The sequence below is a fragment of the Rhodococcus sp. 105337 genome, assembly GCF_012844225.1.
In the GTDB taxonomy this organism is placed as follows: domain Bacteria; phylum Actinomycetota; class Actinomycetes; order Mycobacteriales; family Mycobacteriaceae; genus Rhodococcus.
Genome location: NZ_JABAGQ010000005.1, coordinates 113,754 through 170,906, shown reverse-complemented (window position 1 = coordinate 170,906; position 57,153 = coordinate 113,754). Strand labels below are relative to the sequence as shown.

General features: G+C 67.4%; 51 protein-coding genes (2 of these 51 running past the window's edge). 21 read left to right on the top strand and 30 right to left on the bottom strand.

All coding sequences use genetic code 11. The features are described from left to right. Nucleotides 1-304, bottom strand: partial view of a hypothetical protein gene (locus tag HF886_RS10795; protein ID WP_169652291.1) — the 5' portion only. The gene continues 122 nt to the left of window position 1, outside the view; 304 of the gene's 426 nt are visible here — the first part of the coding sequence; it begins with the start codon at nt 302-304; its stop codon lies off the left edge, out of view. A 162-nt stretch (nt 305-466) separates the two neighbouring features. Beyond that, entirely contained in the window at nt 467-739 is a 273-nt protein-coding gene (locus HF886_RS10790; protein ID WP_169620865.1) for a GlsB/YeaQ/YmgE family stress response membrane protein, read from the bottom strand. A gap of 211 nt (nt 740-950) precedes the next feature. On the opposite strand from HF886_RS10790, the gene HF886_RS10785 reads away from it, so the two are divergent. Together HF886_RS10785 and HF886_RS10780 are read left to right on the top strand one after the other, a co-directional pair. Next, nucleotides 951-2,528: an MFS transporter gene (locus HF886_RS10785; protein WP_346765349.1), complete on the top strand. Its 1,578-nt coding sequence runs from the start codon at nt 951-953 to the stop codon at nt 2,526-2,528. Between the two features lie 75 nt (nt 2,529-2,603). Further along, the gene (locus HF886_RS10780) at nt 2,604-3,278 is read left to right on the top strand and encodes a phosphatase PAP2 family protein (RefSeq protein ID WP_240955037.1); all 675 of its coding nucleotides are present in this window, start codon (nt 2,604-2,606) and stop codon (nt 3,276-3,278) included. An 18-nt stretch (nt 3,279-3,296) separates the two neighbouring features. Here the strand turns inward: HF886_RS10780 and HF886_RS10775 are convergent, their stop codons facing one another. Continuing rightward, entirely contained in the window at nt 3,297-4,169 is an 873-nt protein-coding gene (locus HF886_RS10775; RefSeq protein ID WP_206038685.1) for a TIGR03620 family F420-dependent LLM class oxidoreductase, read from the bottom strand. A gap of 105 nt (nt 4,170-4,274) precedes the next feature. On the opposite strand from HF886_RS10775, the gene HF886_RS10770 reads away from it, so the two are divergent. Beyond that, complete coding sequence (locus tag HF886_RS10770) at nt 4,275-5,003, top strand: Clp protease N-terminal domain-containing protein (protein WP_169652290.1); 729 nt, start codon at nt 4,275-4,277, stop codon at nt 5,001-5,003. A gap of 81 nt (nt 5,004-5,084) precedes the next feature. Beyond that, the gene (locus HF886_RS10765; protein WP_169652289.1) at nt 5,085-7,202 is read left to right on the top strand and encodes a catalase; all 2,118 of its coding nucleotides are present in this window, start codon (nt 5,085-5,087) and stop codon (nt 7,200-7,202) included. A 111-nt stretch (nt 7,203-7,313) separates the two neighbouring features. On the opposite strand, the gene HF886_RS10760 is transcribed toward HF886_RS10765, so the two are convergent. Both HF886_RS10760 and HF886_RS10755 read right to left on the bottom strand, forming a co-directional pair. Further along, complete coding sequence (locus HF886_RS10760; protein WP_169652288.1) at nt 7,314-8,960, bottom strand: acetolactate synthase; 1,647 nt, start codon at nt 8,958-8,960, stop codon at nt 7,314-7,316. A 60-nt stretch (nt 8,961-9,020) separates the two neighbouring features. Beyond that, nucleotides 9,021-10,052 carry an FAD-dependent monooxygenase gene (locus tag HF886_RS10755; RefSeq protein ID WP_169652287.1) on the bottom strand — a complete coding sequence of 344 codons (1,032 nt, stop codon included), beginning with the start codon at nt 10,050-10,052 and terminating at the stop codon, nt 9,021-9,023. 68 nt (nt 10,053-10,120) lie between these two features. Between HF886_RS10755 and HF886_RS21390 the strand changes: the two genes are divergently transcribed. The 3 genes from HF886_RS21390 (at nt 10,121) to HF886_RS10740 (ending at nt 17,032) form a co-directional block, all read left to right on the top strand. Next, nucleotides 10,121-10,690, top strand: coding sequence for a TetR family transcriptional regulator (locus HF886_RS21390; RefSeq protein WP_169652286.1), 570 nt, complete (start codon nt 10,121-10,123; stop codon nt 10,688-10,690). A gap of 302 nt (nt 10,691-10,992) precedes the next feature. Next, entirely contained in the window at nt 10,993-15,588 is a 4,596-nt protein-coding gene (gene gltB / locus HF886_RS10745; RefSeq protein WP_169652285.1) for a glutamate synthase large subunit, read from the top strand. Continuing rightward, nucleotides 15,581-17,032 (top strand): glutamate synthase subunit beta, encoded by a 1,452-nt coding sequence (locus HF886_RS10740; RefSeq protein ID WP_169620858.1) that lies wholly within the window; start codon nt 15,581-15,583, stop codon nt 17,030-17,032. The genes gltB and HF886_RS10740 overlap by 8 nt, the downstream gene beginning before the upstream one ends. Nucleotides 17,033-17,096: 64 nt before the next feature. Here the strand turns inward: HF886_RS10740 and HF886_RS10735 are convergent, their stop codons facing one another. The 4 genes from HF886_RS10735 to HF886_RS10720 form a co-directional block, all read right to left on the bottom strand. After that, the gene (locus HF886_RS10735) at nt 17,097-18,068 is read right to left on the bottom strand and encodes a nitronate monooxygenase (protein ID WP_240955033.1); all 972 of its coding nucleotides are present in this window, start codon (nt 18,066-18,068) and stop codon (nt 17,097-17,099) included. Continuing rightward, nucleotides 18,065-19,798 carry a class I adenylate-forming enzyme family protein gene (locus HF886_RS10730; RefSeq protein WP_169652284.1) on the bottom strand — a complete coding sequence of 578 codons (1,734 nt, stop codon included), beginning with the start codon at nt 19,796-19,798 and terminating at the stop codon, nt 18,065-18,067. Before HF886_RS10730 ends, HF886_RS10735 begins: the two co-directional genes overlap by 4 nt. 49 nt (nt 19,799-19,847) lie before the next feature. Continuing rightward, on the bottom strand, nt 19,848-21,035 hold the full coding sequence (locus HF886_RS10725; protein ID WP_169652283.1) for an acetyl-CoA C-acyltransferase: 1,188 nt from the start codon (nt 21,033-21,035) through the stop codon (nt 19,848-19,850). A 104-nt stretch (nt 21,036-21,139) separates the two neighbouring features. Further along, on the bottom strand, nt 21,140-22,081 hold the full coding sequence (locus HF886_RS10720; protein WP_346765348.1) for a winged helix-turn-helix transcriptional regulator: 942 nt from the start codon (nt 22,079-22,081) through the stop codon (nt 21,140-21,142). Between the two features lie 155 nt (nt 22,082-22,236). Between HF886_RS10720 and HF886_RS10715 the strand changes: the two genes are divergently transcribed. The 4 genes from HF886_RS10715 to HF886_RS10700 all read left to right on the top strand — a co-directional run bounded on the left by HF886_RS10715 (nt 22,237) and on the right by HF886_RS10700 (nt 26,861). Then, entirely contained in the window at nt 22,237-23,457 is a 1,221-nt protein-coding gene (locus tag HF886_RS10715) for an acetyl-CoA acetyltransferase (RefSeq protein ID WP_169652281.1), read from the top strand. 15 nt (nt 23,458-23,472) lie between these two features. Continuing rightward, a complete protein-coding gene (locus tag HF886_RS10710) occupies nt 23,473-24,990 on the top strand; it encodes a carotenoid oxygenase family protein (protein WP_169652280.1) in 1,518 nt (505 codons plus the stop codon). A 94-nt stretch (nt 24,991-25,084) separates the two neighbouring features. Then, on the top strand, nt 25,085-25,846 hold the full coding sequence (locus HF886_RS10705; RefSeq protein ID WP_169620852.1) for a hypothetical protein: 762 nt from the start codon (nt 25,085-25,087) through the stop codon (nt 25,844-25,846). Nucleotides 25,847-25,955: 109 nt separating this feature from the next. Next, nucleotides 25,956-26,861, top strand: a complete 906-nt coding sequence (locus HF886_RS10700; protein ID WP_169652353.1) for a cutinase family protein — start codon at nt 25,956-25,958, stop codon at nt 26,859-26,861. Nucleotides 26,862-26,874: 13 nt separating this feature from the next. Here HF886_RS10700 and HF886_RS10695 read toward each other — a convergent pair whose 3' ends face one another. Then, complete coding sequence (locus tag HF886_RS10695) at nt 26,875-27,516, bottom strand: MSMEG_1061 family FMN-dependent PPOX-type flavoprotein (RefSeq protein WP_169620851.1); 642 nt, start codon at nt 27,514-27,516, stop codon at nt 26,875-26,877. 208 nt (nt 27,517-27,724) lie between these two features. Between HF886_RS10695 and HF886_RS10690 the strand changes: the two genes are divergently transcribed. Continuing rightward, nucleotides 27,725-28,180 (top strand): GNAT family N-acetyltransferase, encoded by a 456-nt coding sequence (locus HF886_RS10690; protein ID WP_169621070.1) that lies wholly within the window; start codon nt 27,725-27,727, stop codon nt 28,178-28,180. 22 nt (nt 28,181-28,202) lie between these two features. Here HF886_RS10690 and HF886_RS10685 read toward each other — a convergent pair whose 3' ends face one another. The 3 genes from HF886_RS10685 to HF886_RS10675 all read right to left on the bottom strand — a co-directional run bounded on the left by HF886_RS10685 (nt 28,203) and on the right by HF886_RS10675 (nt 34,419). Then, complete coding sequence (locus tag HF886_RS10685) at nt 28,203-28,805, bottom strand: histidine phosphatase family protein (protein ID WP_169652279.1); 603 nt, start codon at nt 28,803-28,805, stop codon at nt 28,203-28,205. Nucleotides 28,806-28,850: 45 nt separating this feature from the next. Next, nucleotides 28,851-32,108 (bottom strand): bifunctional lysylphosphatidylglycerol synthetase/lysine--tRNA ligase LysX, encoded by a 3,258-nt coding sequence (gene lysX, locus HF886_RS10680; RefSeq protein ID WP_346765351.1) that lies wholly within the window; start codon nt 32,106-32,108, stop codon nt 28,851-28,853. Nucleotides 32,109-32,286: 178 nt separating this feature from the next. Continuing rightward, a complete protein-coding gene (locus tag HF886_RS10675; protein ID WP_169652277.1) occupies nt 32,287-34,419 on the bottom strand; it encodes an efflux RND transporter permease subunit in 2,133 nt (710 codons plus the stop codon). Between the two features lie 46 nt (nt 34,420-34,465). On the opposite strand from HF886_RS10675, the gene HF886_RS10670 reads away from it, so the two are divergent. Further along, nucleotides 34,466-34,981 (top strand): MarR family transcriptional regulator, encoded by a 516-nt coding sequence (locus HF886_RS10670; RefSeq protein ID WP_296550657.1) that lies wholly within the window; start codon nt 34,466-34,468, stop codon nt 34,979-34,981. A gap of 21 nt (nt 34,982-35,002) precedes the next feature. Then, nucleotides 35,003-35,812, top strand: coding sequence for a putative protein N(5)-glutamine methyltransferase (locus HF886_RS10665; RefSeq protein WP_169652276.1), 810 nt, complete (start codon nt 35,003-35,005; stop codon nt 35,810-35,812). Nucleotides 35,813-35,819: 7 nt separating this feature from the next. Here HF886_RS10665 and HF886_RS10660 read toward each other — a convergent pair whose 3' ends face one another. From HF886_RS10660 to HF886_RS10650, 3 genes are all read right to left on the bottom strand, one after another. Further along, on the bottom strand, nt 35,820-36,608 hold the full coding sequence (locus tag HF886_RS10660; protein ID WP_169620845.1) for an anti-sigma factor: 789 nt from the start codon (nt 36,606-36,608) through the stop codon (nt 35,820-35,822). After that, complete coding sequence (locus HF886_RS10655; protein ID WP_169620844.1) at nt 36,592-37,173, bottom strand: sigma-70 family RNA polymerase sigma factor; 582 nt, start codon at nt 37,171-37,173, stop codon at nt 36,592-36,594. Before HF886_RS10655 ends, HF886_RS10660 begins: the two co-directional genes overlap by 17 nt. Before the next feature lie 171 nt (nt 37,174-37,344). After that, complete coding sequence (locus HF886_RS10650) at nt 37,345-37,977, bottom strand: alpha/beta fold hydrolase (protein ID WP_169620843.1); 633 nt, start codon at nt 37,975-37,977, stop codon at nt 37,345-37,347. A gap of 159 nt (nt 37,978-38,136) precedes the next feature. Here HF886_RS10650 and HF886_RS10645 point away from each other — a divergent pair, with 159 nt between their 5' ends. Together HF886_RS10645 and HF886_RS10640 are read left to right on the top strand one after the other, a co-directional pair. After that, entirely contained in the window at nt 38,137-38,802 is a 666-nt protein-coding gene (locus tag HF886_RS10645) for a fasciclin domain-containing protein (protein WP_169620842.1), read from the top strand. Nucleotides 38,803-38,841: 39 nt separating this feature from the next. Then, on the top strand, nt 38,842-39,432 hold the full coding sequence (locus HF886_RS10640; protein WP_206038684.1) for a lipocalin family protein: 591 nt from the start codon (nt 38,842-38,844) through the stop codon (nt 39,430-39,432). A 65-nt stretch (nt 39,433-39,497) separates the two neighbouring features. Here the strand turns inward: HF886_RS10640 and HF886_RS10635 are convergent, their stop codons facing one another. The 3 genes from HF886_RS10635 to HF886_RS10625 all read right to left on the bottom strand — a co-directional run bounded on the left by HF886_RS10635 (nt 39,498) and on the right by HF886_RS10625 (nt 43,968). Beyond that, nucleotides 39,498-40,970 carry an SDR family oxidoreductase gene (locus HF886_RS10635; RefSeq protein WP_169652275.1) on the bottom strand — a complete coding sequence of 491 codons (1,473 nt, stop codon included), beginning with the start codon at nt 40,968-40,970 and terminating at the stop codon, nt 39,498-39,500. Beyond that, nucleotides 40,967-42,361: a TIGR01777 family oxidoreductase gene (locus HF886_RS10630; RefSeq protein ID WP_169652274.1), complete on the bottom strand. Its 1,395-nt coding sequence runs from the start codon at nt 42,359-42,361 to the stop codon at nt 40,967-40,969. The genes HF886_RS10635 and HF886_RS10630 overlap by 4 nt, the downstream gene beginning before the upstream one ends. 221 nt (nt 42,362-42,582) lie before the next feature. Next, the gene (locus HF886_RS10625) at nt 42,583-43,968 is read right to left on the bottom strand and encodes a deoxyribodipyrimidine photo-lyase (protein ID WP_169652273.1); all 1,386 of its coding nucleotides are present in this window, start codon (nt 43,966-43,968) and stop codon (nt 42,583-42,585) included. Between the two features lie 28 nt (nt 43,969-43,996). Between HF886_RS10625 and HF886_RS10620 the strand changes: the two genes are divergently transcribed. After that, nucleotides 43,997-44,221: an RNA-binding S4 domain-containing protein gene (locus HF886_RS10620; RefSeq protein WP_169652272.1), complete on the top strand. Its 225-nt coding sequence runs from the start codon at nt 43,997-43,999 to the stop codon at nt 44,219-44,221. 13 nt (nt 44,222-44,234) lie between these two features. Here the strand turns inward: HF886_RS10620 and rraA are convergent, their stop codons facing one another. After that, nucleotides 44,235-44,729 carry a ribonuclease E activity regulator RraA gene (rraA, locus tag HF886_RS10615; protein WP_169620837.1) on the bottom strand — a complete coding sequence of 165 codons (495 nt, stop codon included), beginning with the start codon at nt 44,727-44,729 and terminating at the stop codon, nt 44,235-44,237. Nucleotides 44,730-44,899: 170 nt separating this feature from the next. On the opposite strand from rraA, the gene HF886_RS10610 reads away from it, so the two are divergent. After that, nucleotides 44,900-45,649 carry a GntR family transcriptional regulator gene (locus HF886_RS10610; RefSeq protein WP_169652271.1) on the top strand — a complete coding sequence of 250 codons (750 nt, stop codon included), beginning with the start codon at nt 44,900-44,902 and terminating at the stop codon, nt 45,647-45,649. Between the two features lie 24 nt (nt 45,650-45,673). Here the strand turns inward: HF886_RS10610 and HF886_RS10605 are convergent, their stop codons facing one another. Next, complete coding sequence (locus tag HF886_RS10605) at nt 45,674-46,054, bottom strand: DUF5313 family protein (protein WP_169652270.1); 381 nt, start codon at nt 46,052-46,054, stop codon at nt 45,674-45,676. A gap of 17 nt (nt 46,055-46,071) precedes the next feature. After that, on the bottom strand, nt 46,072-47,913 hold the full coding sequence (locus HF886_RS10600; protein ID WP_169652269.1) for a long-chain fatty acid--CoA ligase: 1,842 nt from the start codon (nt 47,911-47,913) through the stop codon (nt 46,072-46,074). A 151-nt stretch (nt 47,914-48,064) separates the two neighbouring features. Here HF886_RS10600 and HF886_RS10595 point away from each other — a divergent pair, with 151 nt between their 5' ends. Next, complete coding sequence (locus tag HF886_RS10595; RefSeq protein ID WP_169620834.1) at nt 48,065-49,618, top strand: succinic semialdehyde dehydrogenase; 1,554 nt, start codon at nt 48,065-48,067, stop codon at nt 49,616-49,618. Here the strand turns inward: HF886_RS10595 and HF886_RS10590 are convergent. The 3 genes from HF886_RS10590 to HF886_RS10580 all read right to left on the bottom strand — a co-directional run bounded on the left by HF886_RS10590 (nt 49,587) and on the right by HF886_RS10580 (nt 52,682). Next, nucleotides 49,587-51,164: an MDR family MFS transporter gene (locus tag HF886_RS10590; protein ID WP_169652268.1), complete on the bottom strand. Its 1,578-nt coding sequence runs from the start codon at nt 51,162-51,164 to the stop codon at nt 49,587-49,589. The two genes, HF886_RS10595 and HF886_RS10590, sit on opposite strands and share 32 nt — an antisense overlap. Next, nucleotides 51,161-51,826 (bottom strand): TetR/AcrR family transcriptional regulator, encoded by a 666-nt coding sequence (locus HF886_RS10585; RefSeq protein ID WP_169652267.1) that lies wholly within the window; start codon nt 51,824-51,826, stop codon nt 51,161-51,163. The genes HF886_RS10590 and HF886_RS10585 overlap by 4 nt, the downstream gene beginning before the upstream one ends. A gap of 85 nt (nt 51,827-51,911) precedes the next feature. After that, nucleotides 51,912-52,682, bottom strand: coding sequence for a DUF427 domain-containing protein (locus HF886_RS10580; RefSeq protein ID WP_169620831.1), 771 nt, complete (start codon nt 52,680-52,682; stop codon nt 51,912-51,914). Between the two features lie 63 nt (nt 52,683-52,745). Between HF886_RS10580 and HF886_RS10575 the strand changes: the two genes are divergently transcribed. Both HF886_RS10575 and HF886_RS10570 read left to right on the top strand, forming a co-directional pair. After that, nucleotides 52,746-53,498: an ABC transporter permease gene (locus HF886_RS10575; protein ID WP_346765350.1), complete on the top strand. Its 753-nt coding sequence runs from the start codon at nt 52,746-52,748 to the stop codon at nt 53,496-53,498. A gap of 82 nt (nt 53,499-53,580) precedes the next feature. After that, nucleotides 53,581-54,225, top strand: a complete 645-nt coding sequence (locus HF886_RS10570; protein WP_169652352.1) for a UdgX family uracil-DNA binding protein — start codon at nt 53,581-53,583, stop codon at nt 54,223-54,225. 52 nt (nt 54,226-54,277) lie between these two features. Here HF886_RS10570 and HF886_RS10565 read toward each other — a convergent pair whose 3' ends face one another. The 5 genes in view from HF886_RS10565 to HF886_RS10545 are tightly spaced (at most 37 nt apart) and all read right to left on the bottom strand, a layout consistent with a single transcriptional unit that may run on beyond the window. Then, on the bottom strand, nt 54,278-55,219 hold the full coding sequence (locus tag HF886_RS10565; RefSeq protein WP_169652265.1) for a CopD family protein: 942 nt from the start codon (nt 55,217-55,219) through the stop codon (nt 54,278-54,280). Nucleotides 55,220-55,223: 4 nt separating this feature from the next. Then, nucleotides 55,224-55,745: a copper resistance CopC family protein gene (locus HF886_RS10560; protein WP_169652264.1), complete on the bottom strand. Its 522-nt coding sequence runs from the start codon at nt 55,743-55,745 to the stop codon at nt 55,224-55,226. Continuing rightward, a complete protein-coding gene (locus tag HF886_RS10555; RefSeq protein ID WP_169652263.1) occupies nt 55,742-56,407 on the bottom strand; it encodes a YcnI family protein in 666 nt (221 codons plus the stop codon). Before HF886_RS10555 ends, HF886_RS10560 begins: the two co-directional genes overlap by 4 nt. A 37-nt stretch (nt 56,408-56,444) precedes the next feature. After that, nucleotides 56,445-56,927 (bottom strand): hypothetical protein, encoded by a 483-nt coding sequence (locus tag HF886_RS10550; protein WP_169620825.1) that lies wholly within the window; start codon nt 56,925-56,927, stop codon nt 56,445-56,447. Between the two features lie 7 nt (nt 56,928-56,934). After that, on the bottom strand, nt 56,935-57,153 hold the 3' end of the coding sequence (locus tag HF886_RS10545) for a DUF6474 family protein (protein WP_169620824.1). The gene runs 465 nt beyond the window's last position; the window shows 219 of its 684 coding nt (coding positions 466-684); the start codon falls outside the window, past its right edge; the stop codon is at nt 56,935-56,937.

Sequence of the window (57,153 nt, the reverse complement as noted above, 5' to 3'; positions counted from 1 at the left end):
CGTCCTCATCCGCATCTTCATCGATGACCTCGTCCACGAGGTCTTCGGTGAGTTCGTCGTCCGGCATCACCGCGACCGGCACTTCCGGCGGTGTTTCGGGCTCGATGTCGGGTTCTTCTTCGGCAAGCCGCTGGTCGAGCGATTCGCCTTCCTGCTCTTCGCGCTGTGTGGTGCCGAATTTGTCGGCTTCGCTCCATCCTTCGGGCGGATCGACAACTTCGTCGCCGTCGTCATTGCGTACTTCGTCCGCGTCGAGACCCTCGCTCGGGCTGAGGGTGTCGCCGGGCCCATCTTCGATACTCATACGGCATGAAATACCCGAGCCGGCAGGCCCCGAAACGAAGCGGGCTGTGGCGGAGACAACGAAAATGCCGGGCCGTGTGGGCCCGGCATTTCCTTGTCGGTGAGTTGAAGAGTCTTCGAGGGCCGGCGTCGTCGGCGGGCCCAGGAAGAGCTACCTCAGTCTTTAGCGGCGAACACCACGGCCGGTGACAGCCTTGACGAGGAACAGCAGGATCACAGCGCCGAGGAGGCAGGTCAGGAAGCTGAAGATCAGCCCACCGCCTTCGACATCGACACCGAACAGCTTCAGGAGGAAGCCGCCGATCAGGCCGCCGATCACACCGACAACAACGTTGAGGAGAATGCCCTGCTGGGCGTCAGTGCCCATGAACTTACTGCCGATCCAACCGGCCAAACCACCGATGATGATCCAGCCGAGGATTCCGAGTCCGAGCATCGCGCGGGTCCTTCCTTGAGACTTCGGTAGAGAGATTGACTAGCCCATACTGCTTCTTTGCCGAGGTGGTTATACCCGTTTTGTCAGGATCAAACCGTTGGTGCACAAAATTGTTCGTTCCCGGTGACTTTCCGGGCGCAGGTTCGGCGTGGACGGACCACTTCGCCGAACAACGCGTGCCCGCGGAGTCGCAGGACGCACACTGTTTCTCGTGCTCCCATCCACGACGGATAAGCCCGCCCGCGCGCCACTGGTGCTGGGAACGCTCATCCTCGTCGCGGCGGTCGCGAATCTCAATCTCGCCGTCGCCAATGTGGCCCTGCCCGATATCGGGAAAGCATTCGACAGCAGCCAGACCGACCTGAACCTCATCGCGGTCGGATACTCGCTGGGTTTGGCGGGGTCGGTGCTCTATCTCGGTGCGGTCGGCGACCGCTACGGCCGAAAAACGATGCTGGTGCTGGGCATGACGTTGTCGGTGCCGATCTCGCTACTCGCCGGTCTGGCGCCGACCACCGAGGTGTTGTTTCTGGCGCGGGTGCTCGGTGGCATATCCGCGGGACTGGCCTTCCCGACAACGCTGGCATTGATCACCGCGTTGTGGTCGGGTGCGGCGCGGACCCGGGCGATCGCATTGTGGTCCGCCATCGGCGGTGGTCTCACGTCGCTCGGCCCGCTCGTGGCAGGAGCACTGCTCGAGTGGTTCTACTGGGGATCGGTCTTCCTGGTGACGATTCCGCTGGCGGTGGCTGCCCTCCTCCTGACAATCGTGTTCGTTCCGAGGCACGTCAACGAGTCCACCGCTCCGGTCGACCACCTCGGCGGGGTCGTGTCTGTCGTAATGGTGGGGTCGCTCGTTCTCGGCATCACCTTCGCGCCGGTGAGCGGTATGCAGACCACCGCCGTCTCCGCGGGCGTGATCGCACTGGCAGCCGGGGCCGTGTTCGTCATCCGCCAGCTTCGGGCGCCGAACCCGCTGTTCGACCTGCGGGTCGCGCGTCGCCGAATCTTCTGGGTCGCGGCGGTGGCGGGCATCATCGTGTTCGGATCGCTGATGGGATCGATGTACGTCAGCCAGCAGTATCTACAGAACGTTCTCGGGTATTCGACACTGGCGGCGGGATCGGCTGCCTTGCCGGCCGCAGCGGTGATGGTGCTGGTGGCGCCGCAGTCCGCGAAACTCGTGGAGGCGTACGGTTCCCGGTTCACGTTGTTGTCGGGATACGTGCCGATTGCGCTCGCGTTGGTCCTGGCGCTGGTGCTGTGGGACGAGAACGCCCGCTACTGGTCGATCGCCCTCGTATTCATGTTGATCGGTGCCGGCATCGGCCTCGCAGGGACACCCGCCTCCCACTCGCTCACGAGTTCGGTTCCGGTCTCACGGGCCGGAATGGCATCGGGTACCTCGGATCTGCAGCGGGATCTCGGTGGCGCCATCATGCAGTCGACTCTCGGTGGACTCCTGACTGCCGGCTACACGGCTTCGTGGGCGGCGACGATCGCAAGCGCACCGGACGCTCAGTCCGTCAGCGAGCAAACGCAGGCAGCCCTCGAGAAGTCGTTTGCGGGTGCTGTGCACGTCGCGGAGAGCAACCCGCAATATGCGGAGCAGATCATGTCCGCGGCCCGCACCGCCTTTCTCGACGGTGACGATCGTGCGTACGCCGCAGCGATCGTGATCGTGGTCCTCGGAGCTCTGCTGGTGTTCTTCGTGTACCCGAAGCGCGACGGCGAAAAAGAACTTCTCGCGCACTACGCGGAGGAGGACTCCCTGGAAACGGCCGAGTAGCGATCGGCCGGGCCGCGTGCATCGCGGCTACCTGCCGGTCTACGACTCGGTGCGGCGCCGCGATAGCGTCGTGCCATGAGTTTCGTCGAGGCTTCACCCGCCGTTCGTACGCGCTTGTCCCGGGCGACGCTCCGGCGTGCGATGCTCACCGCCGTAGTCCTGGCTTTCCTCGCACTGGCGGCTGTCCCTGTGCACGAGGAGCTGTACACCGCAATCGCCCGCGCCATCGAGGCGTCGCCGCTGGCGGCGTTGGCGGGTGTGATTGCGGAGAAGGGGCCGCTGGTACTGGTTGCGACGTTTGCCGTGCTGGCGGTGCGGTCCTGGCTGCGCGACCGCCGCGCGCTCCGGATCATGGTGGCCGGTGGCGCAGGAGCCGTGGTGGCGTACCTGACAAGTGAGCTCGTCAAACTCGTCATCACCGAACCCCGGCCGTGCCGGGCATTCGACGTGACGACCGTCCTGGAGTGCCCCGAAGTGGGCGACTGGTCGTGGCCGTCGAACCACTCGGTGATCGCCGCGTCGCTGGCGACCGCCTGCGTTCTGGCCGTCCCGCGCATCATCTGGTTCGTTGCGCCCGTGGCGGTGCTGCTGGGATTCTCCCGGGTCGCCGGCGGCGTGCACTACGTGCACGACGTGCTCTCGGGTTTCGCCCTGGGCGTGCTCGTCGTCACGGGCATCACCGTTGCGCTGCTGCCCCTCGTCGACCGTCTCTACCTCCGGCTCCCGGACCGATTCGAGCGCACGGACTGACGCTCCGCGGGACGGCGTTCAGCTGATGAGTGCCGCTGCCAGTTCGCGGTAGTCGGCGGCCGGGAACGCGTTGGGATCGGCGGTCAGCACCTGGATGGCCACTTCGTCGGCGCCCGCGCGGTAATGCTTGTCGATGCCGGCGACGACGCGGTCGAGATCGCCCCACGGAATCAGCGCGTCCATCAGCCGGTGGCTGCCTCCCCCGGCCACGTCGTCCTCGGTGTACCCCAGACGCAGCAGGTTGTTCGAATAGTTCGGCAGTGACAGGTAGCCGCGCATGTATTCGCGCGCGATGCCACGAGCGGTGTCCTCGTCGCTCTCGAGCACGACGGCGACCTCCGGGGCGAGCAACGGACCGGCTCCGAGGATTTCGCGTGCCTGTGCGGTGTGTTCGGCAGGAACGAAGTACGGATGAGCGCCGGCCGCTCGTGCCGCAGACAGGGCGAGCATGCGCGGGCCGAGGGCCGCGAGGACACGGCGCTCGGCGGGAACCGGCGGCTGGGCGGCGTCGAGCGCGTCGAGGTACTCGACCATGTGGCTGTACGGCTTGGTGTAGGTGTGCGCAGCCTTCGCGTCGACGACGGGTGCGTGGCTGGTGCCCACGCCGAGCAGAAACCGGCCCGGGTGTTCCTCCTCGAAGCGCGCGACGGTCGCGGCGACGTCGGCCGGTTCCGCATGCCAGATGCTGACGATGCCGCTCGCGACGCCGAGGCGCGTCGTCGCATTCAGGACTTCGCCGTACACCGGCGGAACGCCCTCGCCGAATCCACCCGACGTCCACAGTCGCGCGTAGCCCAGATCGTCGAGTTCACGGGCCGCGTCGAGCGCAGCCTCCCCGGTCTTTCCGCTGAGCCAGAACCCGCCGCCCCACACACTCACTCGTCGCGTCATGCACTCGACGATAACCGGGACGGCGGCGCCTGAGCCCGGTACCTGAGCCGGAACGGCCGTCAACCAGGGGTTGACGAGCCCGGATCGTCAACCTAGCGTTGACGCATGGAACTCCTACGACCGACCCATCCCATTCGGCTCGACGACCTCATCGAAGGAATCAAGCAAGTCCATCCCGACGTCCTCGACCAACTCTCCGACGCCGTGATCGCCGCAGATCACCTGGGCGACATCGCGGATCACCTCATCGGCCACTTCGTCGACCAGGCGCGACGTTCGGGTGCGTCATGGTCCGAGATCGGCGCCAGCATGGGCGTTTCCAAACAGGCCGCCCAGAAGCGATTCGTTCCGAAGCGAGAGAACGACCTGGATCCCGAGCAGGGGTTCTCCCGATTCACGCCCCGTGCCAAGAACGTCGTCATGGCGTCGATGAACGCAGCCCGGGCCGCGGGCAACCCCGAGATCGCCCCGGCGCACCTCGCTCTCGGTCTCCTCACCGACACAGACTCGTTCGCTGCGCAGGCGCTCGTTGCCCAGGGGGCCGATCTCGAGGCGCTGCGCTCTTCGATCGCAAGCGCCCTGCCTGCCCCGTCGAGTGAGCCGCTGCCCGAACTGATCCCGTACGACGCACAGGTCCGGAAGATACTCGAGCTGACGTTCCGGGAGGCTCTGCGCCTCGGGCACAACTACGTGGGGAGCGAGCACATCCTTCTCGCCGTGCTCGAAGTGGAGAACGGTTCCGGCGTGCTGTCGGCGGCCGGACTAGGCAAGACACGCACGGAAGCGGAGATACAGAAGATGCTCGGTGAGACCCAGGGGACCCCCCAGGATTGAGACCGCGCCGAATCGGTTTGTCACGGGGTTGTTCGGGTACTCGAAGAGTCCAAGGCGCACTTACCGATCGGAGTTTTCGATATGGCAGGGCAACCCCCTAAGGTTTCGGGCGCACCCGCGTCCATCGAGCCACAGCTCACAGAACCCACGACACCGGTTGACACTCCCGAGGCGAAGCCCGACCAGCAGCAGCCGGCGGGCGTGACCGCAACGGGCAACAAGGTCGACATCGACGGTGCCCGCGCCCAGAGCGGCGCGTTCCTCACTACCGCGCAGGGCGCGCGTCTCACCGATACCGATCATTCCCTCAAGGCAGGGGCACGTGGACCTGTTCTTCTGCAGGACCATCACTTCCGCGAAAAGATCACCCATTTCGACCACGAACGCATTCCCGAGCGGGTAGTCCATGCACGCGGCGCCGCCGCCCATGGAGTGTTCCGCGCCAACGGTGCAGCGACCACCGTCACCAAGGCCGGCTTCCTGAAGAAGGGCGCGGAAACTCCTGTCTTCGTGCGGTTCTCGACCGTCCTCGGTTCGAGAGGTTCGGCGGACGCCGTTCGCGACACGCGTGGATTCGCGACCAAGTTCTACACCGACGAGGGCACTTTCGACCTGGTCGGTAACAACATTCCCGTGTTCTTCATCCAGGACGCCATCAAGTTCCCGGATGTCATCCACGCCGGAAAGCCGCACCCCGACAGGGAGATTCCGCAGGCACAGAGCGCGCACGATACGTTCTGGGACTTCGTCTCGCTCCACACCGAGGCCACCGCGCACACGATGTGGAACATGTCCGACCGCGGTATTCCGCGCTCGTACCGGATGATGGAGGGCTTCGGCGTCCACACCTTCCGGCTCATCAACGACGCGGGCGAGACTTCTCTCGTCAAGTTCCACTGGAAGCCACGTCTGGGCGTGCATTCGCTGGTGTGGGAAGAAGCCCAGATGATCAACGGCTTCGACCCCGATTACCACCGCCGCGACCTCGCCGACGCCATCGAGGCCGGGGTATACCCGGAATGGGATCTCGGGGTCCAGGTGTTCCCCGACAATCCGGAACAGACCTTCGAGGGCATCGATCTGCTCGACCCGACGAAGATCGTGCCGGAAGAGTTCGCTCCGGTGCAGATCATCGGCACCATGGTGCTCAACGCCAACCCCACCAACTTCTTCGCGGAGACCGAGCAGGTCGCGTTCCATCCCGGCCACCTCGTGCCCGGTATCGACGTCACCGACGACCCGCTGTTGCAGGGGCGCCTGTTCTCCTACCTCGACACGCAGATCACCCGGCTCGGCGGGCCGAACTTCGGTCAGATTCCGATCAACCGCCCGCACGCCCCCGTCAACGACATGCTGCGCGACGGGTTCCACCAGCACGCGGTACACAAGGGCGTCGCGCCGTACAAGCCGAATTCCCTCGATGCCGGGTGCCCGTTCGCGGCAGGTGCCGACGAAGGCGCCTTCATCGACTTCCCGGTCGAGTTGCAGGCGGCACAGAAGGAACGCGCCTTGTCGCGGAGTTTCGACGACCACTACTCGCAGGTCCGCCAGTTCTACAAGAGCCTGTCGGAGATCGAGAAGGAACACGTCGCGTACGCGTACACCTTCGAACTCGGCAAGTGCTACGAGCAGACGATCAAGGAGCGCCAGCTCCAGATCCTCGCCAACATCGACGCCGATCTGTGCGCGACAGTGGCAGCAGGGCTCGGTCTCGAGGCTCCCGCACCCACGATCGAACTCGTCGATCCTGCCCCGAGCCCGGCCCTGTCACAGGTGGGTAAGACGTGGCCGGTTCAGGGCCGCATCATCGGTATCGTCGCGGACGACACCAGCGACCTCGATCAGGTGCAGGCTGCTGTGACGGCGATCGACGGCGCGGATTGTGTCCCGCTGGTCATCGCACCGCACGGCGGAAAGCTCGGCGGTGTGGTCCCGATCTCCCGGACGTTCCTCACCGCACGGTCCGTCGAGTTCGACGCGGTTCTCTTCGCCACCCCCGCATCCGATCCACGGGCTCGGGTCCTCGTCGACGAGACTCTCCGGCACCAGAAGGCAGTCGCCGCGTGGGGTGACGGCCAGGCGTTGTTCGAGGGCGTCGCGGCACCGGGCGTGGTCTCTGCGACCGGTCCGGAAGACGCTGTCGGTGCGGTGTTGGAGCTGCTCGGTACCCACCGAGTCTGGGAACGAACCGCAATGTGACAGAGTTCACCTGAGCGCGACTTACGGTTTCGAAAGCGCCGCGTTATTCTTTCGTTACCTCTGGCCGCAGCTGATGTTCATCGCTGCGGCCAGTTGTTGTTTACGGGCCTCTCAGATGCCCGTGGTCGCGCGAGGATAGGCCGCCTCCGTGTCGGTGAGAACGTTCACCACATAGGGGATCCCCGACGAGAAAGCCCTGTCGAGGGCCGGGCCGATCGCCCGGGGATCGGCGACCATCTCACCCCCGGCACCCAACGCGACCGCTACCTGGTCGTAGCGGGTGCCGGGGGTGAGGTCTGCCGCGACGTCATACCCGTACAACATCTGCATCGGCCCCTTCTCGAGCCCCCACGCCGAGTTGTTCCCCACCACGATCACCACCGGCAGCCGGTGCCGCACGAGGGTGTCGACGTCCATCAGCGACATCCCGGCGGCTCCGTCGCCGAGCAGCAACACGACCTGGCTCGACGGCCGCGCTATCCGCGCCGCGATCGCCGCCCCCAGACCGGCACCGAGGCATCCGTACGGTCCGGGGTCGAGCCACAGGCCCGGCTTTCGCGGCTCGACGAACTTTCCCGCGAAGGACACGAAGTCACCGCCGTCCCCGATGACGACGGCGTCGTCGGCCAGGCGCGGGAGAAGCTCACCGTAGATGCGGGCCGGATGGATGGGGTCCGAGTCGGCGGACAGCAGCGCGGTATCGCGAGCGGCCGCCTCAAGCGTGAGAGCGCGCAACCGGTCCGCCCACGCCCGAATATCCGGCCTTGCGGGCAAGGCCGAGAGAATGCCGTCGAAGCACGCCGTGAGATCCCCGGCCGCGGAGGCCGCGAGTTCGGCATGTGCCGAGATCTGGCCGGGGGAGTCCGCAATGTGCACGACCTGGGCGGCCGGCCCGCCGTCGCGGCCTCCGAACCGTCCGTACCCGAGCCGGAAATCCAGCGGGGTGCCCACGACCAGCACGAGATCGCACGTGCCGACCGCCGCGCTCCGTGCTTTGCTGACGAGCAGCGGATGACCGCCGGGGACGATGCCGCGTCCCATGCCGTTGGTGATCACCGGTATGCCCAGTTCGTCGACGAACCAGAGGGCCGCGTTCTCGGCGCCGTCCGCCCACACATCGGTGCCCAGGACGAGCAGGGGCCGTTCCGCGCTGGTCAGCAGCCGGGCGATCTCGGCCAGGTCCTCCAAATCCGGCTCGAGGCGGGAACGCACATGCGCCTGCGGCCGCGGCGCCGTCACTCGTCCGTACAGCTCGTCCATCGGGACATCAACGAAAGCCGGTCCGCGATGCGGGGATTCGGCCGCGGTGAACGCCGCATCCACCGTCGGGCCGACCTCACCGACGGTGCGGGCCGTCTCCGACAACTTGGTGACCGACCGGAACAACGGGGGCTGATCCAGTTCCTGGAGACTGCCCGTGCCCCAGCGCGCATTGGGGGCGCGGCCGCCCAGTACGACCAGTGGCGAGCCCGCGAAGTGGGCCTGCGTGACGGCGCTGATCCCGTTCGTGACGCCCGGCCCGGCGGTGAGTACCGCAAGGCCCGGATGCCGCTCGAGCTTGCCGGTCGCCTCCGCCGCGAACACCGCCGTCTGCTCGTGTCGCACGTCGACGAGACGCATCCTCGACTCGCCTTTCACCGCGGCGTCGTACAGGGGGAAGACGTGGGCGCCGGAGAGGGTGAACATCGTCTCCACACCGTGTGCGCGGGCCACAGCGGCGGCGTGATCGCCACCGTGCCCTTCCAATTCGGGGCTCATGCGCCCGAACGCTACGACGCGGCGGAGGGCCGTGGGTTCGGTTCGAAGGAACCCGGGGCGTCAGGCGAATCTCGAGGTGGCGCGCACCGCCGCGTTGCGCGCGGTGGTGAACCGGGTGGCGGTCGCGACCCCGGCCAGCATCCGGGAGGCCCGCACGAGTCGCTGGGTGCGGTGCCGGCGCGCGCGGTCGTAGCGATGGAGGGCTTCGGTGACGGGGTGGTCGCGAAGCAGGACGGCGAGCGCGGAGGCGTCGACGATCGCCTCGCAGGCACCGCGGCCGAGGTTGGGTGCCATCGCGTGTGCGGCGTCGCCGATGAGGGCCACCTTGCCGCGGACGTACGACGGCAGCGGTGGCGACTGGTACAGGTCGTGATGCAGCACCATAGAGGGGTCGAGGCGATCGAGTACGTCGAGGACCGCGGGGTGCCACTCGCGGAAGCGCTCGCGGAGGTCGGGAACACCGCCGGTCGAGTCGGCCGGCGCGCGGACCGCCGCGAACCAGTTGGTGAGGTCGCCGTCCCGGGGTGTGATCCCGAACAGCGCGTTCGGTCCCCAGCTTTCGCTCAGTGAGGCGGCACGCCCGTCGACCCATCCTCGCCATGCGGTGAATCCGGTGTAGACCGGCCGGAACCGCGACCCGAAGAGGGCGTCGCGGGTCGCGCTCCCGATGCCGTCGGCGCCGACCACGACGTCGTATCCGGAGAGATCCGGTGCCGCCGGCGCAGGGTGACCGAAGTGCACTGTGCCATCCGGTAACCCGGCGGACAGGAGCTCGAGCAACGGCGGCCGCGACAGGAGGACGGCGGGCCGCCGGAGATTCTCGAGGCGCGCGATGGGCAGGCCGTCCCAGCGCAGGAACCACCCCGAGGTCTGCAGCACTCCCCGTTTCTCGGCCTCGCCTCCGAGGCCGGCGACCTCGAGCGAGGCAAGTGCCTCGGGCCACAGTCCCAGCGCGGTTCCGGTGGGAGGCAGGCCCTCCGCGCGTTCGAATACGTCGACGTGCCAGCCGAAGCGGACGAGTGCGTTCGCAGCGGTGAGCCCGCCGATGCCCCCACCGAGAATCGCGGCCTTCCCTGCGTGTGTCCCGCTCATGCACCGCAATCTACTACGTTTGTAGTGTGGTGTCACTACAAACGTAGTGACCGGTTTATGCTGGGACCGTGACCGACAAGCGTGCCGCTGTGCTCGACGCCGCCATCGAGGTTCTGGGAGGGGACGGGGTGCGTGCCCTCACCCATCGCCGCGTCGACGCACGTGCGGGTGTTCCCGCAGGTTCGACGTCGAACTACTTCCGGACCCGGGGTGCACTCGTCGAGGGGGTACTCGATCGCCTCCTCGAACGTGATCGCCAGGATCTGGCGGCACTGACGGTGGACGGCACGGCACCGGACCGACGAGGCCTCGAGGTCCTGTTGCGGGAGTACGTGCTCTACGCGACCGGTCCGGACGCGGTGCGCACCCGCGCGCGACTGGCGCTGTTCGTCGAATCGACCACGGTCCCGGCTCTGCGCGAGTCGGTGGGAGCGAGGCGCGGAGAACTGCGGGCGTGGGGCAGGGAAATCCTTGCCGCGCTCGGCGCCGACGACCCCGAGACCGCCGCGCAGATCGTGGTGGACTACGTCGACGGGGTGATCCTCCACCGCCTCACCTCCGAGGACGACGCGACGGACCCGCAGACCGGCATCGGCAGGATCCTCGACGCCGTCCTGCAGCGAACCGCGGTTATGTGAACGGCTCGTCACAGGCGTGTCAACGGGGAATTTACGCAGGTCAGCCCCAAGGTAGGGCAGCCTATGTTGCATTACCCCCGGTGACCTGGCATATCGTTTCCTCCAGAGCGGTGGGCCCACGATGTCCCACCGGTCGCCAGACCCGTCTCGTGCTGCCGACAAAAGGCACCCGCACCGTCGCGGATGAGCGGATACTGGCGGTGTCGAAGGTATCGGGACACCCGGCCGATACCCGTCTACGGCAGTAGATGGCCATCAGCGCTGCTGGTCGTCGGTGCTATCGCACGCAACGAAGGCTAGGTATGACTCTTCTCCCCGGGCCTCAAGGGCTCTACCACCCCTCGAACGAGCACGATTCCTGTGGCGTCGCGTTCGTTGTCGACATGCACGGTCGCCGAAGCCGCGACATCGTCGAGAAGGCGATCACCGCGCTCGTCAATCTGGAGCATCGCGGTGCTGCGGGAGCGGAGCAGAACACCGGCGACGGCGCCGGCATCCTCATTCAGATTCCCGACGCGTACTTCCGCGCTGTCATCGACTTCGACCTTCCCGCCGAAGGTGCCTACGCGACCGGTATCGCCTTCCTGCCCAAGGGCACGGAAGCCGCCGATGAGGCTGTTGCACAGGTGAACCGCATCGTCGAGGAAGAGGGTCTCGAGGTCCTCGGCTGGCGTGAGGTGCCCGTGGACGAGTCGGAACTCGGCTCCATGGCGATCGACGCCATGCCGACCTTCCGCCAGATCTTCGTCGCGTCGGGCGCCCGCGCCCTGACCGGCATCGACCTCGAGCGCCGTGCCTACGTGGTGCGCAAGCGCACCGAGCACGAACTCGGACACGAGGGCCCCGGCGAGGACGGCCCCGGCCGCGAGACCGTGTACTTCCCGAGCCTGTCGGCGTCGACCTTCGTCTACAAGGGCATGCTCACCACGCCGCAGCTCAAGGGCTTCTACGTGGACCTCCAGGACGAGCGCGTCGAGTCGGCTCTCGGTCTGGTGCACTCGCGCTTCTCCACGAACACCTTCCCGTCGTGGCCTCTCGCGCATCCCTTCCGTCGCGTCGCACACAACGGCGAGATCAACACCGTCACCGGCAACGCCAACTGGATGCGTGCACGTGAGGCACTGATCGAGAGCGACATCTTCGGCGGTCGCGACAAGCTCGAGAAGATCTTCCCGGTGTGCACCCCGGGTGCCTCGGATACCGCGCGGTTCGACGAGGTTCTCGAACTTCTCCACCTCGGTGGCCGCAGCCTGCCGCACGCGGTGCTCATGATGATCCCGGAGGCGTGGGAACGGAACACGGCCATGGATCCGGCCCGTCGTGCGTTCTACGAGTACCACTCCGCGCTCATGGAGCCGTGGGACGGCCCCGCGTCGGTGTGCTTCACCGACGGTGTCGTCATCGGTGCGGTGCTCGACCGCAACGGTCTGCGCCCGTCGCGCGCCTGGGTCACCGACGACGGCCTGGTCGTGATGGCGTCCGAGGTGGGTGTGCTCGACATCCCCGCCGAGAAGATCGTGAGCAAGCGGCGCCTGCAGCCGGGCCGGATGTTCCTCGTCGACACGGCCAAGGGCCGCATCGTCGAAGACGAGGAGATCAAGCGCGAACTCGCCGCCGAACTCCCGTACCAGGAGTGGGTCGAGAAGGGCGTCACCCGTCTCGAAGACCTGCCGCAGTCGAAGTACACCTACATGTCGCACGAGCGGGTGGTGTTGCGGCAGCAGGTGTTCGGATACACCAACGAAGAGGTCGACCTTCTCGTCAAGCCGATGGCTGCCACCGGTGGTGAGGCGCTCGGTTCCATGGGCACCGACACCCCGATCGCTGTGCTGTCGTCGCGGCCGCGGATGCTGTTCGACTTCTTCTCCCAGCTGTTCGCGCAGGTGACCAACCCGCCGCTGGACGCGATCCGCGAAGAGATCGTCACCAGCATGGGCGGGATGCTCGGGCCCGAGGGCGACCTGCTCGACCCCACCGCCGCGTCGTGCCGGCGCATCCTGCTCTCCGCACCGGTGATCGACAACGACGATCTGCAGAAGCTCATCCACGTCAACGACGAGAAGCAGTTCCCGGGCTTCAGCAGCGTCATCATCCGCGGCCTGTACCCGGTCGCGGAAGGCGGAGCCGGTCTGGAGCGGGCGCTCGCGAGCATTCGCGCGCAGGTGTCCCAGGCCATCGAGAAGGGCGCACGCCTGATCGTGTTGTCGGACCGCGAGTCCGACGAGAAGCTCGCGCCGATCCCGTCGCTGCTGCTCACCTCCGCGGTGCACCACCACCTCGTGCGGGAGAAGACGCGCACGCAGGTCGGTCTGCTCGTCGAGGCGGGCGACGCCCGCGAGGTGCACCACATCGCCGCGCTGTGCGGTTTCGGTGCGGCCGTGGTCAATCCGTACATGGCGTTCGAGAGCATCGACGAGTTGCTGCAGAACGGCGACCTGCCGGAGGGCATGACCCTCGACAAGGCCATCGCCAACTACATCAAGGCCGCGTCGAAGGGCGTCCTCAAGGTGATGTCCAAGATGGGCATCTCCACGCTCGCCTCGTACACCGGCGCGCAGCTGTTCCAGGTCATCGGCCTGTCGCAGGACCTCGTCGACGAGTACTTCACCGGCCTGCAGTCGCATCTCGGGGGTGTCGGCCTCGAAGAGATCGCCCACGACGTGGCAGCCCGTCACCGGTCGGCATTCCTCGACCGGCCGTCCGAGCACGCGCACCGCGAGCTCGAGGTGGGCGGCGAATACCAGTGGCGTCGTGAAGGCGAGTACCACCTGTTCAACCCGGACACGGTGTTCAAGCTCCAGCACGCCACCCGCACCGGTCAATACAAGGTGTTCAAGGAGTACACGAAGCTCGTCGACGACCAGTCGCAGCAGCTCGCGTCGCTCCGTGGCCTGTTCGAGTTCAAGACCGGTTTGCGCCCCGCCGTGCCTCTCGAGGAGGTCGAGCCGGCGAGCGAGATCGTCAAGCGGTTCTCCACCGGTGCGATGAGCTACGGCTCCATCTCGTCGGAGGCCCACGAGACTCTCGCGATCGCGATGAACCGTCTCGGCGGCCGATCGAATTCCGGTGAGGGCGGCGAACATCCCGACCGCTTCACGCCGGACGAGAACGGCGACTGGCGGCGCTCGGCGATCAAGCAGGTCGCGTCCGGCCGGTTCGGTGTGTCGTCGCACTACCTGACGAACTGCACCGATATCCAGATCAAGATGGCGCAGGGCGCCAAGCCCGGCGAGGGCGGTCAGCTCCCGCCGCACAAGGTGTACCCGTGGGTCGCCGAGGTGCGCGGCTCCACGCCGGGCGTCGGCCTGATCTCGCCGCCGCCGCACCACGACATCTACTCCATCGAGGATCTCGCCCAGCTGATCCACGACCTGAAGAACGCCAACCCGGAAGCCCGCATCCACGTGAAGCTGGTGTCCGAACTCGGCGTCGGCACGGTCGCGGCGGGCGTGTCCAAGGCGCATGCCGACGTGGTGCTCATCTCCGGTCACGACGGTGGCACCGGCGCGTCGCCGCTGACCTCGCTCAAGCACGCCGGCGCACCCTGGGAGATCGGCCTGGCCGAGACCCAGCAGACGCTCATGCTCAACGGTCTGCGCGACCGCATCGTGGTGCAGGTCGACGGCCAGATGAAGACGGGTCGCGACGTCATCGTCGCGGCGCTGCTCGGAGGCGAGGAGTTCGGTTTCGCTACCGCGCCTCTCGTGGTCTCGGGTTGCGTCATGATGCGTGTCTGTCATCTCGACACCTGCCCCGTGGGTGTCGCGACGCAGAACCCGGTGTTGCGCAAGCGGTTCACCGGCAAGCCGGAGTTCGTCGAGAACTTCATGCTCTACATCGCCGAAGAGGTGCGCGAGTACCTCGCGGAGCTGGGCTTCCGCAGTCTCGACGAGGCGATCGGGCAGGTCGACTGCCTCGACACCCGCAAGGCTGTGGACCACTACCGCGCGTCGAAGCTGGACCTGTCGCCGTTGCTGCAGAAGGTCACCTCGCCCATCTACGGCGAGCAGGACATGCACTGCACCAAGGAACAGGACCACGCACTCGACAAGGCGCTCGACAACGAGCTGATCGCCAAGGCGCAGCAGGCTCTCGAGTCCGGCACGCCCGTCGAGATCGACACGGCCGTCACGAACGTCAACCGCACGGTCGGCACGATGCTCGGCCACGAGGTCACCAAGAAGTACGGCAAGGACGGCCTGCCGGACGGCACGATCGACATCACGTTGACGGGATCGGCCGGTAACAGCTTCGGTGCCTTCGTGCCTCGCGGTATCACGCTGCGCCTGTACGGGGACGCGAACGACTTCGTCGGCAAGGGCTTGTCGGGTGGCCGCATCGTCGTGCGTCCCCCGCTCGACGCCGCACCGGGATTCGTGCCGGAAGACAACATCATCGCCGGCAACGTGATCCTGTTCGGCGCCACCGGCGGTGAGGTTCTCATCCGCGGTGTCGCAGGCGAGCGTTTCGCAGTCCGCAACTCCGGAGCCACGGCCGTCGTCGAAGGCGTCGGCGACCACGGCTGCGAGTACATGACGGGTGGCAAGGTCGTCATCCTCGGCAAGACCGGCCGCAACTTCGGTGCGGGCATGTCCGGTGGCGTCGCGTTCGTGTACAACCCGGACAAGGACTTCGAGGACAACCTGAATACCGAGCTGGTCGACCTCGAGGATCTCGAGGGCGAAGACTTCGTCTGGCTCAAGGGCGCGGTCGAACGGCATCGTGACGAAACGGGCTCCGACGTTGCAGCCCGCATCCTGGCCGACTGGTCACAACAAGTCAGCCACTTCGCGAAGGTCATGCCTCGCGATTACAAGAAGGTGCTCATGGCTATCAAGGACGCCACCATTCGTGGTGGGAACGTGGACGAGGCGATCATGGAGGCAGCTCGTGGGTGATCCAAGCGGCTTCCTCAAGCACGGGTCACGCGAGACTCCGGTCCGTCGTCCCGTCCCCCTCCGGCTGCTCGACTGGAAGGAGGTCTACGAGCCTTTCCCGCTCGAGACCCTCCAGGTCCAGGCGAGCCGCTGCATGGACTGCGGTATTCCCTTCTGCCACAACGGCTGTCCGCTCGGAAACCTGATTCCCGAGTGGAACGACCTGGCGTACAAGGGCAAGTGGGAGGACGGCATCGAACGTCTCCACGCCACCAACAACTTCCCGGAGTTCACCGGGCGGCTGTGCCCGGCACCCTGTGAGGCGTCGTGTGTCCTGGGCATCAACCAGGATCCCGTGACGATCAAGCAGGTCGAGGTCGAGCTGATCGAGAAGGCCTTCGAGGACAACCGCGTCAAGCCGGTGCCGCCGTCGAAGCTCACCGGTCGCAAGGTGGCGGTCGTCGGGTCGGGTCCGGCAGGACTTGCTGCGGCGCAGCAGCTTACGCGCGCCGGGCACACGGTCACGGTGTTCGAGCGGGCCGATCGCATCGGCGGACTGCTCCGCTACGGCATTCCCGAGTTCAAGATGGAGAAGCGGTTCATCGACCGCCGTCTCGCACAGATGGAGGCCGAAGGCACCGTCTTCCGGACCGGAGTGAACGTCGGGGTCGACATCACGGCCGACGAACTGCGCGAGCAGTTCGACGCCGTGGTCCTCGCCGGCGGTGCGACCGTCGCGCGCGACCTGCCCATCCCCGGGCGCGAACTCGACGGGATCCATCAAGCGATGGAGTTTCTGCCGATCGCCAACCGTGTCCAGTTCGGTGACCTCCCCGCGCCGACCATCACGGCGGAAGGCAAGAAGGTCGTCATCATCGGTGGCGGCGACACCGGCGCCGACTGCCTCGGTACGTCACACCGTCAGGGTGCGGTGAGCGTCAGCCAGTTCGAGATCATGCCGCGCCCGCCGGAGCAGCGCGCCGACTCGACGCCGTGGCCGACGTACCCGTTGATGTACCGCGTCTCTTCGGCACACGAAGAGGGCGGCGACCGTGTCTTCTCCGTCAACACCGAGCAGTTCGTCGGCGAGGACGGCAAGGTCACGGGTCTCCGCGCCCACGAGGTGCGCATGGTGAACGGCCGTTTCGAGAAGGTCGAGGGAAGCGACTTCGAACTCGAAGCCGATCTCGTCCTCCTCGCGATGGGCTTTGTCGGGCCCGAGAAGCCGGGCCTGCTCACGGATCTCGGTGTTGACCTCAACGAGCGCGGCAACGTCGCCCGCTCCGAGGAGTGGTCCACCAATGTCGACGGCGTGTTCGTCGCCGGCGACATGGGTCGTGGCCAGTCTCTCATCGTGTGGGCCATCGCCGAGGGTCGCGCATGCGCGGCGGCAGTGGATCGATTCCTCGAGGGAGCAACGGCGCTTCCCGTTCCGATCACCACCAGCACCATGCCGCAGCGCTGACGCTGCCGAACGACAGGCGGGGCCGCACACGAGAGTGTGCGGCCCCGTTTGTCTCTTCCCGGACCTACCGGAGGGTCCGGCCGGCGAAACGGCGCGTCGCGGCCGCGTATTCGGCGGCGAGGTCGTCGACGATGGATTTCACCGGCGTGACGCCGTCGATGAGGCCCAGACCCTGGCCCGCGGCCCAGATGTTCTTCCACCGCCCCTGCACGTCCGCACCGGCGTTGTAGTCACGGCCGGCCGGTGCGGTGAGGGCGTCGGGATCGAGACCGTTCGCAATCAGGCTGGGACGCAACCACGAGGCGCTGGTTCCGGTGATGCCGGAGCTGACGACGAGGTCGTCCGGTCCGTGCTCGACGACCATCTGCTTGTAGTCGGGGGACGCCATGCTTTCCGTCGCCGTCAGGAACCGGGTGCCCATGTAGACGAGATCGGCGCCGGCCGCGACGGCACCTGCCACACCCCAGCCGTCGGCGATGCCCCCGCCGATGACGAGCAGTCCGTCGAAGAACTGCCGCACGGCGGAGACGAACGCGAACGGGGAGAGATGGCCCGTGTGCCCCCCGGCTCCCGCCGAGATGCACGCGAGTCCGTCGACTCCGAAGCCGGCGGCTTTACGGGCGAGCCGGACGGACACCACATCTGCGAGCACCAGCCCGCCGTATCCCTTGACCGTCTCCATCACCGGTTCCGGAGACCCCAGAGCCGTGATGACCACAGGCGGGCGATGCTCGGCGACCAGGCGCAAGTCCTCCTCGAGCCGCTGGTTGGAGCGGTGGGTCACCAGATTCACCGCCCACGGTGCGGCATCCGGTCCCGCGGCCGCGACACCGTCGGAGATCGTCCCCATCCAGCGGTCGAGTTCGGCGGTCGTGCGGCAGTTGGGCGTGGGGAAGGAGCCCACGATTCCGGCCGCGCTCGCTGCGATGACGAGTTCCGGGCCCGACACCAGGAACATCGGGGCCGCGACCACCGGGATGCGCACGCGCGCGGGAAGGCCGACCGGAGTGGAGTGGGGTGCTGTGGACATGCTCATAGGGATTCCAGGAGGTCGGTGCGGATGTGGCGTCGCAACAGTTTGCCTACCGCGTTGCGCGGCAGGGTGTCGACGAGTTCGATGCGTTCGGGCAGTTTGAACGACGCGATGTCCCGCGCGCGAAGGTGCGCCGTCAGATCGTCGAGTGTCGGGGTGGCACCGGCAGTGGGAACCACGACTGCACAGCATTTTTCGCCGAGTACCTCGTCGGGGATACCGATGATCGCGACTTCGGCGACCGCCGGGTGGTCCTGCAGCAGCCCTTCGATCTCTGCCGGTGCGATGTTCATGCCGCCCCGGATGACGATCTCCTTGATCCGGTCGACGAAGCGCAGGTACTCGCCGTGCTCACCGCACAACTCGAAAACGTCACCGCTGCAGAGGAAGCCGTCCTCGTCGAACGGGGACGACGTCGCGGTGCCCTCGAGGTAACCCGCGAAGACGGTGGGCCCCTTCAACCGGAGTTCGCCGCGGCCGCCGATGGTGTCGACCAGGGCGCCGGTCACGGGATCGATGAGGCGTACCTCGGTGCTGCGGCTCAGACGCACCACCCAGGACTGGTCCGGCGCCGCGTAGTTCGGCAGATGCTGAGCGCGGACGGTCGGGTCCGGGATGTCGCCCGGTGCACCGAGAAGGCACACGCCCTCGTTGGATCCGAAGAAATTGATCACCTCGACCCCGTGGTCGTTCTGCCAGGACGCCACGACGGACGGCGGCAGCGGTGCGCCACCCGCCCCGACGCGCGCGAGCGACGAAAGGTCGAACTTGCCGCGCAGGTCGTCGTTCTTGAGCAGCATCGTCAGGATCGCCGGGGGCATGGTGGTGTGGGTGGCCCGGTGGTGCTGGATCTGGCCCAGATAGACCGCGATGTCCAGGGGGTGGTGGTGGACGAGGTGACCCCCACCGAGGAGCCAGGGCAGCAACGCCGCTGCGAACCCGGCCATGTTCACCAAGGGGAACGGGTTCACGAGCACGGAATCCTCCGTGGTTTCGAGGCCGTCCTGCACTCCTCGGCCCACCGCGAGCCAATCCGCGTGGCACCGGGGTACGCCCTTGGGCGCTGCCTCGGTACCGCTCGTCCAGCACACGGTGACCCGGTCGTTGACCGTGCGCACCACTGCGGCCGCATAGGCATCGGCCTCGTCGAGATGGGGTGCGGGCACCGATGCGGTGTCGATCTCGACGGCCTGTTCCGGCACGTGCGGTCCGAAAGCGAATACGGTGCCGAGGGTCCGGTGGCCGGAGGCCAGTTCCGACGCTTCGGTGGCGAGCGAGCGGTCGCCGAGTCTACCCACAGTGACGACGGCGACGGCAGAACACGCATCGACGATGCCGGACAGTTCGTGACCGCGATACGACGCGGGCATCGGGGCCGCCACGGCGCCGAGGCGCCACAGTGCCAGGTAGGTGGCGGTGAGGGCGACCGAATTGGGCATCTGCACGGCAACCGTGTCGTCCTGCCGTATTCCACGCGCGTGGAATACGGCTGCGACCCGCCGCACGAACTCGTCGAGTTCCTGCCACGTCAGCGACCGGGGCTGTGCCCCGGTGAGATCCGCCAAATTGGCCGGGTCGGTGGTCGCGGCATGCGAAGGCCTGCGCTGTACCCAGGATTCGAAGAGGTCCGGGAGCGTCTCGTCCTGCCACCAGCCCCGTTCCAGGTATTCGGAGACTGTGGCGTCGGGATGGCACGCGCGTGCGGTGGGCGGGTGGGAAAGCGGTGTGGACATCAGGGGGCCTTTCGCGAAGTCCGGGTGGGAAAGTGGTCGCGGGTATCGCTCACAGCCGGCGGAGCACCAGGGCTGAGCCGAGACCGAGGGCTGCGGGGATGGTGACGAGCGCGTGCTCGCCTCCGGTGCGTTCGAGCTGGTCGAGTGCGTGAGCCACGAGAATGCCGCCGGTGGCCCCGAGCGGATGTCCGACGGCGAGAGCGCCGCCGTGGACATTGACGCGGGCCGGGTCGAGGTGCAGTTCCTCGATCATCATCAACGGTGTCACGGCGAAGGATTCGTTGATTTCGACAACGTCGAGGTCCTGCGCCGTGATGCCGGCACGTGCGAGCGCCCGGTTCGAGGCGACCACGGGAGCGGTCAGGAGCGGTGAGCGGACCGCGCTCTGCGCCGTCCCGACGATCTGGGCGCGGGGCCGCCTCGACAGGGCCGCACCGGCTTCGGCGTCACCGATCAGAATCGCGGAGGCTCCGTCTGCCAGCTGAGGCGCGGTGGCGATTGTGTGCAGTCCCGCCGCCGGGCGCGGTGAATCCGGTAACCGGCGGGCGACCCGCTCCCACCCGGCGTCTTCTCCGAAGAGTGCGGGCAGCGCGGCGAAATCGTCGAGTGTCACTCCGGGGCGCGGGCCCTCGTCCGAATCGAGTTCGGTATCGCCGACTTTCATGCTGATCAGTGACGGCGAGGGGGGCGCGGTGGCGGCACGCCCGTGCGAGGCGACCGCGTAGGCATCGAGCAACTCGCGGGTGAACCCGTACCGTGCCGCCGTGAGATCGGCCGACACCCCGATGGTGACGAACCCGGTGCGTTCACCGAGTTCGGGGTCCACAGCGATCGGGGGCGAATCGGAGAACATCGGCACCCGGGACATCGATTCGACGCCCCCCGCGACCACCGCGCGCGCCGTACCGGCGGCCACCCGTGCGGCTGCGCCTTCGATGGCATCGAGCCCGGAGCAGCACAACCGGGAGACGACGCCGCCGGGGATGTGATCGGGCCAGCCCGCCCACTGCACGGCCGCTCTGGTGAGGTCGCCGGCTTGTTCTCCGGTGGCGGTGCTGATTCCGAGGAGCACGTCGTCCACAACCTCGGATGCACCGCAGCGTTCGTCGAGTGCGGTGAGAAGCCGGGCGATCAGCTCGACCGGGCGTACGCCTGCCAGGGTGCCGCCGCTCTTGCGCACGCGGGCACGGGGGAGGCGGACGGCGTCGTAGATGTACGGGGGATTGCTCCGATTCACAGATTTGCTCCGACTCGTTGAATGTCGTGACCCGAGTCACTACAGCTAACGAAGTGATACCGGGTGACATCGGTCGGTGTCAAGATGGGGACCGAAGGCCCGCGTCAGGGATGGGGCAGCATCGGCTCGATCCGCGCACTGTGCCGATCCACCGGCCCGTCGCATCCCCTGCACTGAAGTTCCGGATGCAGGATCGCGCCGCACTCGCGGTGCAGGATCCGCAGCGGCCCGGGCGCCTCCGGGAAGGCCTGTGTGGACCACCGGATCAGGAAGACGAACACGCCGAACAGCGCACGACCACGGTGCGTCACGCGGTATTGGCGGTCGGTACCGGACGGGTGGCCGAGGATCTGCGCGGCGCACAGCCGGGCGAGGCGATCGGTGAGCGTCGTCGGGGAGATGTCCAGCGCCGACCGGAATTCTCCGAACCGGCGGGCTCCGGCCAGTGCGAGACCGGTGATCGCGCCGCTCCAGCGATCACCCAGAGCCTCCATCACCGCGTTGAACTGCATGTCTGCCGACACGCTCTTGCCGGCGGGCCCGCGGGTGGAGCGCCGCCGGGCCCCGGAGGTCACGGTCCAGATCGCTTCCGCATCCATCTCGATGTCCGTGTCGTGGGTGGTGACGACAGTGCCGCAGGATCCACAGCGGATGACGGCGGGACCACGGTGCCCGCAGGCGTCGTGCACCAGGTCGGGCTGCCACGCACCTTCGGGTGTCCATTCCCGTTGCCAACTCCAGATGCACACGAGGATCGGCCAGGTGGCGGTCCCGAGATCGGTCAGCAGGTAGTCGTGTCGATCCGAGCCGGCCGACTGCGGGGAGCGTTCCAGCACACCCGCCGCCGCCAGTGACTGGAGCCGGTCGGTCAGCACCGAGGACGGGGCTCCCGTGAGTTCGAGCCACTGGTTGAACCGGGTCGTGCCGCTCACGAACGCGTGGCCGAGCAGCGCGAGTGTGAGGCGGTCGCCGAGCAGATCGAGCGTGGCGGCGACCGGATTGACGGTCCCAGCCCGGTCGCTCGGCACGGTATTGCTTCGGGTCACGGGCCAACCTCCTCCGGTGCGCATTCGTCGTTGCGTGGCTCACACCAAGATGCTTCAATAACTGTACTAAACGGGGACGGCGGGCTTCACCGTCGCGGAATTACTCTCCCAAGACCTCCACCGACCCGTCGAACCGATCTCGAAAGCGAGACGACATGACATCAGCCCAGGTGTGGATCGCCGGCGGCTACCAGAGCGACTTCGCCCGCAACGTCACCAAGGAAGGCTTCGACATCGGCGATCTCACCGCCGAGGTCGCGAGCCGCACGCTCGACGACGCGGGGATCGGCGCGAGCGAGGTCGACGTCGTCCACGTGGGCAATGCCTTCGGCCAGCTCTACACCGGGCAGGGCCACCTCGGGGCGATGCCGGCGTCCATGATCCCTGAATTGTGGGACGTTCCCGCGAGCCGGCACGAGGGAGCATGCGCGTCGGGCTCTCTGGCGATTCTCGCCGCGATGGCCGACCTCGAATCAGGGCGTTACGACTGCGCACTCGTCCTCGGTGTCGAACTCGAGAAGACCGTGCCGGGCGATATCGGCACGAACTACATGAGTCCGGCCGCGTGGGTGGGACGAGAGGGCCAGGACGCAAAATTCATGTGGCCCTACATGTTCGATCGCATCGCCGGCGAGTACACGACCCGGTACGGACTCGACCCGGCGCACCTGTGGGCCATCTCCGAACTCAATATCCGCAACGCCCGGAGCAATCCTCGCGCGCAGACCCGGACACGGTCCTATTCCCCCGAATCGTTCACGGCCGACGACACCGCCAATCCGCTCGTGGAGGGCAGCCTGCGCAAGATCGACTGCGGCCCCCTCACCGACGGAGGAGCGGGCGTGGTCCTCGTCAGCGATCGGTACGTCGCCCGGCATCCGGAGTTCGACGCGGCCCCCCGCTCCCGGATTCTCGGCTGGGGTCACCGCACCGTCGGGCTCTCCCTCGACGAGAAGCTCGCACGCAGTTCGGGCGGCGGCTTGATGTTCCCGCACCTCGCCGACACCGTCGCCGACGCATACGGGCGCGCCGGAATCGGAGGTGTGGACGAACTCGAACTGATCGAAACGCACGACTGCTTCAGCATCAGCGAGTACGTGGCGATCGACCACTTCGGTCTCACGCCGCCCGGCGAAAGCTGGCGGGCCGTGGAAGCCGGCGATCTCGAGATCGGCGGCCGGATGCCCATGAACCCCAGTGGGGGACTCCTGGGCGGAGGACACCCGGTGGGGGCGACGGGCGTGCGCATGGCGCTGGACTGCCATCGCCAGGTCACCGGTACCGCCGGTGACTACCAAGTCGACGGCGCCCGACGGGCGGCCACCTTCAACTTCGGTGGTAGCACCACCACTTCCGTATCCCTCATCATCGGCTGAGCCGAAGGAGCATCGATGGACCTCGAAATTCTCGGCCGCGCATTGTCGACGCTGCCCACCGACGACGACCACCCCTATCGCACGGGGCCGTGGCGACCCCAGGTCACCGAGCACCGCGCCGACGATCTGGAGGTCGTCGGGGAACTGCCCGCCGATCTCGACGGGGTGTACATCCGGAACACCGAGAATCCGGTGCACCCTGCCCAGCAGGGCCGCTACCACCCGTTCGACGGTGACGGCATGGTGCATGTCGTCGGCTTCCGCGACGGGAAGGCGTTCTACCGGAACCGGTTCGTCCGGACGGACGGCTTCGTCGCCGAGCAGGAAGCCGGCCGCGCACTCTGGGCGGGAATCGCCGAGAATCCGGCGAAGTCGGAACGCACCGACGGATGGGGTGCGCGCACGAGGATGAAGGACGGCTCGAGCACGGATGTCACCGTGCACAACGGGGTCGCGCTCACCAGTTTCTGGCAGTGCGGCGACTTGTACCGGGTGGAACCGATGTCGCTCGAGACCGTCGGCAAAGCGGAGTGGGGCGGCGACTTCCCGTCGAACCTCGGAGTGTCGGCGCATCCCAAGGTCGATCACCGCACCGGGGAGATGCTCTTCTTCAACTACGGAACGGACGCGCCGTACATGCATTACGGCGTCGTCGACTCGTCCGACAAACTCGTGCACTACACCGACATCGAATTGCCCGGTCCCCGGCTACCCCACGACATGGCGTTCACCGAGAACTACGCCATCCTCAACGACTGCCCGCTCTTCTGGATACCCGAAGCCCTCGCGGCGGGTAAGTACGTCTCGCGTTTCCATCCCGATATGCCGATGCGCCTCGGCGTGCTCCCGCGGCGTGGCGGCGGAAGCGAGATCATGTGGTTCGACGCGGCTCCCACCTACGTCCTGCACTGGACGAATGCCTACGAAGACGGCGACGAGATCGTCCTGGAAGGGTTCCACCAGGAGACACCCGAGCCGGAGGACACCGGGAACGGGTCGCTCTACGAGCGCATGTTCCGCTTTCTCGCTCTCGACAGGATGGGCACGCACCTGCACCGGTGGCGCCTGAACCTGCGCACCGGCGGCGTCACGGAAGAGCGCCTCTCCGAACGGGTCACGGAGTTCGGCATGATCAGCCCCGTACACACGGGAGTGCCGCACCGCTACACGTACGCGGCGACGGGCCTGCCCGGGTGGTTCCTGTTCGACGGCCTCGTCAAGCACGACTCGCTGACCGGCGCCGAAGAGCACTACGCGCTCGGTGAGGGAGTGTTCGGAAGCGAAACCGTGATGGCGCCGCGGATCGGATCTTCGAGTGAGGACGACGGGTACCTCGTCACCATGACCGTCGACATGAACCGTGATCTGTCCGAGTGCCTCGTCTTCGACGCACAGCGTCTCGCCGACGGCCCGGTCGCCCGGATTCGTCTTCCGGAACGGGTCAGCTCGGGCACGCATTCCACGTGGGCGTCGGGCGCGGAGATCCCCGGGTGGCGAACCGCCGAGCGGCCCGAGGACGCAGTCGGTTTGTAAGCAGGGATTGTCAGCGGGCGGTGTAAACGCGTCGCCGATTCGAGTTACCGTCGTTCTTCCGCCCACCGGCGACGGAGCGGTTACCGTTCTGCCCATGACTGTTTCGCGACGGCGATGGACGCTCCTCACGGTCGGCGCGTGCATCGCCGGAGCGGCTGTGTCGACGGCTCCGGCGGCCACTGCCGATCCGACGGGAGCGTGCATCCAGAACGCCGGCGGAATCGTCTCGGTGGACGGGGCCGATCCTGTCCCCGCCGTGTTCGGCTTCGACGGCCCACGGCTTCTCGGCGTCGAAGGCGGCACCGGCAACGCCTGCATCACCAATGTCGGTCCGGGCACGGTGAGCGTCAGCCACCCGGAGGGCCGGGTGGCGGGACGCACCGAGGTGTCGACGGCGTTCGTCGAGATGCGCGTCGACGGGGGCGTCGGCAACGTCGCGGTGACGAACTTCGGAACGGGCGCGGTCGCCGTCGACCGCCGGTCGGTCACACCGGAACCCGCGGCGCCACGCACACCCCCACCGGATCCCGGGATGCCGGAGATATCGGTCGACGCGGGCACCGACGGCGTGTTCGTGACGAACATCGGCACCGGTGCGGTTACCGTCACGGACGGTGATCCGGGACCGCTGCCCCCGTCGACTCCGCCTCCCCCCGGCGCGGTGATCACCGATCCGGTCACCGGAAACGTCTACGTGACCAACCTTTTCGGTCCGGATATCGCCGTGGTCGATCCCCCGGCAGGGACCGGAGCGAGCGTGGTCGACCGATCGGTACCGGGCACCGATGTGGACTACGGGACGGGCAACGTCTTCGTGACGAACATCGGCGGCGGGCAGGTCACCGTCATCCGGTGAGGACGATCCCGCCCGTGCCCGCCACCGGCATCGAAACCTCGCGCTCGCTTCGGGCATATGCCATTCTCTTGGTCAACAGTGGGCGACGGAGCGGGACGGGTCGATGGGGATGAAGAACGTGTGGGCCGCGGTGGTCACCGTCGTCGCGGCATGTGGGTCGGTGATCGTGGCAGCGCCTGCCGCCGCGGCGAATCCGCCGGCGTGCCCGACAGTGAATGTGGTCGCCGTCCCGGGTACGTGGGAAACGTCGAATACTCCCGACCCCTCACGCGGCAACGGCATGCTCGCCCAGGTCACGAGCGGCCTCCCCGCGGGGACCCGAGTCGACTACGTGCAATATCCGGCGAGCGCGTTTCCATGGGAGGGCGAGGTATACGTCGCGTCGCGCAACCGTGCCGTCGACAATGCCCGTGCCCTCATCGCGGCCACTGCGGCCCACTGCCCGCTCACGAACTTTGCCCTCGTCGGATACAGCCAAGGTGCCGACGCAGCAGGTGATCTCGCGGCCGCGATCGGAACCGGGCTCGACGTCGTGGGACCACACCGGCTGGTTGCGGTCGGATTACTCTCCGATCCGCGCCGCTCGGAACAAGATCCGCTCGTAGGACACCCTGTGGCCGGTAACGGTGCCGGGGGCGCGCGGGTAGGAGGATTCGGTCTCGTCTCGCCGAACGTACGGACGATCTGCGCGGTGGGCGACCTGTACTGTTCCACGCCCCCGGAGGATTTCGTCACGAGAGTGGCGGGCTTCCTCGCGATGTCGGCGGGCAGCCCGCTCGACAAGCTCGAGGATTATCGGGACGAGGCCACGCTTCTCTACGCGGACATCATGGCCGCAGGCGGAATCCCCACGCTGCACGCACAGCTCACACCCGACGCCAACGGGCGTCGCGAGGCCCAGATCCGCGAGTTCTACCGATCGCAGATCCATCAGGACTATTCGAACTACCCGGTCGACGAACGGGGCACCACCGCAACGCACTGGCTACGGGACTGGATCGCATCCAAGGCGTGAGCCGGGCACGACCTCAGTACAGGTATTCGCGATAGAGTTCGCGCTTCCCGGCTTCGGCGTCGGCGGGGACGTCGATGGAGACGAGTTCGGCGTGCATATCGCGCATGCTGGGGACGAGTTCGTGTTTCGGATACGTCGCCGCATCCCACAGCTTCGCGCGGAGCATCGCGCGGGCGCAGTGCAGGAACACTTCGTCGATGCGGACGATCACCGCGAGCAGAGCCGGCTTCCCGCTCAGCGACAGCTTCTCGAGAAGTTCGGGGTCGGTGGAGAGGGTGGCACGGCCGTTGATTCGCAGAACTTCTTCGTCACCGGGGACGAAGAAGAGCAAGCCCACGTGCGGATTCTCGAGGATGTTCCGGTAGGAGTCGGCGCGCCGGTTTCCCGGCCGGTCCGGCAGCACGATCGTGTGGTCGTCGAGGACCAGCACCGTAGACGTGAGGTCGCCCCGAGGTGAGCAGTCGCAGTTGCCCGCGGCATCGGCGGTCGCGAGGGTGAAGAAGCGGGCGAGCGACAGAAAGTTGCGGATGAGCGGCGTCAGGTGCGGTCGGGCCTTGTCGACGATCGCCGGATGCGGTGCCCCGAGGACCGCCTCGAGTTCGTGTTGTGTGCTGAGCCCGTTCTGCACGAGCTCGTCGATCCTGTCCGCGTCCATCCGGTGCCACCTCCGGCGGTGACCGTACCAACCGGGTCGGCGGCGTCCGCACCCGGAACAGGGTTCTTCCACTCCTGCGCGACGGGCGACACAACCGGCGCGGCCATATGGGAAGACGAACGGCACCTCGCACCACGGAGTCGTTCGATGTCACGCTCCACGCTCGTCTTATAACCGGAGTGTAAAAACGACGCAGGCGTGCCGGGATATCTGTTTACGGTGGGAACCATGGCGAAGGCGGTCGAGACCTCACCGTCCGGCCCCGGGAATCCTCGCGTATCTCGCCGGAGAGGTGGTCGGATGTGCGGGCGTCGCACCCCGCTCGCAGGTCGCCGCGTTACGGGACACAGAGACCTATCCACTGGTGGACGGGGTCGATCCGTGGTCGATCTTCTGTCTCCGTACGAAGGGACGGCGTCGCCGCAGGGGTATCGGACAGCAACTCCTGCTCGGAGCGATCGCGTTCGCACGTGAGCACGGCGCCGAGGTCGTCGAGGGCTATCCCCTCGATACCGGAGACAAGGTCGATGCCGTGTTCACCTACCCGGGGTTGCGCTCGATGTTCGAGAAGGCCGGGTTCGTCGAGGTCGCGCCCGTGCGGGGAACCCTCGGCGGCGCGCCCCGGGTCGTCATGCGCCTCGCCGCTCCACGTACCCCGCGGTGACCGGGGCCGGGTCGGCACCGATTCACACCCGCAGGGTGTCCCTCACGTGGCCGGTCTCGTTGATCGAGGCGACCCGGCGAGCTCCCGTGCGCGAAACCAGGATGCGGGTGACCGACGTGTATTCGATCGGGAACATCAACGGTCGCGGAAGACCGAGCAGGTCTTGCAGCACCACGTTGACCACTCCGCCGTGCACGAAGATCGCGGCGGTGTCGGAGTGATCGCACGAGGCCACGACATGGTCGAGTCCCCGCAGCACCCGGGTGCGGAAAAGTTCCGCGTCGACGAAGTCCGGTAGCTCACCGGCACGGATTCGGTCGTAGGCGTCCGACGCGACGTTCTTGGCGGTCTCGATGGTGAGGTAGTGGTCGAGGCCGTAGTCGTACTCGGCGAGATCCTCCACCCGTTCGACCTCGAGCTGCCGGGTCGCGGCAACCGGTTCCGCGGTCTGGGCCGCGCGCTGCTGGGGGCTCGAGAACAGCCGCGTGATCCGGTACGGCGCGAGCGCGTCCGGGAGACGCTCGGCTTGCCGTCGTCCGCCCTCCGTGAGCGGCGGGTCGACCGGGAGGCCGTTGCCGGAACGCGCGTTGTTCGGCTCAGCGTGGCGGATCAGAAGTAGCTGCACGGACTTCACGATGCCAGGTGCGGCGGTTTCACGTGAAACCGCCTGTCAGGACCGGCGCGGCCTCGCGAACGGGAACGCCAGCGACTCGCGGATGCTGCCGCCGAGGACAAGCATGACGATCCGGTCGACACCCATACCCAGTCCGCCGGTAGGCGGCATCGCGTATTCGAGCGCTTCCAGGAAGTCCTCGTCGAGTTGCATCGCCTCTTCGTCGCCGCCTGCGGCGAGGAGCGACTGCCGGGTGAGACGGGCACGCTGGTCGACCGGGTCGGTGAGTTCGCTGTAGGCCGTGCCGAGTTCGACTCCCCAGGCCACCAGATCCCACTTCGCGGCGACACCCGGTGTACGGGGGTGGGGCCGGGTCAGGGGTGACACCGACGACGGGAAGTCGGTGTAGAACGTCGGGAATTCGGTGCGGGCCTCGACGAGGTGCTCGTACATCTCCTGCGCGGTTGCGCCCGCGTCCCACGACGGGTTGTAGGCGATCCGGTGCTCGTCGCAGAGGCGTCGCAGTACGTCGGCGGGCGTTTGTGCATCGACGAACGTGCCGAGTGCTTCGGAGAGGGCATCGTGGAACGTCGTGACGGGCCACTCTCCCGAGATGTCGATCTCGGTCGATGTGCCGTCCGGATTCGGGCGCAGGACGACCTCGCGGCCGTGTGCCGCACGCGCGGCGGCCTGGATCAGTTCGCGGGCGACGACCCGCATATTCTCGTAATCACTGTGTGCTTCATAGGCTTCGAGGATTGTGAACTCGGGATTGTGTGTGAAGTCGGCACCCTCGTTGCGGAAGACGCGTCCGATCTCGAACACCTTCGGCATGCCCGCGACACACAGTCGCTTGAGGTACAACTCGGGGGCGATCCGGAGGTAGAGGTCGGTGTCGTAGGCATTGATGTGCGTGACGAACGGCGCCGCGTTGGCGCCGCCGTGCACCGCCTGCAGGATCGGGGTCTCGACCTCGAGGTATCCGCGGGACTGGAGTTCCTCGCGCAGCGACCGCACGACCGCACTTCGGCCGGCGAGATGTTCTCGCGCCCCGGTGTCGACCGCGAGGTCGAGGTAACGCTGCCGCACTTTGGTTTCGGGATCGGTGAGCCCGTGCCACTTGCCGGGTAGGGGGTGCAGGCACTTGCCGTCGATCCGCCACGAGTCGGCGAGCACCGAGATCTCCCCGCTCCGGCTGCGTCCCATTCGGCCGGTCACCTCCACGAGGTCACCCAGATCGAACAGGAAGCGCTGTCCGGCAACGCGTTGGCTGTCGACGAGAATCTGGATGTCACCGGACCAATCGCGGAGAACCGCGAACAGCACCTCACCGAAATCCCGGATGCGCATCAGCCGTCCGGCGACGACGACACGCGTGCCGGTGAGGGCGTTACGTGCTTCGGCGGCGGTGTGCGTCGGGGGGATCGCGACGGGATACGGGTCCACCCCGTGCTCGATGATGCGTTCGAGGGTCGCCCTCCGCACCCGGTCCTGTTCCGGACGGGTATCGCTGCGGGCGTCCACGGTGTCGGTGTCGCCCGGCGCCGAGTCGGGTGCGCTTCCGTCGTCGTGCAGTGCTTCTGCCGAGTCGACGTTGTGGGGGAACGACGAATGGGTGCCGGTGTGGGTGCGCGTGGTACGACGGCCGAAGCTCGGCAGGGTGAGGAATCCTTCGGCAACGGCTGCGGCGAGCGCGACCCGCGGGATCTCCCGTGTCTCGCGGAAGCACAGATACCGCGGTACCCACTCGGGCCGGTATTTCACGTTGGAGCGATACAGCGACTCGAGTTGCCACCACCGCGAGAAGAACAGCAGGATCGACCGCCACATTCGCATGATCGGCCCGGCTCCGAGGCGTGAACCCTCTTCGAATGCGGAGCGGAACACCGCGAAGTTGAGGGACACACGATGGATCCCGAATTCCGGTGCCTGGGAGCACAGTTCGGACACCATCAACTCGACGATGCCGTTGGGGGCGTGCGGATCGCGCCGCATCAGATCGAGGGAGACTCCGTCGGAGCCCCACGGGACCAGCGACAGCATCGCGACGGCCGACCCGTCGACCACTGCCTCGACGAGCAGGCAGTCGCCGTCGATCGGATCGCCGAGGCGCCCGAGGGCCATGGAGAACCCACGCTCGGATTCGGTGTCACGCCACGCGTCGGCGCGCTGAGCGACCGCGGACATCTCGATCGGAGACAGATCCCGGTGGCGGGTGATGCGCACTGTCGCACCGTGTTTCCGCGCCCGATTGACGGCTTGGCGGACGGGACGCATCTCACGACCCGCGAGAGTGAAACTGTCCGTGGACAGCACTGCCTCGTCTCCCAGTTCCAGAACGTTCAGTCCCGCACGGTGATACGCCGTCGCCCCTTCCCTGCCGGCGCCGAGCACAGCGGGTGTCCAGCCGTAGGCGCGTGCCAGGTCGAGCCATTCGTCGATCGCGTGCGGCCAGGCTTCCGGATTCCCGATGGGATCGCCGCTCGCGAGACAGACTCCGAGTTCGACCCGGTAGGTCACCGCAGCTTTGCCGCTCGGCGCGAATTCGACCCCCTTGTCGCGCCGCGTCGCGAAATAGCCGAGCGAGTCGTCGCTCTGGGACAGGAGCCCTCGGATCGCCGATTCGTCGGGTCCGGTGAGGGCGTTGGTGGAGCGCTGGGACCGGAACAGCACCACGACGGCGGCGAGCACAGCCAGTGCGCCGAGCAGACCGAGGGTCGTGTTGACGAATCCGTGCGGGCGACCCGCGAACTGGTCGTTGTCGATGAATCCCAGCGCGGTGACACGGTTCAGTGCCCACAGGAAGCGGTCGGCGGGCGGCAGGGTGCCGGGAAAGAGTTCGACCAGACCCCATCCGGCGAGGGTGCCGGCGACCAGTCCGCCGGCGAGCACACCCACCGACGTCCAGACCGCGCCGCGCCGGACCCGGGTGTAGAACTCCGGGTACGCGAGGAGCAGGACGGCTACCACCGCGAGATGCACAACGAGGGCCACCAGGTGCGTGGCGTCGCTCTCGACGATCGCGGACACGAGATTGGTGATCGTGAAGCCGCCGAGGTAGATCGTGAGAATCCACCACGCGATGCGTTTACGCCCTGCGACTGCTCCGGCGAGCAGTCCGACGACCAGTGCGAGCGCGAGACTCGTGTCGGGGGCGTCGAAGTAGTACTCGTCGATGTATTCGCGCGGCGTGCGGATCAGAAACCGGAGGGTGGGCGAAATCGACCACGCGGCCATCGCGATCGCGTACACGCCGAGGATCAGCCCGGCGATGTGCGGAACGGCGGTGAGGTGACTGCTCAGGCGTGCCGACAGCGACGGGTGGGGCTCCGGGGTACGCCGTTCCCGGGCCGCCGAGGGCGACGGTGACGGCGACGACGAGGGCGGCGCTATGGGATCCGCAGACATGCACCGACCGTAACGCTACGGCCGGTGCACGGCGCCGGGAACCCTCCGAGTGACCGGCGGGAGCGCGGTCACTTGGAGTGCATCCCTATCGAATTCGTCCGGATTCGGTTGTGGGGGTCACTCCGGGCGTGTCGTCGTCGGTCGCGGCGTGTTCGTCGGGCTCGGTCCGGGACAGCGCACTCGGCCACCAGATCTTCTTGCCGATGTCGATGGACAGCGCGGGCACGAGGAGCGCGCGCACCAGCAGGGCGTCGAGCAACACACCGAACGCGACGATGAACGCCAGTTGTGCGAGGAACAGCAACGGGATCACAGCGAGCGCCGAGAACGTCGCGGCCAGAACGACGCCCGCCGAGGTGATGACGCCGCCGGTGACGGTCAGTGCGCGCAACACGCCCTGCCGGGTACCGACCTTCTTGGTCTCCTCTCGGACTCGGGTCATCAGGAAGATGTTGTAGTCGATACCCAAGGCCACGAGGAACACGAAGCCGAACAACGGCACCACCGGATCCGCACCGGGGAAACCGAATACGTGATTGAACAACAGCGACGACACGCCGAGTGTGGCCGCGAACGACAGGATCACGGTGAGCATCAGCAGGATCGGCGCGACGACGGCGCGCAGCAGCACGATGAGCACCAGCAGCACTACCAGGGTCACGACCGGAATGATGAGGGTCCGGTCCCGGGTGGCAGTGTCCTTGGTGTCGAGGTCGACGGCGGTGGGACCACCGACCAGCGCATCCGCCTCCGGCACGGCGTGGGTCACATCGCGGATTCTTTCGACGGTCTGTTCTGCGGCGAGCGAGTCGGCGGGATCCGACAACGTGGCCTGAACCGCGACGAGTCCGTCGATGACGACAGGTACGTCGCCCGGTCCGGTGACGGGCCGGGCCTCCGTGACACCTTCGACCCCGGCCGTGGCGTCGACGATTGCGTCCAGCGAGGATTCACGCGCGACGACGATCGTGGGCGATCCGGTGCCGGCGTCGAAGTGCTCACCCAAGACCTCCTGGCCGGACTTCGAGTCGGTCTGGAGGAGGAACACGTCGGAGGACGCGACCCCGCTGGCCTTGAACTGGGGAGCGAGGATGCCGAACGCGACGAGCACGAGCGTGCACACGATCCAGATGGGGCGGGGCTTGGAGCCGACCCATCGGGCGACACGGCCCCAGAAGCGGTGTCCGCTGTCGATGTCGTCCTGGTCCGTGCCGGGTTCGTACTTGGGCCGGGTGGGCCAGAACGCGGTCCGGCCGAGCAGAACGAGTGCGGCGGGCAGGAAGGTGACGGAGGCGAGGAAGGACGCGGCGATACCGATCGCCGCGACCGGACCGAGGCCGCGGTTGGAGTTCAGGTCGGAGAGCAGCAGGCACAGGACGCCGAGGATGACGGTGCCCGCGGACGCGGCGATCGGTTCGATCGACCCACGGAGCGCCGCGCGCATCGCGGTGTACTTGTCCTGCTCCATCCGGAGTTCTTCGCGGTATCGGGATACGAGGAGCAATGCGTAGTCGGTGGCGGCGCCGAACACCAGGATGAACATGATGCCCTGGCTCTGGCCGTTGAGCGCGATGATGTCGGCGTTGGCGAGCTGGTACACCACCAGGCTCGCGAGGGCCAGTGCGAACACCGCCGAGATGATGACGACGAACGGCAGGATCGGACTGCGGTAGACCACCACGAGGATGACGAGGACGACGCCGCCGGCGACGAGCAGCAACAGACCGTCGATGCCCCCGAAGGCCGACGACAGGTCGGCGGCCTGGCCGGCCGGTCCCGTCACGTGGACGGTCAACCCCTCAGGGGCGTTCTCCAGTGCCGTGCGCAGTTCCTCGACGGCGTCCCCTACCTCCCCGGAGGCATCGATCGGGACGATCATCTGCACCGCGCTGCCGTCCTCGGACGGGATCGGTGGCGGACCGGCCGATTCGGACGCGATGAACTCGATGTCTTCGGGGGTGATCGCACCGTCGCGTTCGGCGACCACGATCGCCGGGATGAACTCGCTGCTGTTGAACTGCGCATAGAGCTCGTCGGCCCGGGTGGACTCGGCGGAGGCCGGGAGGAACGAACTGGCGTCGGTGGACGCGACTTCGCTGAGCTTGCCGGCGAACGGCCCGCCTCCGCCCGCGGCTACGAGCCACGCGATGAGGAGGAGGGCGGGGAGCAGCCACCTCCAGCGACCGGTCTTTCGCGGTGGTGCGGTTGCAGTGCTCAAGATTCCTCCTGGCGTGAGCGAATATCCGAATACTAGATTATTCAGCGTGCTGAACGATGCGGGACCCGACGATCTCGAGGCGTGGCCCACCGGGCGGTTGCTCTCCACCGCTGCCCGCCTCGTCGAACAGGCGTGGGAGCAGCAGCTTCGCAAGCGGGGGCTCACCCATGCCGGGGTTATCGCGCTGCATTCGATTGCGGCGCAACCGATGTCCCAACGAGAAATGGCGCGGGCGTGTCGCGTGACGGACCAGACGATGAGCCGCACCGTCGATCATCTCGTGCGTGGCGGATTCGCTTCCCGCTCCGTCGATCCCGCCGACGAGCGTCGGATGCGTGTGCGGATCACGGCCGCCGGCGCTGCCGAATACCGCCGGGTGCTCGAACTCGAGCGAGACGACAACGCCGCTGTCGGCGACAACACCGCGTCTCCGCTGTCGGTCTCCGATCCGGAGACGTTGCGCCGCCTGCTCGTCGAACTCGTCCGCGCGCACCGGGGCAGCTCTGCTCACACGACCGGGAGTACCCCCGTCGCCGACGATCCATCCACGGAAACCGGTTGACGCCGCGCGATAGGGTTCACCATGGCTTTCGAACAGCCGATACCGCCGCAGCCGAACTCGCCGCAGCAGGTGCCCTCGCCCGCCGTCGTCGCGGCGCTGCGCCGGGGCGGATGTGTGTTCGCCGAAGACGAAGCGCGCCTGCTCACCGACGCCGCAACCTCCGAGCGGGAACTGGATGTTCTCGTCGCGAGACGAATTGCCGGAGCGCCTCTCGAGCATCTCCTCGGGTGGGTGCAGTTCTGCGGCATGCGGGTCGCGGTGTCGCCCGGGGTATTCGTCCCCCGCCGTCGTACGGAATTCCTGGCGAGATGCGCCGCGCGGGTGGCTCCCCCGAACCCGGTCGTGGTGGACGTGTGCTGCGGTTGCGGTGCGGTGGCGTCCGCACTCGCGGCGATGCTCGGCGTGTGCGAGGTGTACGCGACCGACATCGATCCTGTCGCCGTGCGGTGCGCGCGGCTCAATCTGCCCGGCGAGCGGGTGCTCGAGGGTGATCTGTGCGCGTCCTTGCCCGGCTCCCTGCTCGGACGCGTCGACGTGCTCGTCGCGAATGCCCCCTATGTCCCGTCGGGAGCACTCGAGTCGATGCCGCGTGAGGCGCGGTGCTTCGAACCGCGTGTCGCGCTCGACGGGGGCGAGGACGGGCTCGACATCCATCGGCGACTCGCCGCCGAGGCAGGGCGCTGGCTGGCACCCGGAGGGCATCTGTTGATCGAGATCGCAGCGACTCAGGCTCCCGCCGCGGAAAAGATGCTGACGCAGGCGGGGTACCGCCCGCGAGTGCTCTTCTCGGACGAGTCGGACGCCACGGTCGTCGTCGCGGACCGTAGGTGACATCGCGTCAACCCAGTGGCAGTTCGGCGAATATCGACGTCGGCGCGGTGGATCCACCGGCGGGTTCCACACTGAATCCCAGGGCGGTGGCGCCCGAGATGTCCTCGAGCAGCGCGGTCGTGGACGGTGCCACGTCCGCCGGGGTCATCGTGCCCGCGGACTCCGGTCCGTCCGGCCCGATCAGCCACATCTGGTAGACGGTGCCGTCGGCGGGTGGTGCCACGTTGTTCATCACGAGCACGCCGGCGCCGGCGTCCTCGGAGAAGACGACCGTCACCACGCCGCCGCCCTCGAGCGTGCCGGTGGTGGTGCGGACGTCTTCGGCGGCAAGCACCCGCTCGGCGAGGGGGCTGTCGGTCGTCTGGGTCCACTGGTTCGCGACGACGACACCGCCGAGCGCCACGACCACGGCTACGGCCGCGGCGAGCAGGAAGTTCCGCCGCCTGCTCTGCCGGCGTCGTTCGTCGAGCGAGATGACGTCGGTGGACGAATTCCCGATGTCCGGGCCGGAGTTCTCCGCGCCGCCGTGCTCGGCGGGACGGTCGGTGGCGCTCTCCGCGGCGACGAGTGCGAGCACCCGGCCCCGTAATCCGGCGGGCGGCTCGGTCGCGGTGGCCGCGGACATCTGGGCGAGTGTCTCCCGGGCGTCCCGGAGGTCGGTGGTGAAACGCTCGACCGTTTCGGGCGCGGCGTCGTCCAGCCGTGCCGTTACCTCGTCCCGCTCGTCGGGTGCGAGTGCGTCGAGGGCGATCACGGGCGCCATGTCGAGCAGGTCCCGATCATCGTCGAGCGCCATCAGAATTCACCCCCAAACAGGTCTTCAATCGGAGTAGTCCGTCGCGGATCCGCGACTTGACGGTGGGTAGCGTCGATGAAAGTTCTTCGGCCACTTCCCGATACGTGTATCCGCCGTAATAGGCCAGCTCGACGGATCTGCGTTGGAGATCGGTGAGCGAGCCCAGGCAGTCGGTGACACGCCGGCGATCGTCACGCTGGGTGACCTCTTCGCTCACGGAGTCGAAGGCGGAGTCCACCGTCGCCGAGCCGTAGCGCGACTCCCGGTCGGCGCCGGACTGCTCGCTGCGTACGCGATCGACGGCCCGCCGATGCGCGAGCGTGATGATCCACGACAGTGCGGATCCCTGGCTCGTATCGAAGCTGCCGGCCGAGCGCCACACCTGGAGGTAGACCTCCTGCGTCGTCTCCTCGCTGTAGCCGGGATCGCGCAGGACTCGCAGGACCATGCCGAACACCCGTGCCCGTGTGGCGTCGTAGAGTTCGGCGAACGCGGCCTGATCCTGTGCGGCGACGCGCGTGAGTAGCGCCCCCAGGGTGTCGGTGTCTCTACCGACGCCGGTCATCGGCTCAGTCCGCTCATCGAACGAAAGCCTAGCCGGGCGAAACCGGCGGCTCAAGACATCGGAGTACAGCACCGCCGTCACCGCCGCGAAATACGGGAGCGCCGGACCGCGGCGCCGGCGGCGGCCGGCACCGCAATTCCACCGCCGGGCAGAGGAGCGGACCGTGGGGTGTCAGGAAGCATGATCGTCTCCAGGTGAGGTCAACGGCTCGCTGGTGAGAGTGCACACCAGAAAATCTGCGGTCGTTCTGGCCCACCAGCCGGGGTCTGTGAGTAGCAAATGTCCGGCTCCGGGCAAGGGACGCCAGCGCGCGTTCACTCCGCGGTCGCGGGCGGCCATCGTCTGACTCTGCGTGGCTCGCGGGTCCGTCTCATGGTCTTCGGTGCCGTGTGCGACGAGCAGATGACGGCCGATGGGTATGTGCTCGGAGTCGTTTTCGGGCCACCACGGTGCCAGGGCCACGACGGATTCCACCCCGCCCTGGGAGGCCAGGTGCGCGGCGACCCGCCCGCCCATCGAGTGGCCCACGAGCCCGATCCGGGTGTGGCCCCGCCGGGTGGCGCGGTCGAGCGCTTCCAGGGCATCGCGGACCGGACTCATATGCGTGCCGTTCCATCCTCTGTAGCGGTAACGCACCTGCTCCACGGTGATGTGATGCGGACGCAGGCGTGAGCCCAGCGTGTGGGTGAACGCCGTCATCCGGAGCTCGGACGCATGCCACGGGCGCGGCGCCTCGGTACCGACAGGCCTGCCGCCCGGAAGCACCAGCACGTGGGCCCGTGAACGGCCCGGAAGAATCTCCATGAATGTCGTTCGTTGCAGCACGCATCCCGGATTGGTCCGGGGCGTCGAAGGAAAAACTCCACGCCCCGACCCATCCGCCTTCACACTGGTAGCGAATGACCCCTGACACATCGATCGGCGTGGTCGTCCAGGCCACGGCTTACGAAGGGAATTTCAGCTATGAACATCGCTACACGTAAGAGCCTGGCGGTCATCGGAATCGGTGCGATGTCCGCGTTCGGTGTCGCGGCCTGTACGTCCGACGATTCCGACACTGCGTCGGACACCTCGGCAGCGACCACGACCACCGGTTCGGCAATGGAGACCACGGAAAGCACCTCGGCGCAGGCTGCGGCAGCGGGTCCCGTCGGCCCCGGTTGCGCCGCCTACGTCGAGGCGAATCCGACCGGTCCCTCGTCCGTCGAAGAACTCTCGACGCAGACGATCACCGAGGCCGCGGGTAACGTACCGATCCTCACCACGCTGACACAGGCGGTCAGCGGCCAGCTCAACCCCGATGTCAATCTCGTCGAAACGCTCGACGGCGGCGAATTCACCGTCTTCGCACCGGTCGACGAAGCGTTCGCGGCTCTCGACCCCGCCACGATCGAAACGCTGCAGACCGACTCGGGGATGCTGACGGACATCCTGACCTACCACGTGGTTCCGGGTGAGCTCACCATCGACGACGTCGCGGGCACCCAGACCACCGTGCAGGGTGGGACTGTCGAGGTAGCCGGTTCCGAGGATATGTGGACGGTCAACGGCGCCAACGTGATCTGCGGCGGCATCGAGACCGAGAACGGCGTGGTCTACCTGATCGACGGCGTCCTGACCCCGCAGTAAGTGCTCTCTCCAACTCACCCTCGGGAAGGTCAGGTATCGATGCGGAAAATCCGAAGCAGCGTTCGGGGACTCGCGGCGGCGTTCATCGCCGCCGCGGGTGCGGCTGTTCTTGCGGCGCCGGCTCAGGCCGCGCCGCTCACACCCGTCCCGCAGTTGGACGTGAACAGGTATGTCGGACAGTGGTATCAGCTCGCTGCCAATCCGGCGCCGTTCAACATCGACTGCGTGCGCGACACCACGGCGAACTACACGTTGCTCGACGAACGTAACGTCCGAGTGGAGAATTCGTGCACCACGGTGACCGGTGAGCGTCGCGGCATCGTCGGAAATGCACGGGTGAACGACACTGCGCAGCTGCATGTGTCGTTCCCCGGAGTACCGTCCCAGGATTCACTGGACGGGCCGACCAACTACATCGTCACCTACCTGGCAGACGACTACTCGTGGGCGTTCGTCGGTGATTCGACACGCCTGTCCGGGTTCGTGCTGTCGCGTTCTCCGGTAGTCGATCCTGCTGCATGGCAGGAGATCCGGCGCGTCGTCGAAAACAGCGGGTACAACGCGTGCCTGATGCTGACGTCGCCGACGACCGAGGGGATGCAGGAGATCAGACCGCTCTGCACCGTCTAGTACCGGTCGGGGAGGGAGGAGGGCTTGCCGTGAAGGCAGGCCCTCCTTTCCGGTCGCGAATCCGGTCAGGAACCCGATCGTGACGCCGTGCCCGCAATGTTCTCGAGCATGCCGCGGAAGATGATGCCGTGGAACGGCAACAGCGAGTACCAATACAGTCGCCCGGCAATACCTTTGGGAAAGAAGATCGCTCGTTGCGTGAGTCGGGTGCGGTCGGCCGCGAGTCGTTCGACCCGCCATTCCAGCCATGCGCCACCGGGTGCCCGCATCTCGGCGCGCAATCGGAGGAGTTCGGGGCGCTCGATACGTTCGACCCGCCAGAAATCGAGTGCATCGCCGGTGTGCAATTTTTTCGGATCGCGGCGCCCTCGGGTGAGGCCGACACCTCCGGAGAACCGGTCGAGCCACCCGCGCACAGTCCACGCGAGCGGGAACGAGTACCAGCCGTTTTCGCCGCCGATGCTCTCGACCACCGCGAATACCCGGTCCGCCGACGTGTCCGATTCGACGGAGCGTTCGTCGATATAGACGACCTCGCCCGCCCAGTCCGGGTCGGACGGCAACGGATCTGCGGGTGCGCCCACGGGGGACGCGCTCGACCAGCTTGTTTCGACTTCACCGTGTTCGAGCCGGCTCAGTGCGAGACGCACCGCTTCGCGATATCCGGTGAGTCCGCCGGACGGGGGAGGGATCACGGCGTCGATGTCGTGATTACGCATCACCGCGTCGGAACCCAGCGATTCGATGAGTGCCCGGCCGAGTCCCGGCGGGATCGGAGTGACGAGCCCTATCCACAGACCGGCGAGTCGTGGGGTCAGTACGGGAAGTACGACGATGCGTCGCCGCACCAGGCCTGCCACCTCGGAATACTGTTGCATCATCTCGCCGTACCGCAGCACGTCGGGACCGCCGATGTCGTAGGTCCCGCTGCGGGGAAGGGGTGCGTCGGCGGCGGCGACGAGATAGTGCAGAACGTCGCGCACGGCGATCGGCTGGATGCGGTTGTTCACCCAGCGCGGTGTGGTCATCACCGGTAGGCGGTTGCTCAGGTGCCGGATCATCTCGAACGACGCCGACCCCGACCCGATCACGACGCCTGCCTGGAGTACCAGGGTGGGAACACCTGATTCGAGGAGGATCCGTCCCACCTGGGCGCGAGAGCTCAGATGTGGTGACAATTGCCCGGATTCGGGATGCAGACCTCCGAGGTAGACCAGGCGCGACACCCCGGACTCGCGCGCAACGGCCGCCACGTTCTCCGCAGCCCGCCGCTCGGCTTCGACGAATTCGTCTCGGCCCCCCATCGAATGGACCAGGTAGTACAGGACATCCACGTCCCGGCACGCCTCGCGGAGAGACGCGGGGTCGGTGAGATCACCGCGCACGATCTCCACATCGTCGGCCCACGGCACGTCCCGTAGTTTGTCCGGACTGCGCGCGAGTACCCGTACCCGATAACCGGCTTCGAGCAGTCGCGGCGCGAGCCGTCCGCCGATGTATCCGGTGGCACCGGTGACGAGGACACGGCCGGCGGTCATCGCGCCCGCCACTTCCCGTTCAGGATGTGGCCGAGCTGGTGCCTCAGCGACGACTCGAGGTCGGGTCTGCGGAATCGATGCCCGATGTCGAGGAGCGTTTTGGGAACGACGAACTGACTCGCGCCGGCGACCTCGCGTGCGCCCTCGTCTCCCAGCAGCAGTCGTGGACCGAGACCGGGGACGGGCAGCAACGCGGGACGATGGAGCACGCTCGCCAGCGTCCGCGTGTACTCCTCGTTGCGGACCGGTTGCGGAGCCACCGCATTCACCGGTCCCGAAACGGACGGATCCGTCAGCGCACGGTGATAGATGTCGAGCAGATCGTCGATATCGATCCAGGACAACCATTGCCGGCCGTTGCCCAGTCTGCCGCCGAGGCCGGCGGAGAAGAGCGGCCGCATCAGTTGCAGGGTGCCGCCGCGCGGAGTCTGCACGATCCCGGTCCGAACCTGGACCACTCGCACACCACCCTTCTCCGCGGGCTGCGTCGAGGATTCCCACTCGGAGACCACGTCGGCAAGGAAACCCGCTCCGCGCGAAGAGTGTTCGTCCAGAGGCGCATCGCCCCTGTCGTATCCGTAGAAACCGATGGCGGACGCACACACGAATGTCGCCGGCCCGTTGCTGGTGCCGGCGGCGAGTTCGGCGAGTCGCCAGGTCGGCGCGACCCGGCTGTCGCGGACGGCTGCCTTGTGCGCCTCGGTGAAGCGTCCGGCGATCGAGGCGCCCGCCAGATGGATGACGGCGTCGACGCCTTCGAGCAGATCGGGCGCGGGATCGATCGGATCCCACTGCCTTTCCTGATCCAGTTGCTTTTCCCGGAGTCCGTGAACGGGCCGGCGCACCAGGCGCACCACCCGGTAGCCGCCGGCGCTCAGGAAAGCGGTCAATGCGCTGCCCACCACGCCGTGTGCGCCGGTCACCGCGACCGTGCGGGGACACACTCCCTCTGTGTGCGCCCGGCGGTGGCTGGCGAGATCGTCGGCGAGCTGGCGGTGCCTGTACCGAAATGTCTGGGTCAGAACGCGTTCCGGGACCGGTGTGTCCACTTTGTCTGTCACGCGGGTCCGGAATTCGTCCACGACGTCGAACCGGTGCTCGTGCCGCCACGACCGGATCAGGTTCGGCGGCAGCGACGTCAACCCGTCACGGCCGAGCGCATCGACGAAACGGTGAGGGGGATCGTAACCGTCGGGCTGGTGGTCGGAGATCCAGCGCAGGCCGCCGGGGAGGCCGAGGACGGCACGTCCGTCGGCGAGCGAATCGGCTTCGGACACCACGCTCATCGGCTGCCAGGGTGGAATCAGTCGATGAACGGCGCCGGGGCGGGCATGCCAGGCGAACACGTCGTCACGGGGGGCGTCGACGATACTGCTGTACTCGATGCCCATGTTTCCTCCGGGTTGGATTCGCCGCTGTGGCGCCGTGATTGTCGGGATCCGGTGTGCGGCGCCGGCACTCCCGGCGCCGCATTCCGGTCAGGCTGGAAGCACGCTGAGGAGGAACAGGTAGCCCTCGACCAGCGGGGTATGGATGGCCAGGAATGCAGTCTCGACGAAATCTCGCAGCACGGTGTCTCCTTATTGTCGGAGGCGGACGGTCCGCCTGTTTCTCATTCGGCGCGACCCGACCGGTGGATGGGTCGATTCGTCGATCGAATTTCCCCGTACCGTTCGAGCGCCACCCGGCGTTCGTGAGCGTGGTCCACCAGGGGCGCGGGATATCCCTCAGGCGGGCCGTCCGGCAGCGTGTGCACCCGGCTGCCCACGACACTCCGGAGTTCGGGTACCCAGCATCGGACGTAATCACCCTCGGAATCGAATTTTTCGCCTTGCGCCGTCGGATTGAATATCCGGAAGTACGGCGCGGCGTCCGTTCCGCTCCCCGCGGTCCATTGCCAATTGTGCTGATTCGAGGCGAGATCGCCGTCCACGAGGTGCGTCATGAAGTGCCGTGCCCCCCGCCACCACGGAATGTGCAGATCCTTGGTCAGGAACGACGCGACAATCATCCGGACCCGGTTGGGGACGAAGCCTTCCGCCAGAAGCTGGCGCATACCGGCGTCGACGATCGGAAACCCGGTCCGCCCTTCGCACCACGCGGTGAACAGCGCGTCGGCGTCGGGGCCGGTGTCGTATCGGATCGCGTCGAACGTCTCGTTGTAGTTCCGCCGCGCAGTGTCGGGACGGTGGTGCAGCACATCGGCGTAGAAGTCGCGCCACGCGAGTTCGCTGCGGAACGTGGTGGCCCCGGCGCCGGAGCGGTCGCGCAGGTCGTGCAACAGGGTGCGGGGATGAATGCACCCGAACTTGAGGTGGGCCGACAACCTGCTCGTGCCGTCGGCACCGGGGTGGTCCCGGTCGGTCGCATACCGCTCGAGATCGTCGGCGAGGAATTCTCGCCAGCGGGTGAGGGCGGCCCGTTCCCCGGCCGGAGGAAGCGCGATGTCGCCGGCGTCGGGGATCGCTGTGCGGCCCGGCGTGCCCGCCGGGTCGATCCAGTCGATGGTCCCGGCGTCGGTCGCTGCGGGTGGCCGCACGTCGTGTTCGAGCCAGGCACGCCGGTACGCGGAGAACACCTTGTACGGCGTGCCGTCGGGTTTCGTGATGCGCCCCGGCGACACCGCGTACGGCGATCCGGTGGACACCAGTGCCACACCCTCGAGCGCCTCGGCAACGTGCGCATCGCGCCGTGCCCCGTACGGGCCGAAATCGGCGCTGATGTGAACCTCGGACGCGTCGAAGGCGCGGGCGACCGCAGGCACGGCCTCTGCCGGATCACCTCGCACCACGAGGAGGCGGCCGGACAGATCGTCGTCGAGAGCACGCAGGCACGCCATGAGGAAGGCACGCCGGCGCGGCCCGGACGGACCGAGCAGGGCGTCGTCGAGAACGAACAACGCCACGCCCTGCTGCGCGATGTCGGTAGCGGAAAGGACGGCGGGAAGATCGCGCAGCCGGAGGTCGCGTCGGAACCAGACGATGGCGGGACGGCTCATCGAACCAGTGTGCTGGACAATGGCTGGCATGTCCGATGTCTTCGAAGTACCGATCCGTGACGAGTCGATCAGACTCGGCCAGTTCCTCAAGCTGGCGAGCCTGATCGAATCGGGTGCCGAGGCCAAGGAGGTCATCGCCGACGGCCTGGTCTCCGTCAACGGTGAAGTCGACGTGAGACGAGGCCGTCAGCTCCAGGTCGGTGATGTGGTCGAGATCGGCGGGATGAGCGCGCGGGTCGTGCGCGACACCTGACCTGCGTATCGAGTCAGTTCTCCGCGCGCACGACGACGCCGTCGTGGTCGCTGTAGACGATCTCGCCGGGGTTGAACGTCACGCCGCCGATCTCGACCGGCACGTTCTTCTCGCCGGACCCTGTCTGAGTGCTCTTACGGGGATTGGTGCCGAGTGCCTTGACCCCGATGTCGAGCGTGCGCAGGATCGCGGAGTCCCGGACAGCACCGTTGACGATCACGCCGGCCCAGCCGTTGTCGACCCCGCGGCCGGCGATGATGTCGCCGACGAGCGCGGTGTGGATGCTGCCGCCACCGTCGACGACGAGCACGCCGCCGTTGCCGGGCTCGGACAGGGTCTGCTTGACGAGCAGGTTGTCCTGGAAGCATTTGATCGTCGTGACGGGGCCCGCGAACTCGCTGCGGCCACCGAACTGGATGAACTGGGTGTCGCAGCTACGGATGTCCGGACCGATCTCGTCGGCGAGGTCGGCGGTTGCGGTGAATGCGTGGGCAGTGGCTTCGCTCATGTGCTGAGGATAAAGGGACGGCGGCGGGCCGTCCGGACGGCGGGGACCGAGATCGCCGCAATCAGATCGATGATTAATCTCTTCGCAGGCCAAAGCGTTAGATCCTTGTATCCTTCACAAAGGTTCACTTATGCCGGGTGAACGACCGACCGGGAGAACAGGACGGGGACATGCCACTCGACGGACGTTCGACGATCGTGCGTGTGCCCAAGGCCGGGGAACTGATCGCGGCGAATCTTCGCCGCCAGATCATCACCGGAGAACTCGAAGCCGGGGAGCCGCTTCCCAACGAGGCCGCGCTCATGGAGCGGTTCGGCGTCTCGCGCCCGACATTGCGTGAAGCGTTCCGGATACTCGAGTCGGAAGGCATCATCACCGTTCTGCGCGGGGCCCACGGGGGCGCCCGCGTGCAGGCGCCCGACAGGTCCACCGCAGCCCGCTATGCCGGCCTGCTGCTGCAATACCGCGGCGTCCCCCTGGCCGACGTCTACCGCGCCCGCACCGAACTCGAGGTCGCGGCGGTGGGTTTGATCGCGGCCGATCCCGACGGGCGGATCGACGAACTCGCCGCCGTGGTCGACCGGGGAGAAGCCTTCCTGGACGATCCACACGCGTTCGCGAAGGCGAACACCGAGGTGCATCGCACGGTCATGGAACTCGGCGGCAACGAGACGCTGAACACGCTGGCCGGCATGCTCCTCGACATCATGGATGCTCATGCCGCCCTGTACATTTCCTCTCGCGCCGAGCCGGACCGGCCCGGCGCGGCCGTCGCGCTGCGCGCGAGCCGCAAACTCGTCGCACTACTGCGCGCGGGCGAACCCGGCCGGGCACAGGCCTTCTGGCGTCACCATCTCGACAAGGTCGAGAAGTACATGACCGGCGACAGCGAGACCACGCTGGTGGAAGTGCTGTCGTAGGCCGGCGCACGGTGGAGCCGAGGCTCAGACGGCCCGGCCCATGCGACGCTCGTAGTCCTCGCGTTCCCGGGCCGCCCGGTTACGGGCTTTCTCGCTCAGCAGTTCGGGATCGATTCCGTGTTGCTGCAAGCGATGGCGCTGCCACACGGGCATGAGTGCCGCCGAGAAGTAGACCCAGGGCAGGAACAGCAGCAGCATCATCGCGAAGGGAATCCAGACCGGGCCCGGAATCAGCAGGAACAGCATCAACGGCGGGATGATCGGCAGGTTCCAGCGCAGCAGATAGCGCCGCGCGCCCCCGGGACCGAGGATGTCGTTGCGAACCCACTCGCGCATCTCGGGCGGCAACGTGCGACCGACCATGTATCCGAGGCGCTGAAACAAATTAGGTCGTGCACTACTCATATCGACAGCATAAGCCCTCAGTCGTACAGACCCGCCAGGCTGTCCGAGAACGAGTCCACCACCACTTTGCGGCGCAACTTCATGCTCGGCGTCAGGTCACCGGATTCCACCGTGAGTTCGCGGTCGATGATCGTGAACTTCTTGACCTGTTCCCACCGGTTGAGCTGCAGATTCAGCTCCTCGATGTACGTCCAGATCATGCCGCGCGTCTTCTCGTGCCGCGAGATCTCCGCGAAACTCGCCCCGTCGAGCCCGTTCCTGCCGGCCCACTCGGTCACGGTCTCCGCGTCCAGGCCCACCAGCGCGACGCAGTACGGCCTGCCTTCGCCGTAGACGACGATCTCCGACGCGTACGGGCAGATTCCCTTGAACGTCGCCGCGGTCGCGGACGGTGCGACGTACTTGCCCTGCGAGGTCTTGAACATGTCCTTCTTGCGGTCGGTGATCCTCAGATAACCGTCCTCGATGCTGCCGATATCGCCGGTGCGGAACCAGCCGTCCTCGGTGAGCGACTCGGCCGTCGCGTCGGGACGATTGTGATAGCCCGTCATGACGCCCGGCCCCTTGATCAGCACCTCGCCGTCGTCGGCGATCGCTATCTCGGTGCCGGGCACCGGGCGCCCGACCGTGCCGATCCGGTTCGAGTCCGGGCGGTTGACGCACGACGCGGCCGCGGTCTCGGTGAGCCCGTACCCCTCGAGCACCGGGATACCCACCGCATCGAACCACCTGCCGATGTCCGGGTTGAGCGGCGCGGAACCGGAGATGAAGAAGCGCAACCTGCCGCCGAACCGCTCGCGGACGGTGGAGAACACGAGTCGGTCGGCGAGCGCGTAGCCGAGCTTGTCGCGCGTGCCAGGGGACCTGCCGTCCTGCCGGGCCCGGGACATCTTCAGTCCGACGCCGACGGCCCAGTCGAAGATCCTCTTCTTCGCGCCGCCTTCGTCTTCCATCATGGATTCGATTCGGGCATGCGCCTTTTCGAAGATCCGTGGCGCCGCCCCCATGAATGTGGGGTGCACGACCGCGAGGTTCTCGACAATCTTGTCGACTCGTCCGTCCACCACTGTCGGGAAACCGATCTGGAGGGGAAGGGTCAGCAGCACCTTCCCGAACACGTGCGACAGCGGAAGCCACAGGTATTGGAGGTCGTCGGGACCGAGGAGGCCGATGGCGTCGATCGCGGCGGCCTCATAGGTCCAGGCCGAGTGCGGCAGACGAACACCCTTGGGCCTTCCCGTGGTACCCGACGTGTAGATGAGGGTCGCGAGGTGATCGGGCCGGATCCGCTGGATCCGGTCGGACACCGCGTTCGGGTTCTCGGCGAGCAGTGTGCGTCCGCGGTCCTCGAGATCGTCGTAACCGAGTACCCAGTCGCCGTCACCGTGGCCGTCGACGACCACCACCGCGGAGACATCCGGCAGTTCGTCCCGGTGCTGAACCAGCTTGCCGACCTGGTCGGCGTCCTCGGCGATAACGATCCGGCTTCCCGAATCCGCCACGATGAACGCGACGTCGTGGGCGTTCGTGGTGGGGTAGACCGTGGTCGTGGCCGCGCCCGCACACATCACCGCGAGGTCGGCGAGGACCCACTCGTATCGTGTGGTCGACGCGAGAGACACCCGGTCCTCGGGTTGGATGCCGAGCGCGATGAGGCCCGCGGCGAGCAGGCGTACGCGTTCGCCCGTCTGCGCCCACGTGACCCCGATCCATTCCTCCGCACCCATCGGAAACCGGAAGGCCTCGGCATCGGGAGACGCGGTGATGCGGTCGAGGAACATGTGAGCCACAGAGGGCGCCCGGTTCTCGATCTTCGCTCGATCGACCTTCTCATCGGATATGCCCTTCGATGTGGTCATATGCCCCAGTCTAGGAAGCCGGGGCGCGCGGGATGCCCGGTTTCGCCGGGTAACTCACGACCCGGGCGGAGGTAGGCGCTTGTGACAGGGACCACCTTCCGAGGGTACGTTTGGTGTAACTCCGAGAACTACTCACCGGTAGGGGTGTCTTATGCCTGCTCCGAGCGCTGCGACCTTCGCACGTCTCGCCGATCTCATCGCTATTCCCGACGCGGCGGACCGGCCCACGCGGCCTGTCGTCGAGGCGTTCACCGGGAAGGAGATCGCGTCCGTCCCCGTCGGAACCGCCGACGACGCAAAGGCCGCGATCGATCGTGCCCGCACTGCGCAGGCGTCCTGGGCGCGGATGCCCGTCACCGAGCGCGCGGAGATCATCCTCCGTTACCGCGAACTGGTGTACGCGCGGCGAAACCAGCTGATGGACATGGCTCAGGCGGAGACGGGTAAGTCCCGCACGTCCGCGCAGGAGGAGGTGCTCGACATTTCGATGACGGCGCGCCACTACGCGCACGTCGCTCCGAAACTGCTCGAGCCCCGCCGGGCGACCGGGATGCTTCCCGTCCTGACGAAGACCACCGTGCTGCACCATCCGAAGGGTGTCGTCGGCGTCATCGCGCCGTGGAACTACCCGATGACCCTTGCGGTGTCCGACGCGATTCCCGCGTTGCTCGCGGGCAACGCGGTGGTGCTCAAGCCCGACAGTCAGACGCCGTACTGCGCTCTCGCAGTCGCCGAACTGCTGTACGAGGCGGGTGTGCCACGCGATGTGTTCGCCGTGGTGCCCGGCCCCGGATCGGTGGTGGGCACGGCGATCGTCGAGAACTCCGACTATCTGATGTTCACCGGGTCCTCGCAGACGGGCCGGTTGCTCGCCGAGCAGGCCGGCCGGCGCCTGATCGGTTTCTCCGCCGAACTCGGTGGCAAGAACCCGATGATCGTCACCGCGGGAGCGAACCTGCGGAAGGTCACCGACGCGGCGGTGCGCGCGTGCTACTCGAACTCCGGGCAGTTGTGCATCTCCATCGAACGTATCTACGTCGAGAAGTCGATCGCTCCGGAGTTCCTGCGGATGTTCGGCGACCGGGTGCGCGCGATCAAGCTCGGCGCGTCCTACGACTTCGACACCGAGATGGGCTGCCTCGTCAACGAGACCCAGGTCAAGACGGTGTCGGGCCACGTCGACGACGCGGTGGCGAAGGGCGCGACGCTGGTGGCGGGCGGCAAGGCCCGCCCCGACCTCGGTCCGCTGTTCTACGAACCGACCGTGCTCACCGACGTTCCCGAGGACGCCGAGTGCTACCGGGACGAAACCTTCGGTCCGGTCGTGTCGGTGTACCCGGTCGACAACGTCGACGAAGCGATCCGGCGTGCGAACGACACCGAGTACGGGCTCAATGCCTCCGTCTGGGCGGCGACCAAGGCGCAGGGTGAAGAGATCGCGGCGAAGGTCCGCGCCGGCACCGTCAACGTCGACGAAGGTTACGCGCCGGCGTGGGGCAGCATGGATGCTCCGATGGGTGGCGTAGGCATCTCCGGTGTGGGCCGCCGGCACGGTGCCGAAGGGCTTCTCAAGTACACCGAGTCGCAGACCGTGGCCGTCACCCGGGTGCTGAACCTCGACGGCCCGCGCGGGCTTCCGAGGCAGATCTGGGCCAAGATGCTGCCCCCGCTCGTCAAGGCGATGGGGTGGCTGCCGGGTCGTTGACGGCCGGGTCCGTACGCCGCGTGATGGTGGTCGCGAGGGGCTTCTCGACGACGAAGCACAGCAGTACCGCGGCCACCATCGCCAACGGGCCGATCGCCAGATAGATCGGTGTGAGGGCGTCGTTGTAGGACTCGAGGATCGGCTGCTGCACGGCGTCGGGCAGGGTGTGCACCATGGCCGGGGTGAGGGAATCGGCGTCGTCCGCGGCGAGGCCCCCTTCCGGGACCCGTTCCGCGAGAAGCACATTCAGGCGGGTGGCGAACACGCTGCCGACCACGGCCGAACCGAGCGTCGCTCCGATCTGCCGGAAGTAGTTGTTGCCCGCGGTGGCGGTGCCGACCTCTTCGACCGGGAACGAGTTCTGCACGACGAGCACCATGATCTGCATGGATGCGCCCAGTCCGACCCCGAGCACGGCGAGGAAGCAGCACAGCACCCAGATCGGTGTGTCCACGGTGAGCAGGGACAGCAACAGCATCGCCACCGCGACGAGCACCGAGCCGACGATGGGCGTCACCTTGTATCGGCCGGTCCGGCTCACCAGACGTCCCGCCAGCGTCGAGGTGATCAGCATCGATCCCATCATCGGGAACATGAGCAGGCCCGCGACCGTCGCGCTCCGTCCCGCCACCATCTGCAGGTAGGTCGGCATGTATGCCGCGACACCGAACAACGCGATGCTGTTGAGGAGACCGGCGAGGGTGCTCACGTCGAAGTTGCGGTCGCGGAACAGGTGCAGCGGGAGAATAGGTTCCGCCGCACGGCTTTCGATGAACAGGAACAGAACTGCCGTGGCGAGCGTGCCCGCGATGAGACCCAGCACCACGGGAGAGGTCCACGGGTAACGCGAGCCGCCCCAGGTCGCGACGAAGACGAGAAGCGTCGTGGCGAGGGACAGGACCGTCATCCCGGCGATGTCGATGCGGGGCCGCGAGTTGCGGGTGCGGGGTAGCCGGAGAAAGAACGCCACCGCGATGAAGGCGAGTACGCCCAGCGGGAGGTTGATGTAGAAGACCCACCGCCATCCCGGTCCCTCGGTGAACCAGCCGCCGAGCAGGGGGCCGGCGACCGAGGACACCGCGAAGACGCTGCTCATGATGCCCAGGTACTTTCCGCGTTGCCGGGCCGGAATCACGTCGGCGACAGTGGCCTGCGACAGCACCATCAGTCCGCCGCCGCCCGCACCCTGGGCGGCGCGGCCGACGATCAGCCACGTGATATCTCCCGCGAACGCGCTGATGGTCGAGCCCACCAGGAAGATGGTCAGGGCGGTCAGCAGCAGTGGCTTGCGGCCGAACAGATCTCCTAGTTTGCCGTAGATCGGCATCGTGATCGTGGACGCGAGGATGTACGCGGTGACGATCCACAGCATCTTGTCGACACCGTGGAGTTCGCCGACGATGGTGGGGAGTGCGGGGTTGAGCACGGTCTGGTTGAGCGAGGCGACGAGCATCGTCGCCATCAGCCCGATGAAAATGAAGGTGATTGCGCGGCGGTCGAATTCGGTGTGGCTGCGCGGTGCGGCGGTGGTGGCGGTGGCATTCATGCTCGCGTGACCTCCCTGAAGTGTGCGCAGGTGCGGCGGAGGACGGAGTCCGCGTCGCCCTCGGTCCCGTTCCGAAGGTCGAGCACGGGAGCCATCGCGGTGCGCATCACGGCACCGGCCACCGTCACGATCAGCAGGGCTGTCTCCTCGACGGTGTGCCCGCCGTGTCCGCCGGGCGATGTGCCGGGCGCCTGCGACTCGGCGAGACGTGCGGTGACGAGGTCGGCGACGAGTGCCTCCACGGCATCGATGTGCTGAAGGCGCCGGCGCGCCAGTTCCGGGTGGCGGTCGAGCAACGTGACGTATTCGCCGTACGTGATGAGGCGGTGGACCGAGGTGCGGAACACCGCGAGCAACAGGAACGCGACCTTCTCGACGAGGTCGTCGCCGGCCTCGATGTGGAAATCGTCGGCGATGTCGTCGTGGATCACCGGAGCCTGCTGGCCCAGGACGGCGTCCTCCTTCGACCTGAAGTAGTTGAAGAAGGTGCGCGGCGAAATCTCGGCCCGTTCCGCGACCGCTTCCACGGTCACGTCCGAGAGGCGGTCGTGCACGGCGGCGGATTCGGCCGCGGCGAGATGGATTGCGGCCCACGTGCGGGCCCGCTTGCGCTCGCGATGGGAACCTTTCGCGTCCTGGCCCCTGGGCTCCGCTGCAGTCATGAAGTTTTACATTAGTGCAAATATAAGAATCTGCAAATGTTGTTCTCTCGAAGTGAGAACAACATTACCGCGTGCGATGCGCAGGTCAGTCCTCGACGGTGATCTCCGCGGCGTCGTCGTAGAAGCACAGGTAGCCCTCGATATCGGCGACCGCGGCGAACGGTTCGGGATACGACCACGCCACGTTCTCCGCGGGAGGCTGGCCGACGAACGACCAGTACCGCGCGGTCCCCTTGTAGGGGCAACTCGTCCGCCATTCGGATTCCTCGAGGACGGAGAAATCGACATCCTCCGGCGGCAGGTAGTAGCGGGTGGGCAATCCCGTCTCGAAGACGAGCACCGGATTGCGCGTCTCGCCGACCACGGTGCCGCCGATCTCGACCCGAACGTGGCGCGAACTGCGCAGAGCATCGACCCGATGGTGCGGGTCGCGTGGATGGGTGAACACTTCGGTTTCCTCCTCGAACCAGCGTTCGCCTTCGTCGACCTCGTCACCCGGCCCGGTCTCCCCGTGCCGGAACCACTGGAAGATCAGCCGATCGTCCAGACCGTCGACGTCGAGTTGGTAGACCACCGAATACGCGCGTTGCTCGTCGATCACGACGTCATACCACTGCCACACATCCGGTCGGCTGCGACTCGGGGACAGCGACGCCGCGATCAGATCGAGCCGGACGTCGTCGCGGGGGAACGCGTAGAACGGCACCGGCTTCCCCGGCGCCCAGACCAGCAGAGCCCGGCTGCTGTCGACGATCGTCCGATCGAACAACTGCCCCCGGATCCTCCGTTCGGTGGGCTCGTAGAGGTAGTCGTCGGACTCGGGTTCGTGACGGCGAACAGCGGACTTGCGTGCCATGCATCGACCGTATCGCGCACGGCATCGCGATGGCATGTCCGGGTGGATACGCTCGATCCGATGATCGACGACCCTGACGTGCTCCTCCGCACACTGATCGGTGTCCTCGCGCTCGCAGCGGTGGCCACGTCGGTGTTGTGGGCCTTTGGGGTTCCGCACAGGTTCGCGTCGTTGTACGCGGTGGCGCGTGGCGCACTGCAACTCGCGATCGTCAGCGTCGTGCTCACCGGAGTCATCACCAACGGGGCGTGGGTCGGCGTCGTTCTGCTCGTCATGTTCTCGGTCGGAACATGGACGGCCGCGCGCCGGGTCGGAAGCGGCGTTCGCGTCCTGGCCATCGTCGCCGGGGCCATGCTGCTGGGAATCGGTGTCGCGCTCGCGGTGATCTTCGTGACCGGAGCGGTAGCGGCGACGCCGCGGTACGCGCTCGCGCTCGGCGGCATCGTCATCGGCAACGCGATGACCGTCGCGGGTCTCGCAGGCCGGCGGTTCCACGAGTTCGTCGTCGATCGATGGCTGGAAGTCGAGGGATGGCTCGCGCTGGGCGCGACCATGCGGCAGGCAACGGCCGAGCACGCACGGCTCGCGGTGCACGCGGCGATGATTCCGCCGATCGATCAGACCAAGACAACCGGCCTGGTGACACTTCCGGGTGCGTTCGTCGGCGCGATCTTCGGCGGGCTCTCCCCGCTCGAAGCGGGACGATTCCAGGTCGTCGTGCTCGCGGCGATCATGGCTGCGGGATCGATCACCGCCGTCTGTGTCGCCGTCGGCCTGGGCCGCGTCGCCGGGCAGCAACCCGTGGTGCCCGGCTGATGGGGCACGCCGCTCACCACCATCCCGCACGTTCGTGTCGCCGCGCGCGTGGATCGCCGGCGTCCGGGGGTATCCCGTCGTCGTGGTGAGCTATCCCGGTGCCCAGGAGTACCTGCCCGAGACACGCGAGGTGCCCGCACTCGCGGCGGCGGCGCGCGCTTGCCGCGGATGCGACCTGTACAAGGCCGCCGACCGAACCGTTTTCGGAGCGGGGCCCGAGAGCGCACGCATGCTCCTCGTCGGCGAGCAGCCGGGAGACCAGGAGGACCGCGCCGGCGAGCCGTTCGTCGGACCGGCGGGGTATCTGCTCGACAAGGCTCTCGAGCAGGCGGGTGTCGATCGCGGCTCGGTCTACGTCACCAACGCCGTCAAACACTTCCGCTTCGACCGTTCGGCGAACGGCAAGCGCCGCATCCACAAGAAGCCGTCGGGTGGCCAGATAGCGGCGTGCCGCCCCTGGCTGCTGGCCGAACTCGAGGCGATACGCCCGGAGGTGGTCGTGTGTCTGGGCGCGAGCGCGGCGCAAGCGCTGCTGGGCAACGGATTCAGGCTCACCGAACACCGCGGCGAAGTGCTGCGCCTGCCCGACGAGATACGCGGCGGGCACGATCCGTCGGTGGTGGTGACCATCCATCCGTCCGCGGTTCTCCGCGCCCGATCGGACCGTGACGACGCGCTCCGGTCGCTCGTCGGTGACCTCCGCCGCGCCGCCCGCTCAGGGCAGTGACGGTCGCGCGGGACGCGGTAACTCAGGAAGCGGTAGTTCAGGAGGCGGTAGTTCAGGAGGCGGTGGCGAGGGCAGCGGCGAGGCCGAAGACGACGGCGATGCCGCACACCTCCACGACTGCGTTGCGGAGCGACTCCTCGGCGGTGACGCGGTGCGACACCGCGTCCGGCACCCACGTTCGGCGCCAGGTCCACGCCAGCACCAGCAACGCCACGAGCACAGCGGTCTTCGCCAGCACGATGCGTCCGTAGCCGGTGCCGAACAGTCCGCTGAGCGACCCGATCCGGACAGCAGCGTCGATGACGCCCGTCGCCGCGAGAATCGCCACGCACCGCAGTGCGAGCGCCGAGTAGCGCGGGAGCAGCTGAGCCCACGTACCGCGTCTGCGCACGAGGAGGGCCAATGCGGCCAGCACCCCGAACCAGACGGCCGCGGCCAGGACGTGCGCGGCATTGAGCAGGGAACCGAGTGTCTGCTGAGCCATGTGCCCGGTCGCGGGCCGCGCGATCAGCGCCAGCGCCGCGAACACCAGTACCGGTGCGGTGGACCACGACGCCGACCGCCGGTACGCCACCACCGCGACGATGCCGCACGCGGCGACGCAGACCCAGGCGGCGGCTTCGACGCGCCCGGAACCGGCAGTGGCGAGGTATTCGGCGAACAAGCCGGCGCGCAGGTCGCCCACCGGAACGGCGACCGCGGACGCGGCCTCCCGGACGAGCTGGACGGATTCGAGCGCGAGCCACACTCCGCTCGACGTCGCGATCGCGCGCCACACGTCGTCGGGTTCGATTCCGGGCCGACGTTCACCGCGGATCATCGCAGCGAGGACCGCGATACCGAGCACGGTCGATCCCGTGCCCACCGACAGCGCCCGGACCCAGCTGGAGGCCTCCGGGGTCGCGAGCATCCAGCCGCACGCCACTCCGGCGACGGTGCCGGCGAGTACGCCGACGGCGGCACCGAGAAGCCACCGCCGGCGCACCGAGATCATCCGATCATGCCTTCGGCTTGCGAAGGGCGAAGACCAGTCCGCCGGCGATCACGACTACACCGGCGACGACGAACCACCACACGGCGGGCCCGCTGTCGCCGCTCTCGTTCCCGTCGGCCGTCTCGGACGTACCGGACGCCGGCTCACCGGGCGCGCCGGTGCCCTCCTGCGTGAGGGTGAAGGTCCGGGTACCGCTGACGGGATGCCCATCGGCGGACGTCACCCGGAAGGCCACGGTGTACTCGCCGACCGGACCGAGTCCGTCCACGGCGACACTCACCGTGGAACCTTCGACGGCGGGGTCGCCCACGGACCACAGGTTGCCGTCCGGGCCGACGACGGTGATCGCCGCGAACTGCTCCTGCAAGGGCTCGTTGAACGTCACGCTCACCCGCTCGGGTGCCTGCGCGATCTGCTCACCGTCCTCCGGCGAGCTCGACAGCACCACGGAATGCGCCGACGCGGGACCGGCCGAGAGCGCCAGTGCGGTGAACAACGCGGCGAGAACGACGAAGAGGCGTCTCATGAGCGCCGTCCCCGGATCACGGCGCCGAGGCCGAGGGCCACGCCCAGCGCACCGAGGACGAGACCGATGCCGCCGAGCCACCGTGCGGTGACATCGGTGCCGGAGTCCTCCGACGTGGTGCCGGCGTCGGTGCCGGTGGTGTGTGCTCCGCCGCCGTGCCCGTCGCCGTTGCCCGCCGCGAGCGTCAGGCTCGGAGCGGGACGTTCGGGTTCGGTGTCCCCGGTCGTGACCTGGTCCCATGCGACGACCTCGCCGTCGCTGTAGGTCTGTACCGCGGGGAACCACACTTCCGCCTCGTCGGGGAGCGGCCCGGCGGAGAGCACGAATTGCTGGAACTCGCCCGGACTGACCGCAACTCCCGGATCCGCGGTCCAGGTGACGCCGGTGGCGAGCTGGGTCTCGGGATCCTTCTCGATCGTCGCGGACCAGCCCGGCAATGGTTCGGTGCGTGCCGACTTCAGGCCGGGCAGGCCGACCGACACCGCAGTGGTTCCGGCGGTATCGGATTCGGTGGGCACACGGAACGTCAGCACGGTGTAACCGCCCTGCTCCGCGCCCGGTGCGACGACCGTGACATGTGCGGACGCGAGACCGGAACCGGCCAGCATCAGCACAGCAGTGGCGCCCGCGCCGACGAGGGCACGGGTAGGTGATGTCTTCATGGGTGGATCTTTCTCGGAGAACGAATACGGCTGCGCGTCACCGCGCGACCGGTGGACCTCTCCGGGAGATCGCCGGGGGAGCGCGACCCCAGACGAGCGGGTCGGTCGTTCTCGTCGGGGCGAGCGACGCCGGCACGTGTACGCCGCCGAGCCGGAGTGTCACGGCCCGGATCGCGGTACTGCACGCGTCGAAGAGCCGGGCGGCGGCGACCAGCAGCACCGCGCAGCCTGCGACGGCCACGAGGTGTGCGGCGAACATCGATCCCGACGTGTGCGGGTGGCCCTCGGTGAGGGCGGAGAGAACGGCGTGGGTGCCGAGTTGCCCGACGGCGAGAAGTGCGATCGGCGGCAGCGTCGGCACGTACGCACCCACGATCCCGACCCCCGCGGCGACTGCGAGCAGCAGTGCCGAGGCGGGGCCCGTGGGCACACCGCCACCGGCCGCGCCGTGCGCAGCCGCAGCCAGCGCCGCGGTCGTGATGCCCGCGGTGCTGCCGAGGAGGGCCGGGTTCGTGTTCACGTTCGGGTCAGCGGACCCCGAGCCGGGCGAGCAGATCGGCCTCGATGCCGTCGAGCTCGGACGAGATCGCGGCGTGCGCCGACTTCCGGCGCGCCGCGGGCATCTGCTCGGCAGCCTGCACCGCCGCGGTCAGGTCGGTGAGACGACCGCGGATCGCCGCGGCGAACTTCTGCGTCTCGGCGTCCTTCGGGTGCAGGGACTCGATCTTGGTGAGCGACTGTTCGGC

What these genes read in the sequence shown, in the direction of transcription:
- HF886_RS10790 (WP_169620865.1), bottom strand. Translation starts at nt 739, where the DNA reads ATGCTCGGACTCGGAATCCTCGGCTGGATCATCATCGGTGGTTTGGCC.
- HF886_RS10780 (WP_240955037.1), top strand. Translation starts at nt 2,604, where the DNA reads ATGAGTTTCGTCGAGGCTTCACCCGCCGTTCGTACGCGCTTGTCCCGG.
- HF886_RS10775 (WP_206038685.1), bottom strand. Translation starts at nt 4,169, where the DNA reads ATGACGCGACGAGTGAGTGTGTGGGGCGGCGGGTTCTGGCTCAGCGGA.
- HF886_RS10770 (WP_169652290.1), top strand. Translation starts at nt 4,275, where the DNA reads ATGGAACTCCTACGACCGACCCATCCCATTCGGCTCGACGACCTCATC.
- HF886_RS10765 (WP_169652289.1), top strand. Translation starts at nt 5,085, where the DNA reads ATGGCAGGGCAACCCCCTAAGGTTTCGGGCGCACCCGCGTCCATCGAG.
- HF886_RS10760 (WP_169652288.1), bottom strand. Translation starts at nt 8,960, where the DNA reads ATGAGCCCCGAATTGGAAGGGCACGGTGGCGATCACGCCGCCGCTGTG.
- HF886_RS10755 (WP_169652287.1), bottom strand. Translation starts at nt 10,052, where the DNA reads ATGAGCGGGACACACGCAGGGAAGGCCGCGATTCTCGGTGGGGGCATC.
- gltB (WP_169652285.1), top strand. Translation starts at nt 10,993, where the DNA reads ATGACTCTTCTCCCCGGGCCTCAAGGGCTCTACCACCCCTCGAACGAG.
- HF886_RS10735 (WP_240955033.1), bottom strand. Translation starts at nt 18,068, where the DNA reads ATGAGCATGTCCACAGCACCCCACTCCACTCCGGTCGGCCTTCCCGCG.
- HF886_RS10730 (WP_169652284.1), bottom strand. Translation starts at nt 19,798, where the DNA reads ATGTCCACACCGCTTTCCCACCCGCCCACCGCACGCGCGTGCCATCCC.
- HF886_RS10715 (WP_169652281.1), top strand. Translation starts at nt 22,237, where the DNA reads ATGACATCAGCCCAGGTGTGGATCGCCGGCGGCTACCAGAGCGACTTC.
- HF886_RS10710 (WP_169652280.1), top strand. Translation starts at nt 23,473, where the DNA reads ATGGACCTCGAAATTCTCGGCCGCGCATTGTCGACGCTGCCCACCGAC.
- HF886_RS10705 (WP_169620852.1), top strand. Translation starts at nt 25,085, where the DNA reads ATGACTGTTTCGCGACGGCGATGGACGCTCCTCACGGTCGGCGCGTGC.
- HF886_RS10700 (WP_169652353.1), top strand. Translation starts at nt 25,956, where the DNA reads ATGAAGAACGTGTGGGCCGCGGTGGTCACCGTCGTCGCGGCATGTGGG.
- HF886_RS10695 (WP_169620851.1), bottom strand. Translation starts at nt 27,516, where the DNA reads ATGGACGCGGACAGGATCGACGAGCTCGTGCAGAACGGGCTCAGCACA.
- HF886_RS10665 (WP_169652276.1), top strand. Translation starts at nt 35,003, where the DNA reads ATGGCTTTCGAACAGCCGATACCGCCGCAGCCGAACTCGCCGCAGCAG.
- HF886_RS10660 (WP_169620845.1), bottom strand. Translation starts at nt 36,608, where the DNA reads ATGGCGCTCGACGATGATCGGGACCTGCTCGACATGGCGCCCGTGATC.
- HF886_RS10655 (WP_169620844.1), bottom strand. Translation starts at nt 37,173, where the DNA reads ATGACCGGCGTCGGTAGAGACACCGACACCCTGGGGGCGCTACTCACG.
- HF886_RS10650 (WP_169620843.1), bottom strand. Translation starts at nt 37,977, where the DNA reads ATGGAGATTCTTCCGGGCCGTTCACGGGCCCACGTGCTGGTGCTTCCG.
- HF886_RS10645 (WP_169620842.1), top strand. Translation starts at nt 38,137, where the DNA reads ATGAACATCGCTACACGTAAGAGCCTGGCGGTCATCGGAATCGGTGCG.
- HF886_RS10640 (WP_206038684.1), top strand. Translation starts at nt 38,842, where the DNA reads ATGCGGAAAATCCGAAGCAGCGTTCGGGGACTCGCGGCGGCGTTCATC.
- HF886_RS10635 (WP_169652275.1), bottom strand. Translation starts at nt 40,970, where the DNA reads ATGACCGCCGGCCGTGTCCTCGTCACCGGTGCCACCGGATACATCGGC.
- HF886_RS10630 (WP_169652274.1), bottom strand. Translation starts at nt 42,361, where the DNA reads ATGGGCATCGAGTACAGCAGTATCGTCGACGCCCCCCGTGACGACGTG.
- HF886_RS10625 (WP_169652273.1), bottom strand. Translation starts at nt 43,968, where the DNA reads ATGAGCCGTCCCGCCATCGTCTGGTTCCGACGCGACCTCCGGCTGCGC.
- HF886_RS10620 (WP_169652272.1), top strand. Translation starts at nt 43,997, where the DNA reads ATGTCCGATGTCTTCGAAGTACCGATCCGTGACGAGTCGATCAGACTC.
- rraA (WP_169620837.1), bottom strand. Translation starts at nt 44,729, where the DNA reads ATGAGCGAAGCCACTGCCCACGCATTCACCGCAACCGCCGACCTCGCC.
- HF886_RS10610 (WP_169652271.1), top strand. Translation starts at nt 44,900, where the DNA reads ATGCCACTCGACGGACGTTCGACGATCGTGCGTGTGCCCAAGGCCGGG.
- HF886_RS10605 (WP_169652270.1), bottom strand. Translation starts at nt 46,054, where the DNA reads ATGAGTAGTGCACGACCTAATTTGTTTCAGCGCCTCGGATACATGGTC.
- HF886_RS10600 (WP_169652269.1), bottom strand. Translation starts at nt 47,913, where the DNA reads ATGACCACATCGAAGGGCATATCCGATGAGAAGGTCGATCGAGCGAAG.
- HF886_RS10595 (WP_169620834.1), top strand. Translation starts at nt 48,065, where the DNA reads ATGCCTGCTCCGAGCGCTGCGACCTTCGCACGTCTCGCCGATCTCATC.
- HF886_RS10590 (WP_169652268.1), bottom strand. Translation starts at nt 51,164, where the DNA reads ATGAATGCCACCGCCACCACCGCCGCACCGCGCAGCCACACCGAATTC.
- HF886_RS10585 (WP_169652267.1), bottom strand. Translation starts at nt 51,826, where the DNA reads ATGACTGCAGCGGAGCCCAGGGGCCAGGACGCGAAAGGTTCCCATCGC.
- HF886_RS10580 (WP_169620831.1), bottom strand. Translation starts at nt 52,682, where the DNA reads ATGGCACGCAAGTCCGCTGTTCGCCGTCACGAACCCGAGTCCGACGAC.
- HF886_RS10565 (WP_169652265.1), bottom strand. Translation starts at nt 55,219, where the DNA reads ATGATCTCGGTGCGCCGGCGGTGGCTTCTCGGTGCCGCCGTCGGCGTA.
- HF886_RS10560 (WP_169652264.1), bottom strand. Translation starts at nt 55,745, where the DNA reads ATGAGACGCCTCTTCGTCGTTCTCGCCGCGTTGTTCACCGCACTGGCG.
- HF886_RS10555 (WP_169652263.1), bottom strand. Translation starts at nt 56,407, where the DNA reads ATGAAGACATCACCTACCCGTGCCCTCGTCGGCGCGGGCGCCACTGCT.